Consider the following 57,671-nt stretch of genomic DNA (forward strand, 5'->3'; position numbering starts at 1 on the left):
CACGCTTTACTTCTTCTTTCGTCATTTTAAGCTTCTCAGCATATTGATATAGCTGAAAAGGCACATCGATGGCTGCGATAAAAACAAGAACGCTTACAATCGCTAAAAAGCTGAACAGTAATAAATCGTTTACCTCAGCAATACTTTGGCTTAAAGGCATTAGTGAAAGTGAAAGAATTGATTCCATGTCATTTACAATCACGACATAAGACACCACACTCACCAAAATAGCTTTTCCAATAGACTTAATGAGCTCAGCTAGTGAGTTTTTAGAGAACATATTACTTAATCCATTGATTGGATTAAGTTTACTAAACTTAGGCGCAAGTGCTTTTTCGCTGAATACCCAGCCACCAATCAGCGCAGGTGATGCTATTGCAACCACAAATAAAATCAATGCTAGTGGTGAGAATGCGATTAATAAGTTATAGATGTTGTCTGATATTTTCATTAAAAGTATCATTGGGTCGTAGGCATAAGCACGCTCCAGCGTTAACCCTGAACTCATCGATAGTTTTAACGCTTCAGCTAGGTCGGCGCCCATCATTAACATCGAAAAGCCAGCTGCCAGTAGCACTGTCACCGTTGCTAGCTCACGAGAGCGCGGAACGTCACCTTCTTCACGCGCTTTTTCTAAACGCTTGGGGGAGGCCTCTTCCGTTTTCTCTAAATCGCTTTCTTCAGCCATAATGCATCCTGGTGCTTAAATAACGTCTTTAAGGTTAGTTTTAAAACTGATTACTTTTCAAGTAATCACATTATTAATTAAATTGGTGTACTTACATCTTGAGAATAAGCAGGTGAAAACCCTGCTTTCTTATTGAGATTAAATTTTTTTGAACGATTGATTGATGTTTTTAATAATTAAAAATTTTTTATCAAAATAATTAAAATTATTTTATGTTTAAAAACAATGGCTTATTTAATTTTTACAAAATAACTCAAATTATTTTGTAAATTACCCTAAAGTTTTCTAAATTGTAGCCGTTAACGACTTATTGGATGAAAGCGTTATTGTATTTACTAATTTGACTTAGTCTTATTAACTATACAATTTAACGGTTTTTATTGTTAAAACTTTAGGATTGTTGATGGATTTTAAACGTTAAGAATTTTTATATCTGTATTTAATTGCGATTTAATTAAGTGCAGTTGCTAGATACAATTTAATATTCACATAGCCGATGTAAGTGTTTGTAAGACAGACACCTACATCGGCTTTTCTTGTTCGCTCACAAAAAAAACCGACTACCGATTCTTGTTAATTGCCTTAAAAAGGGTCAAAGTATAACTAACCATAGCTCGTATACTTTAATCACTGCAATAAACTTAGAATTGGAAATTAAAATGACTGAAATAGAATTGATGTCGGAAATCAGAGATGCCAACCTCAACTATTTAATGTTAGCGCAGCAGCTGATTAGGGCTGACAAAGCTACCGCAATTTTCCGTTTAGGTATTAGTGCTGAAATCGCAGATCTTTTAGAAGGTCTAAGTAATATGCAGTTGGTCAAGTTGAGTAGTGCAAATGTCATGCTGGCTAGGTTTCGCTTTGATGATGGCGCTATTTTAGGTATGCTTACTAATTATACAAAAGATCGATCACAAGCCCATCTACACACTGCAATATTGATGTCTGGTCAAGTTGCTGAAACAATAGCTTAAGTATATTGATTTTAGCGATGAAATTAAGAAGGAAATTATCATGGAAAATAAAAGCTCAGTGACTTCTGTAAAAAGTGTAGTAAATGAATCAGAGCAAATCCAGCTTGCTATCCAGATGATTAAATTAGGGGCGAGATTGCAACTGCTAGAGTCTCAAACTACCCTGTCTCGTGAGCGTTTAATTAAACTCTATAAAGAGCTTAAAGGTGTTTCTCCACCAAAAGGCATGTTGCCATTTTCAACTGATTGGTTTTTGACTTGGCAGCCTAATATCCACTCATCTATTTTTTATAACATTTATAAATTCATGATTGATTACACAGGTGAAACTGGTATTCATGCAATTATTAAAGCCTACAGTCTTTATCTTCAGCAAGTTGAGACGGAAGAGGGTGCTGAACCTGTGTTATCGATGACGCGTGCATGGACGATGGTACGGTTTGTTGAGAGCAAAATGCTCAAGTTGCAAAGCTGTAGCTGTTGTGGCGGCAATTTTATTGTCAATGCGTACGATTTGAATGGTAGTTATGTGTGCAATCTGTGTCACGTTCCCTCAAGAGCTGGAAAAACTAAAAAAGCAAAAGAGCTTACTTACAAAGTTGTAACAATGAGCGCCTAATGGGTGCTTGTAATGTATTGGTATTATGTTAGAGTTTTGATCGCCTGGAATTACATAAAAATATAATAAAAACATCAGTACATGCTCTGCATCACAGGGGAGGTGAGTGTGTACCGAAAATTAAATTGGCATCAAATGCTGCAGTTATTTTTCAATAAAATCAATCTAAAACCAGCGACGCTTGCTGTTTTAATACAAGCTACTGCATTTTTTTTTGTATTTTCATTTGCTTGGATACTTAAGTCGCAATCACTCTACGTGATAAGTGCTTTCCCATTGTGGTTCTTGTCGTTTCTAGTGTTGATGCATGCCGCTATTGCTGTATGGTTTGCTAATATAACCAATATGGCTAAATGGTGGCGTTGGATACACTTTTTCTTCCCGCTAGCCGTTTGGATAATGTCTCAGTGGCATGTGCCCAATACAATCTACTTGATAGGCTTTTTGCTTAGTCTTAGTTTGTACTGGACAACTTTTCGTACGCAAGTTCCATTTTTTCCCTCTACAGCCACCGTTCGTCAACAAGTCTTAACATTGATTCCTCAATATCAACCTATGCGCATCATTGATATAGGTAGTGGTCTAGGAGATATGTCTATGTATATAGCTAAGCTAAGACCTGAATGTTCAGTCGAGGGAATTGAAATAGCACCATTACCTTGGCTAATCAGTATAGTACGTGCAAAACTTAATCGTTCTAAAGTGGATTTTAGGATTGGTGATTACCGATTGTTAAATTTTGCAAACTATGATCTTATTTTTGCCTATTTATCACCTGCTGCAATGTCTGATTTATGGCAAAAAGCACAAGCTCAAATGCGCCCAGGTTGTTTGTTGGTGAGTTACGAATTTAATATAGAAGGCGTAGAGCCAACTCAGATTATTCAGCAAACTGACCGTGAAAAGATGGTATATGTTTGGAAAGTTAAATAAATAGTGAGTCAGTATTTACTATAAATTGTGTTGTTGGATTTTTAGATAAGCATATGATTATTAGATATATATCAATACTTCTAGGCGACTGGTGGGTGATTGTGCTTAGTAAATTAGATGTGCAGTTAGAAAAAATTGCTTTATTCAAGTAATTAAATTACGTTATATTGGCTATTCTATTAGGAATGTTTGAAAATCGTAGTATCTGAACCTGAGGTGCGTAAGTATGTTTGTAATCATTGGTTATGTAGTAGTTTGCGGTACCATTTTTGGGGGCTACGCGCTTGCAGGTGGGCATTTAGGTGGCTTATGGCAGCCATTGGAAGTGCTTATGATTTTTGGCGGTGCAATTGGTGCATTTATCGTGGGTAATGACACTAAAGCCCAGAAGGCCACGCTGAAGGCTTTACCTACAATTTTCAAAGGATCGAAGTTTAACAAAGCACTTTATATGGATTTATTGGCTTTGTTATATGAGATTCTGACTAAAATTCGTAAAGACGGCATGATGTCTATCGAGAATGATGTTGAGAATCCAGAGGCTAGCCCTTTGTTTAGTAAATATCCAGCTTTACAACATGATCATCATTTAATTGAGTTTATTACAGATTATTTACGCTTAATGGTATCCGGCAATATGGATGCATTTCAAGTTGAAAATTTAATGGATAATGAAATTGAAACGCATCATATGGAAGGGCATGTCCCAGCACATTGTATTGCAAAGTTGGGGGATGGTTTGCCAGCCTTTGGTATTGTAGCTGCTGTGATGGGTGTTGTGCATACGATGGAGAACGTAGCTTTGCCTCCTGCTGAGTTGGGTATTCTGATTGCGCACGCTTTGGTAGGTACGTTCTTAGGTATTTTGCTTGCTTATGGTTTCGTTGGACCACTTTCTGGCTTGTTGGAACAGAAACTCGAAGAGAGTACAAAAATGTACCAAACGGTTAAAGTGACACTGCTAGCGAGTCTTAATGGATATGCACCAGCTATCGCCGTAGAGTTTGGACGTAAGGTACTTTATTCAACAGAACGCCCTGGTTTTGCTGAACTTGAAACACATGTTAAACAAGCTAAAGGCAAATAGAGGAAGTTGTTATGGCTGAGGAACTGCGCAAGCCGATTATTGTTAAAAAAATTAAAAAAAGCGGCGGTGGTCATCATGGCGGCGCATGGAAAATTGCATACGCTGACTTTGTGACTGCGATGATGGCGTTCTTCCTACTTATGTGGCTGTTGGGCTCTACATCTAAAGCACAAAAAGAAGGGATTGCTGAATACTTTAAAACGCCATTAAAGGTTGCATTGATGGGTGGGGATTCTGTAGGTGCTAGTGATACCTTAATCAAAGGTGGTGGGGGTAAAGACTTTACTAAGAAGCAAGGACAAGTAAAGCCAGTTGATGGGCCACCAGGTAAGCAAAAAAATGTGGATATTAAAGACGCTAAGGCAGCGCTAGAGAAGGCTGAAGCAGAAAAGCTGGAGCTTTTAAAAGAGAAGTTAGAAAAAACTATTGAAGAAAGTCCGACTTTAAGTAAGTTTAAAAAACAATTATTAATTGATATCACAACAGAAGGTTTAAGAATACAAATAGTTGATGAGCAAAATCGACCTATGTTTGAGTCTGCAAAGGCTGAAATGCAACCCTATGCTAGGCAGATTTTGAAAGAAATTGGACAGATGCTGAATGGTGTTACCAATAAAATTAGCTTATCTGGGCATACGGATGCCGCACCTTACTCTAGTGGTGAAAAAGGTTACAGCAATTGGGAGTTATCATCTGACCGTGCTAACGCATCACGCAGAGAGTTAATTGCTGGTGGGATGGATGAAGCCAAGTTGTTGCGTGTGGTGGGTTTATCCTCAGTTTCTTTATTTGATAAAGATGATCCACTTAATCCTATCAATCGTCGTATCAGCATTATTGTGATGAACAAACAAGCAGAAATGGATGCGATGAAAGATGATGGTGAAGCGACATTAGCATCTGATGCAGATAGTGAAACGGTAGATAATGTACTGAATAAGAATAACTAATGTTATGTGATATTCATTGGTTTTAATTGTAAAGTTAGTAGTAGTTTTTGAAAATAATACTGTGCTTAATTTAGTAGTATCAACGCGTTAGGATCGTTGTTGTATGGAAATAAAAACATTACCAATTGCTGAGTTGCGCAAGCTACTTGCTGCGGTTTCTGACCACGGCAAACAGCATTTAATAGAGGTTGAGGCAGATTTGCTACAAACAACATATCTATTAAGTGAGGCCATTGAGAAGTTAAGCACCAGTTTCACCGCTGTGCATGAGGCTGTCTGCGAGCAGCAGCAAGTTCTTGATGCATTGGTTGCAAAATATGCAATCGAGAAACCTGTGTTAGAAAAGCTAGAAACATTCAAATCTAAAATTGGTGAGGAAGTCAATGTGGCCGTCACCAGTCTTCAGTTCCAAGATCTTACAAGTCAGCTAATAGCAAGAACTATAAAACGAGTAAATGGCTTAAAAGACTTATTACATGAAGTTGAGTCTCATAGTAACGAGATGGATCCCAGTCATGAACACGAAGAAATAGTGAAGTTTTTAGAAGAAATTAGTAATAGTTTGCAGGTAGGTAGCCATGCTTTGTCTGGCGGCTTGCGTCGATCAGTTGGACAGAAAGACATGGCAACTGGTGAAATTGATCTTTTTTAGAGCGCTAAGGCTAAATATATTAGGTTTGCTGCCGTTAGGCAGTGTAGGTTAAGCATAATAGCGCTCTGGTTCTAGTGGTAAGCGTGATTGTTTGTTAACAGTAAAAAGTGAGTAAATAAATGGCAAAAACAATATTAGCAGTAGACGACTCAGGATCTCTGCGCCAAATGGTAGCATTTAGTCTAAAGGCTGCAGGCTATGATGTGGTTCAGGCGGTAGATGGACAAGACGGTCTGAATAAAGCCAAAGAGAAAACTGTGGATCTGGTGTTAACTGATCAAAATATGCCAATTATGGATGGTCTAACATTAATTAAAAACTTACGTGAATTAGGTTCTTATCAAAAAGTGCCAATTTTGATGTTAACGACTGAGTCTAGTGATGAAATGAAAGCAAAAGGTAAGGCTGCCGGTGCTAATGGCTGGCTAGTGAAACCTTTTGATCCGAAACGTTTGATTGAAGTTGTACAAAAAGTGATTGGCTCATAAGGTTTTGTAGTTTTTCGGGCTATTTAGTATCTAGGTGTTAAGTGGTGTGAATTTAAGTTACTTATTGATGAAAAATAATAAGCAATCAATTCTTAAGTGACATCCAAATGAGAGACTCATGTCTAGAAGTGAAAAACGATTAACGCAAAATGAAGTTAGATTGATTTAGATATGATTAAATTTTTTGCTTCTAAATAGAATCACTAAAGGCTTGAATAAAATGTAGCGGCAGTATTAGCGCAAACCATACGTTTTGTATGCTAGCGCACGTAAATAAGATGGAGTGCGGCAATGACAATTGATATGAGTCAGTTTTACGAGGTCTTCTTTGATGAGGCTGAGGAGCTATTAGCTGAGGCTGAGCGTTTGCTCTTAGGTATTAATATTGCGAATCCTGACAATGAGGAATTAAACGCAATTTTCCGTGCGGCACACTCAATTAAAGGTGGCGCGGCTACTTTTGGTTTTATGGATATGACCGAAATTACGCATGTGCTTGAAAATTTGTTAGATAAAATTCGTAAACATGAAATGGCACTCACAGCTGAGCATGTTGATGCATTCCTTGCTGCTAAAGATGTGCTCAAAATGGAGTTGGATGGGCATCGTTTGGCAACAGAGGTAGATGAAGAGCAAGTGGCTGACGTCAAAATGATGTTGAAGCAACTTTCAGAAGCCGGTGCTGTTTCTGCTCCGGTTGTTGCTCCAGTTGCCACTGCTCCAACGCCTCAGCCTGCAGAACCTATCGTTAAAGAATCCATAGAAACTCCAACGCCAGATGGGATGAGTTGCTTCAATATCGTAATGCCTGATATTACAGAAAAAGATGTTGAAAACTTGCAAGAAGAACTGGGCCTCTTAGGTGATGCTACAGTGAGTAAGCAAGCGGATGGGCGTTTTGTTATTAGCTTAACGACTGACTCATCACAAGACGATATTGTTTCTATTTGCTCGTTTATTGTTGATCCAGATGATTTAGTGATTACATTGAAATCAGATTCACCCGTTGTAGGCACATCCCCAGCTCAAGAGGCTACATCTGAGCTTGCCATAGCAGTTGAAACTCAAGTCGATACTAGTAATAAGGTTTTAGTTCAAGAAGAAGTCGGTTACGGTCTTTTTGAAGAAGAAGGGAAAGAGAAACAAGAGGAGGGATATGGCTTTTTTGCACCATTTCAGCCTCACCCTGATGCTGTTAAATCAAATCTAATTGGTGATGACACTGCACTTACACTAGCCAATAGTGGTACGACTAGTGCACAACTTGCTACTGCAGTAAAGGCAGAGGTGGCTGCTACTACAGCTTCACAGGATGCTGATCGTAGAAATGCAGGACGCCGTGAGGCTGATAAGGCGCCAGCGAGTGCAGAAGCCTCTTCAATTCGTGTAGGTGTTGAAAAAGTTGATCAACTAATTAATTTGGTTGGTGAGTTGGTGATCACGCAAGCGATGATTGAGCAGCGAATTAGTATGCTGGATCCGGTTCATAATGAAGCGTTAATTAACAGTGTTGGCCAATTAACACGTAATACTCGTGACTTACAAGAGTCCGTGATGTCAATTCGTATGATGCCGATGGATTTTGTATTCTCTCGCTTCCCTCGAATGGTGCGTGATCTTGCCGCTAAATTAAATAAAAAAGTAGATTTTGTGACAGTTGGTGCTACAACAGAGTTGGATAAGGGATTGATCGAGCGCATTGTTGATCCCCTTACACATTTGGTCAGGAACAGTGTGGATCATGGTATTGAAATACCAGAAAATCGTAGGAAAGCAGGTAAGAGCGAATCTGGCACTTTAACACTTTCTGCTGCTCACAAAGGCGGTAGCATTGTTATCGAAGTGACTGATGATGGTGCAGGTCTTAATCGAGACAGAATTCTTGCTAAAGCACAATCAAATGGCTTGCCAGTTAGTGAAAATATGACTGATGGTGAAGTGTTCTCACTAATCTTCGCACCTGGGTTTTCTACCGCAGAGGTTGTTACCGATGTTTCGGGACGTGGTGTGGGAATGGACGTGGTTAAAAGAAATATCACGGCAATGGGGGGCTCAGTTGAAATTCGCTCTGCACTTGGATTTGGTACCACAATATCTATTGCACTCCCACTCACACTGGCAATTTTAGATGGCATGTCAGTTTCATTAGGCGATAGTGTCTATGTGATTCCGCTTAATTTAATTGTTGAAACTCTGCAACCACGTGCTGAAGATATCAAAACTGTCACTGGTGAGGGGCGCATGGTGCATGTGCGTGGCGAATACTTGCCTATTATTGCCTTACATAGTTTATTTAACCATAAGACGGATATTACTGACCCTACACAAGGTGTTTTAGTATTACTCGAGTCTGACGGTAAAAAATCAGCTTTGTTTGTTGATCGCCTAGTTGGACAGCAGCAAGTGGTAATTAAGAGTCTAGAAACAAACTTTAAGAAGATTCCAGGCGTATCTGGCGCCACTATCATGGGTGATGGTTCAGTAGCTTTAATCTTAGATGTAGCCGCTTTGATACAAATGGGGCAAACCACCAACTATATTACCGGCGCAGCCTCATTTTCTAACCAAAATAATCAGCATATGCAAAGTAATGCATAAGGAGCTTAAATAATGAGTACAGATAATTTAGTAAGTAGTTCGAAAGCAAAAAGTGCAGAAGGTGAATACCTCACCTTTGTTTTAGGCGCTGAAGAGTATGGTTTAGAGATTTTGAAAGTTCAAGAAATCCGTGGCTATGACGCAGTAACTCAGATAGCTAACACTCCAGAGTTTATTAAAGGTGTTGTTAATCTGCGAGGCAAGATTGTACCAATTGTTGATTTACGTATTAAGTTTAATTTAGGTAAGGTTGAATATAACGAGTTTACAGTCGTCATTATTCTTAATCTGCACGGGCGAGTTGTAGGCATTGTTGTAGATGGTGTATCTGATGTAATTGCTTTAAAAGAAGAACAAATCCGTGATGTGCCTTCCTTAGTGACCAGTATAGATACGAAATATATCGTAGGGCTGGCTACACTAGACCAAAGAATGTTGATTTTGGTTGATATCGAACAGTTAATGACAAGTCAGGAAATGGCTTTAGTTGATGCCGTTGCTGCCTAATCAGTAGTAGTTTCGAGTAAGTAAAGAAGTTCTAACCGATAAAAATTTATAAATCTTACTTACTTTGAAGTGAAAAAATTGGCTTAATTCCTGAGTCGATTGACTGCATTCTAAGCTTTGATTTGTGTAGTTCTAATATGTTGTAAATACGGAGATATGGGATGAAATTACTGAGAGCGCTAACTGTTGCGCAGCGATTAATGCTGATTATTGTACTAGCTGTTTCTGTGGTAGCAGTACAGGCTGCAATTGGTTTATATGAGCTAAGCCAAGTTAGAACTAGTCTTAAGTCTGTCTATCAGGATAGGATGGTCCCAGTCGAGTCATTAAATCAAATTACTTTGAATATGCTCAAGAATCGCGCTCATTTAAATGCTGCTTTAAGTCAATATAATGTGGTAGTAGCTGAAGATGGACAGACCTATATTGAACTTGATGCTCAATCTGCCATAAAAGAAGCTGATTATATTGAAAGTAAAATTAAAGAAATCAGTGGTATTTGGGCTACATATCTACAGAACAGCTTAACAACAGAAGAGAAAGTGCTCGCTGACAAGTTTGCTAAAAGCCGCGGTCAGTTTGTTGAGGTGGTTTTAAAACCTGCTGTTGAACAATTGCGTGCTAATAATTATGAAGCATTAAAACTCACCAATCAAAAAGCATATGATTATTACGTGGCAGCTGAAGCTGACATAAATGCTATGGTTAAGTTGAATCTAGAGATTGCCGCAAATGAATATGTCAAAGCATCAACTAATTATGAAAATGTACGTTTGCTCACATTTTCTGGATTGTTTTTTGCCATGCTAATATTAATTTGGTTAGGTTTTGCAATCACGCGCTCAATTACTAAAGCCTTAGGTGGTGAACCAGATACGATGTATGACACAGCTAAGCGCATTGCATTGGGTGATTTAGATTTTACTATACCATTGGCTACCAATGATCGAAGTAGCACAATGGCCGCAATGAGCACGATGCAAGCTAATATTAAGTTATTGATTTCGGATATTGCAACACTATCTCAAGCGTCGCAACAAGGTCGTTTATCTGCGCGTGCAGATGCAAGCCACCATCAGGGTGATTTCCGTAAGGTTGTCACTGGTGTGAATGATACTTTGAATGCCGTCATTGGGCCTCTTAATGTAGCAGCAAGTTATATGGAAAGAATCTCAAAAGGGGATATCCCAACCAAGATTGTTGATCATTACAATGGCGATTTCAATACCATTAAAAACAATATAAACACGTGTATTGATGCTGTTAATAACTTAGTGAATGAAGCAGTTAGTTTAGAAAATGCTGCGATTGAGGGACGTTTAAATAATCGTGGTGATATCACAAAATATCAAGGTGATTTCCGTAAAGTTGTTGAAGGATTTAATAACTGTTTAGATGCCGTGATTAACCCGCTGAATGTAGCTGCTGGCTACGTTGATAATTTTGCAAAGGGTAATATTCCAGCAAAAATTACAGATCACTACAATGGTGATTTTAATATTATTAAAAACAATTTGAATGCATGTATTGATGCGCTTAGCTTGTTAGTATCAGATGCCAATATGCTGGCACAAGCGGCCCAAAACCATGAGCTAGATACACGTGCAGATATTTCTAAACACTGGGGTGATTACCGAAAAGTGGTCGAGGGTGTTAATGGCACATTAGATGCTGTGATGCAACAGAATGCCGCAGATGCCGCAGAAAAAGCACAAGAAGCACAAGTATTATCTGACGCAGTTGAAGAAACTCAATTGATCATTGAAGGCGCTAAAACAGGCAACCTCAGTAGCCGAGTTTCCCTAGCAGGCAAAACTGGTGCAATTGCTAGCCTATGTGATGGCGTGAATGCACTGATGGATAAAATGACGGAAGTGATCATCCAAGTGAAAGAAGCCGGTGAAACCATCAACACCGCAGCTGGAGAAATCTCCTCAGGCAACACCGATCTATCAAGCCGCACAGAACAGCAAGCATCTAGTCTAGAAGAAACAGCCTCTAGCATGGAACAGCTCGCCTCAACAGTAAAACAAAATGCGGAAAACGCCAAACAAGCCAATCAACTAGCTAGCGCCGCCTCAGGTGTCGCAGTCAAAGGTGGAGAAGTCGTTGGTCAAGTCGTCAACACCATGAACGCCATTAACCAAAGCGCCCACAAGATTGAAGACATCATCAGTGTGATAGACGGAATCGCATTCCAAACCAACATCCTAGCCCTCAATGCTGCAGTAGAAGCGGCCAGAGCCGGAGAACAAGGTCGAGGCTTTGCAGTGGTTGCCGGAGAAGTCCGCAACCTAGCACAACGCTCAGCCTCAGCAGCCAAAGAAATTAAAGAACTCATCACCGACTCCGTCAACAAAACCGCAGAAGGCACCAAACAAGTAGAAAACGCCGGTGCCACCATGCAAGAAATCGTGACTTCGGTTCAACGCGTCACCGACATCATGGGTGAAATCGCAGCAGCATCCATAGAGCAAAGTGCTGGCATTGACCAAGTCAACAACGCCATCACCAGCATGGACGAAGTGACACAACAAAATGCGGCACTTGTTGAAGAAGCCGCAGCGGCTGCTGAATCGCTAGTAGACCAGGCAGTTGGTTTAATGGACACAGTGAGTGCGTTTAAATTGAGTGGTGGGTCTAGCATGCAAAGTAGACCAAACTTAAGGACAATTCCACAGCCATCGCGTATTGCGGCTAAGGTAGCTACACCTAAGTTAACACATGACTTTTCATTTGAAGAGGCAAAGCAAGCTCATATTAAATGGAAAACACGCTTGGTAGACTACATTGCAGGTCGTTCAAAAGAGCATTTAGAAGTAGAGAAAGTTTGTCGTGATGATCAGTGTCCATTAGGTGGCTGGATACATGGTCGAGCACAAAAACATGCTCACACACCAGAGTATAAAGAACTTAAAACTGCACATGCGGAGTTTCATGAGAGTGTAGGGCATATCGTGCGATGTGTGCATAACCAGAAACAAACAGAAGCTAAGCAATTGCTAGGCGGAGAGTTTTCTAAGACATCAAAACGAACTATTAATGCGATTAGCGCGATTGAAGCCAGTGTACAAAATCGAATAACAGGGACTAGTAAAGCGATTGCTGGTAACGCTGGTGATGATTGGGAAGAGTTTTAAAGCTAATGGAGATATGATTAGATTTTAATCTAATCATATCTCCCTATTTTAATGGTCGTGATAAGGGGCATAGTTAGTTAGCTTAAGTTTTAGTGTGTATTAATCTGCTATAAACGTTGTGAGTATTATTAAAGTTACTTAAGTACTAGAAAGAATAAAATCATGAAGATCAATATGCCAGTAACACAGCATGAGCTAGAGCTTAATAGTACCCATCAAATTGTTTCCAAAACTGACTTGAAGGGCAGAATCACGTTTATCAACAGGGATTTTGTTGAGATAAGCGGGTTTACTGAAGAAGAGCTGATTGGCCAGAGTCATAATATTGTTCGCCACCCTGATATGCCTCCAGAAGCATTTCAAGATTTGTGGAGTACCGTTAAATCAGGTAAACCTTGGATTGGTATTGTCAAGAACCGCTGTAAAAATGGTGATCATTACTGGGTTGAGGCAGTTGTTTCACCTGTAAAAGAAAATGGTACGGTATCTGGCTATATCTCAGTACGTAAAAAAGCGTCACGTGCACAAATTGAAGGTGCGCTAAATTATCACCGCTACCTGAAAGAGCATCATAGCTGGCTAGAAGGCGTCATGACAAAGGCTAACAACCTTAGACGAAACTTCTCACTCAAAGCTAGAATTGTCTCTATATTTGTTGCAGTAGCATTGACCTGTTTAGGCCTAGGAGTAAATGGCTTATACGGCATTCAATATAGTAATGATCGCTTATCAACAGTCTACAATGATCGTGTAGTACCACTACAGCAGCTTAAAATTGTTGCTGATATGTATGCTGTCAATATTGTTGATACTTCCCATAAGTTACGAAATGGCAACATTAGTTGGTCCCAAGCACAAAAAAATGTAGATGATGCGATTAAAGCTGTCGATAAAAACTGGCAAGCATATACGCAAACATACTTAGTTCCTGAAGAGAAAGTATTAATCTCAGAAGCTAAACCTCTCATTGAACAAGCAAATGTGGCAACGGCAAAGTTAAAAGAGATTATTCGCACCCAAGATGAGTCGTTGATAGCAGAGTTTACAATTAATAATTTATATCCGTCGATTGAGCCATTATCTGAAAAAATAAGTGAATTAACAGTATTGCAACTGGATATTGCAGCTAAAGAGTTTAGCCTTGCGCAAGAGAATTATGCTTTTAAACGTAATTTAAATATCTTGTTCATCTTTCTTGGATTACTAATTACAGGTTTTCTAGGCTGGCAACTTTACCGAGCAATCATGCCACGTATTGCAATGGCGATTAGTTACTTAATGGCAACTGCGCAAGGTGAGGATCATGACTCTGTATTGCGGACAGGTCATCGAGATGAAATGACCGATGTGATGGATGCATACAGGGCTTTAAAAACTAGGATAGATTTTGACTATACAGATACCTTAGCAGGGGTAGATCGTATTAAGTCAGCATTAGATAATGCGTCTATTCCTGTCACTGTCGGCAATGAAGTTAATAAGCTTATTTACATGAATAAAGCCAGTTTCAAACTATGGGAGAAAATGAGTGCCAATATAGCGAAATTGCATCCTGGATTTTCTGTAGACAATCTAGTTGGAGGCACTTTAGGCAAATATATAGAGAACGAAGAAGATCGTGCATCATATGTTGCAGAGCTTAAAGGCACTAAAGTACTAGACACGACAATGGCTGGCCGTCATTTGAGGTTAACTTTCAACCCTGTGCACAATGCAGAGGGCCACTATCTAGGTCGCATGATTCAGTGGGAGGATAGAACAGAGGAATTAGCTGCTGAACAAAGTATAGCTCGTTTAATAGAGCAGACTGTTTCAGGTGATTTAATGAATAGAATCGATGCAACACAGTATCCGGATGGTTTTCTAAAGGATATTAGTGAAGGCATGAACAAATTGTTGGAGGCTGTCATTGGTCCACTAAATATGGCCGCAAATTATGTTGATAATCTTTCAAAAGGTGTGATTCCTGCAGAAATAACAACCGAGTATGAGGGTGATTTTAATATCATTAAGAACAATCTGAACGCATGCGGTATAGCGATAAAATCCCTAGTTGCAGATGGCAATTTACTTGCAAAAGCTGCTGAAGCCGGTGATTTAAGTGCACGTGCAGATGCAACAAAACATCTTGGAGAGTATCGTAAAGTAATTGAGGGGCTTAATGCTACGCTTGATGCAATTATTGAGCCTTTAAACATGGCCGCGAATAGCGTAGAGGATATTGCTCGCGGTGACATCCCGCAGCAGATTACTCACCGCTATAACGGTGACTTTAACAAAATTAAAGATAACTTAAATACTTGTTTTTCTGCAATCAACGCACTAGTTGCAGATACAAAAATGCTTTCTGATGCTGCTGGTGAAGGTAATGTCTCTGTTAGAGCTGATCCGGATCAACATTTTGGAGATTTCCGTAAAATTGTTGAGGGCGTTAACAATACCCTTGAGATGATTGTTGGCCCAATTGCTACTGTTAAAATGTCGATTGAGACAATTAACACGGCTGCTAAAGAGATTGCACAAGGCAATTCTGATTTATCACGCCGCACAGAAGATCAAGCAGCCTCACTAGAAAAAACAGCGGCCAGCATGGAAGAGCTATCTTCAACCGTGAAGCAAAATGCCGACAATGCTAAACAAGCAAATCAGCTCGCTACAGCCGCCTCTGATGTCGCGGTTAAGGGAGGTGTCGTTGTGTCAGAAGTAGTGACTACAATGGCAAACATTAATCAAAGTGCCAAGAAAATTGAAGACATCATTAGCGTGATTGACGGCATTGCATTCCAAACGAACATCTTAGCGTTAAATGCAGCAGTTGAAGCGGCAAGAGCAGGTGAACAAGGTCGCGGATTCGCAGTCGTTGCAGGAGAAGTACGTAACCTAGCACAACGCTCAGCTTCAGCAGCCAAAGAGATTAAAGTGTTGATTACAGAGTCTGTAAACAACACAAACGTAGGTACAGTGCAAGTAGAAAAGGCTGGTAATACAATGCATGAAATTGTGACCTCTGTTAAACGGGTCACAGACATCATCGCGGAAATCTCGGCTGCTTCGCAAGAGCAAAGCGTTGGTATTGAGCAAGTCAATGAAGCTATTATGAAAATGGACGACGTCACCCAGCAAAATACGGCCTTAGTAGAAGAGGCTGCTGCTGCTGCAGAGTCGTTGATGGATCAGGCAGACGAGCTGATGAAAGCTGTGAGTGTGTTTAAATTAGATCATTAGATATGATTGATATTTCATTTAAGCTAAGTTTAAATTAATGTTATTAAGAGTTAAATGCAAAATCTAAATGAAGATTTAATTAATTTTAGTTGTATGAAACAAAATATAATGCGATTTAGGCATTTATTTTCATGGATTCTGCTTGTTCTTTGGCTGAGTTACACTTCAGTGATGTTGAATAGCTTTAAGCAGCAAAATAGTTGGGTAGCATCATTGTGTAGAGCAAGTGATTAAATATTAATTGATCGTTTTAAAAGAATTGGAATTAAAATGGAAGTAGTAAAAAACAGTCAGATTGATCCATGGGCAACTAGCGCAGATAAATTAATGTCAATGACATTGCTTGTATTGGTCGCGATTAGTATCTTTATTGGTTATTCAAATGGAACACAATTTGAGGCTTTAGCTATTGGTGTACCTGCACTTGTTATTCCATTGCTTTTCGTCAAAACGATGCCAGGTTCAGTGCTTGCTAGAATCTCGCTTGCTGCTGCTTTCATGGTGTTTTCCGCACTTTTTATTCAGCAAACACGGGGTATGAATGAAGCGCATTTTTCTATTTTCATTTTATTGGCTTTTCTACTTTATTATCGTGACTGGAAGCCAATTTTCGCTGCTGCACTAGTTATCGCAGTTCATCACATTAGCTTCAACTCCTTTCAAACTTATGACTCTGGATTCTATGTTTTCCAATCAGGTGCAAATTATAAGTTGCTATTAATACATGCATTAGCTGTTGTTTTTGAAGCAGCACTTCTCATCATTATTGCGAATAACCTGCGCAAAGAAGCCAACATGATTGGTGGGGCACCGGAGGATGTTGTTAACATTGCGAGGCAACTTGCTAATGGCAATTTAAATCAACTCATTGATGTTGATGCTCGAGATAAATCTAGTGTTAAATTTGCGCTAAAAACAATGTCAACCAATATGTCTGCGATCGTATCTCATATCGAAAGTATGACCGTTGAACATGGAAAAGGTAATTTAGAAGCGTTGATTGAGCTGGATCAGCTTCATGGAAGTTATAAATCCATGGCTGAGAAGATCAATGCTATGTTAGCTTCGCAAGCTAAATTAGTACATAAAATTACTCAAAGTGTGATTAACTTTTCTAATGGTGATTTTGATCAACCTTTTGATCAATTGCCTGGCAAGTTGAGTTTTATTAATGAAGCTATCGAACAGTTGCGTGCTAATGTAAAGGCAATCATTGAAGATATCGCAGAGATGTCGAAAGAACACGAGGTCGGTAATATTGATGCATCGATGGATGTCAGCAAATATAGTGGTGCCTTTGCGAAAACTGTGATGGGTGTCAATGTAATGGTAGGCGCGCACGTACGTGAGAAAGAAGAAGTAACGGAAGTGATGCGCGCATTAGGCGATGGTGACTTTGATGTACAAATTCAGCAGTATCCGGGTAAGAAAGCAGAAATTAATAAGAATCTAGACAGACTCAAAGGTAAGCTAAAGGGCGCGGTTGATTCAGTAAAGTGGGTCACAAATGAGCATGCGCTTGGCAATATTGATATGAGTCTACATGCGCATCTATTCAAAGGAGGCTTCTCTGAGCTAGCGACGGCAGTCAATGCGATTGTTGCTGGACAACTAGAGTTGACAGAAAAAGCCCTTGCCTGCGTTAAAGCGTTTGGTGAAGGTGACTTTGACGCTCCGTTAGAAACATTCCCAGGTAAAAAAGTATTTGTGAATGAAGCCATTGAACAAGTACGTACTAACTTAAAAGCGCTGAACGAAGATGCGCAATTACTAGCAGACGCAGCCCATGCTGGTCGTGTCACCGTTCGTGCTGATGCAGATAGACACCAAGGTGACTACCGCAAGATTGTTAACGGCATGAACGAAACACTAGAAATGATCGTTGGTCCGATTGTGACGGTACAGCAATCAGTAGAAACGATTAACACCGCAGCAAGAGAAATTGCGCAAGGTAACGCTGACCTATCACGCCGCACAGAAGATCAAGCAGCTTCATTAGAAAAAACAGCCGCCAGCATGGAAGAGCTCTCTTCAACCGTGAAGCAAAATGCCGACAACGCTAAACAAGCCAACCAACTTGCATCAGCCGCCTCAGGCGTTGCTGTAAAAGGCGGTGTAGCAGTATCAGCCGTTGTCAGCACCATGGCTCAAATTAACGAAAGTGCCAAGAAAATTGAAGACATCATTAGCGTGATTGACGGCATTGCATTCCAAACGAACATCTTAGCGTTGAATGCAGCAGTTGAAGCAGCAAGAGCAGGTGAACAAGGTCGCGGATTCGCAGTGGTTGCAGGAGAAGTACGTAACCTAGCACAACGCTCAGCTTCAGCAGCCAAAGAGATTAAAGAACTGATCACAAACTCAGTTAACAAAACCGCAGAAGGCACTAAACAAGTAGAAATGGCTGGGGAAACGATGCAAGAGATCGTCAGCTCAGTCAAACGCGTGTCAGACATCATTGGCGAAATCTCAGCTGCATCACAAGAGCAAAGTGCTGGTATTGAACAAGTCAACGAAGCCATCATGAAAATGGATGACGTCACACAGCAAAATACAGCCTTAGTAGAAGAAGCGGCAGCGGCAGCTGAATCAATGATGGAGCAAGCGGACGAACTGATGAACGCAATCAGCGTATTCCAGCTAGGATCACATAGTGAAAGTAAAGTATCGCGTAATGTACCGAAGGTGATGACTAGTAAAGCAGCAACGATTGCTAGACCAACGCCTGCCAAAGTGAGTATAAAGCCCAGTGCGGATGATGGCGATTGGGAAGAGTTTTAAAAATACATGTGATAAGTTATTTTTTAAATAGATATTGATAGGTTTTTTTAGTTAGAAATGGATTTGAGATGCAAATGACTGTTGCAAGAAAAATGTTATTCATAACATTGATTTCTGTATTAGGTTTAGTAGGTTTGTTAACGCTAAATATTTTCCAGACTGATTCTGTTTACCAAGACACTAACTATGCTAATTCAAATATAGTGCCTAGTATTATTAAGCTTGATGAAATGCGATATAAGTTCAATACGCTTCGTATCAGAGTTGCTAATCATACGTTGATTAAAGATGAAGCAAAAATGGCTGAAGTTGAAAGTGCAATTAGAAAACTTCAATCGGAATTGAAAGAAATTACAGAGTCGTATGTTGGCTTTATTTCAGATGAGCAAGAAAAACGTCTATTAGAGGCTGATGTGGAGGGGTTGAACGCTTACTATTCAGATATGGAGCCCATATTAAATGCTTCTCGGGCGAATGACAAAGAACTAGCTCACGAGTTATATATTGCTATCCGTACCCCTGCTGAAAAAGCTAACGGCGATATAGCTAACCACATGAGTTATAAAGTTGAGCTTGGTCAGAAATTTGCAAATAATGCACTCGCGCTAAAAGAGCAGTCAACCAATATTTCTTTAGTGATAGGCTTACTGATAGTACTTGCTACTATTGTGCTTGGTGTTTTAATTACACTTAATCTACGCAAGCAGTTAGGTGGGGAGCCAGATGATGTTGCTAAAATTGCTAATGACATCGCGAATGGTGATTTAAACAGCGCTATTAAAATTAATGCAGATGATCGTTCAAGTCTAATGGCATCAATGCTTACTATGCAGCAAACACTGAGAACTGTTATTGATGAACAAAGTGCAATGTCAGCACAAAATAAACTTGGCAATATTAGTGCGCAAATTGACGCTACTAAATTCCGTGGCACCTATAAAACTATGGCTGCTAATATTAATGAAATGGCATCTAATCAAGCCGAAGTGATGCGTAAAGTGACTGCTTGTATTGCTGAATTTTCTAAAGGTAACTTTGAAGCGCCATTAGAACGTTTTCCTGGTCAACGTGCTTTTATTAATGACGGAATTGAGCAATTGCGGGTCAATATTAAAACGTTCATTGCTGAGATGCAAAGTATGTCTGAGCAGCATGATTTAGGTGAGATTGACGTAAGAGTTGATGTGGCTAAATTTACTGGTACTTATGCTGAAATGGCTCAATCATTAAATAAAATGGTAGGCGCGCACGTACGTGAGAAAGAAGAAGTAACGGAAGTGATGCGCGCATTAGGCGATGGTGACTTTGATGTACAAATTCAGCAGTATCCGGGTAAGAAAGCAGAAATTAATAAGAATCTAGACAGACTCAAAGGTAAGCTAAAGGGCGCGGTTGATTCAGTAAAGTGGGTCACAAATGAGCATGCGCTTGGCAATATTGATATGAGTCTACATGCGCATCTATTCAAAGGAGGCTTCTCTGAGCTAGCGACGGCAGTCAATGCGATTGTTGCTGGACAACTAGAGTTGACAGAAAAAGCCCTTGCCTGCGTTAAAGCGTTTGGTGAAGGTGACTTTGACGCTCCGTTAGAAACATTCCCAGGTAAAAAAGTATTTGTGAATGAAGCCATTGAACAAGTACGTACTAACTTAAAAGCGCTGAACGAAGATGCGCAATTACTAGCAGACGCAGCCCATGCTGGTCGTGTCACCGTTCGTGCTGATGCAGATAGACACCAAGGTGACTACCGCAAGATTGTTAACGGCATGAACGAAACACTAGAAATGATCGTTGGTCCGATTGTGACGGTACAGCAATCAGTAGAAACGATTAACACCGCAGCAAGAGAAATTGCGCAAGGTAACGCTGACCTATCACGCCGCACAGAAGATCAAGCAGCTTCATTAGAAAAAACAGCCGCCAGCATGGAAGAGCTCTCTTCAACCGTGAAGCAAAATGCCGACAACGCTAAACAAGCCAACCAACTTGCATCAGCCGCCTCAGGCGTTGCTGTAAAAGGCGGTGTAGCAGTATCAGCCGTTGTCAGCACCATGGCTCAAATTAACGAAAGTGCCAAGAAAATTGAAGACATCATTAGCGTGATTGACGGCATTGCATTCCAAACGAACATCTTAGCGTTGAATGCAGCAGTTGAAGCAGCAAGAGCAGGTGAACAAGGTCGCGGATTCGCAGTGGTTGCAGGAGAAGTACGTAACCTAGCACAACGCTCAGCTTCAGCAGCCAAAGAGATTAAAGAACTGATCACAAACTCAGTTAACAAAACCGCAGAAGGCACTAAACAAGTAGAAATGGCTGGGGAAACGATGCAAGAGATCGTCAGCTCAGTCAAACGCGTGTCAGACATCATTGGCGAAATCTCAGCTGCATCACAAGAGCAAAGTGCTGGTATTGAACAAGTCAACGAAGCCATCATGAAAATGGATGACGTCACACAGCAAAATACAGCCTTAGTAGAAGAAGCGGCAGCGGCAGCTGAATCAATGATGGAGCAAGCGGACGAACTGATGAACGCAATCAGCGTATTCCAGCTAGGATCACATAGTGAAAGTAAAGTATCGCGTAATGTACCGAAGGTGATGACTAGTAAAGCAGCAACGATTGCTAGACCAACGCCTGCCAAAGTGAGTATAAAGCCCAGTGCGGATGATGGCGATTGGGAAGAGTTTTAAAAAGTGATTTTATTGATTAGTGCCTAATGGTTTACAATAGAGGGTAATCGCTAGTAAATAGCTAGCTTTCAAAGACAAAGTAAGGTGGTGAGTGTAACGTTATCCACCATATGTAAGTAAAAATTGGCAGTAACGTTACACTCGACTGCCAAACGTAATAAAGAAGTTAATTTTGAAATTTATTTAGAAGTTCTAGGAGACTGAAATGGCTGTTATTGATCGTGTATTAATTGGTGAGGCATTGGTAATTGAAGATCGCCCAGATGGTAGTGGTTTAGATCTTAAAAATGTAGCTCACATTGACCTAATCATGGGCCCACGTGGTAGCGCTGCAGAAGATGCGTTTTGCCGTACTCTTACTGATCAAAAAGAGGGTGTAAATGGCTTGTTAGCTATTGTTGCACCTAACATGATGGTAAAACCAAACACAGTAATGTTTAACAAAGTGACTTTGAAAAACACTAAACAATCACTACAAATGTTTGGCCCAGCACAACGTGGTGTTGCGATGGCTGTGATGGACTGTGTTGCTGATGGCACAATTCCTGTTGAAGAAGCGGATGACGTATTTATTTCTGTAGGTGTGTTTATTGACCAAACTGCAGATATGGATGACCGTATTCAAGATTGGAACTACCGTGCTACTAAACAAGCGATTAAAAGCGCGATTGCACGTGAGCCAAAAGCTGCTGATTTGTTGAAAGTTTATAAAGAATCTGCACATCCTTTTGCTGCAAAAGAAGGCAGAAGAGCAACAGATAAGGCGTAGTAGTAATAGATGTGATGTGGAGCAATGTTTAAAGATGAAAATGTCCAATAAAGCCAGCTTTAATTAAGTGGTTTTTAGATATTTGCATCTTGCATTGCTACCTTGTCATTACGTTGATATTGTTCATCAATAATCACAAGTTTATAGGCAGTTAACTGCAATATATTAATAAATAATAAATTAAGAGTGCCCAAAGCATATTGCTAAAGTGCTTTGTACCAAATTGGTACAGTAAGTGATTTACAATAAATTACGTGGTGAATAATTAATGTTTAAAAAAGAGCAGCATGAAGAGGGGCGAGAGTTTAACTTTACTGCTCAAGACTTTGCTAGAGTACGTCACTTAATTTATCGTCATGCAGGCATTTCACTGTCTGAAGCCAAGTCTGATATGGTTTATAGCCGTATAGGAAGAAGACTTCGTGTTTTAGGCGCAACATCTTTTAAGCACTATCTAGATAATCTAGAGAGTCAGAACGATCCTGCCGAATGGGAGGCGTTTACCAATGCACTTACAACGAATTTAACCTCTTTTTTTCGTGAAGAGCATCACTTTCCTATACTTGCAGATCATCTGCTTACCTTAAAAAAACCTATCCGCATCTGGTGTTCAGCAGCATCTACTGGTGAAGAACCCTACACAATAGCAATGACAGCGTGTGAAGCATTTGGAAGTTTAAACCCTCCGGTTGAAATTATTGCCACAGATATTGATACTAATGTGCTATCAACAGCATCTCGTGGAATCTATCCATATGAGCGAGTGAGTAAGCTCTCTGATGCAAGGCGTAAGCGTTTCTTTTTAAGAGGTTCCGGTCCAAATGAGGGCTCAGTTGCAGTTAGAAAAGAATTAAAGTCGATGATTACTTTTAGTCAGCTTAATTTACTGGATGAAAACTGGGCTTTACACGAGCCATTTGATGCAATTTTTTGTAGAAATGTAATGATTTATTTTGACAAACCTACACAGTCAAAGATTTTAAGTCGTTTTGTACCGTTAATGAAATCAAACGCATTATTATTTGCTGGTCATTCAGAGAACTTTCTTTATGTTTCAGATGCATTCCATTTAAGAGGTAAAACTGTTTACACTTTGGCAGATGCAAGCAATGTAAAGCGTTCTAACAGCACAGTTAAAGAGAGAGCTTTATGAGTATGTTGGAAGAAGAAATTTCAACTACCCTATATTTTGACCGAACTTTTGATTGTGAAGCGGCAAAAATTGCACCGGGAGAGTACTACTTTACAGATAAAGACATGTTGATAGTAACTGTCTTAGGGTCATGTGTATCTGCATGTATTCGAGATAATAAAACAGGTATAGGCGGTATGAACCACTTCATGTTACCTGATAGTGCAGCTGCAGATAAAGACAGTCCTATTTCTGAATCTATGCGCTATGGCACTTATGCAATGGAGGTTTTGATAAACCAATTGCTTCGTAACGGCGCAAGACGCGAAAATCTAGAAGCCAAAATATTTGGTGGCGGCAATGTACTCAAAAGCTTTACCACCACTAATGTTGGTGACCGTAATGCAATTTTCGTGAGGAAATACCTGAGCGCAGAGGGTATAAGGATTACGGGTGAGGATTTATTAGATATCTACCCTAGAAAAGTTTATTATTTCCCTAAAACTGGTCGTGTTTTAGTGAAGAAATTGAAACAAATGCATAATGACACCTTGTTTAAACGTGAAGAAGTTTACGCAAGTAAACTTAAAACATCCGATGTTGGTGGTGCAATTGATTTATTTTAATTGTTATATTGAATAAGCAATAAGGCGTGAGAATAAGCAAATGAAAATAAAAGTACTAGTTATTGATGATTCGGCACTAATTCGTAGTTTATTGACTGAGATTATTAACGACCAAAAAGATATGATGGTTGTTGGTGCTGCGCCAGATCCGCTGATTGCTCGTGAGATGATTAAGCAATTAAATCCTGATGTACTAACGCTTGATGTCGAAATGCCAAAAATGGATGGCTTGGATTTCTTGGAAAAGCTGATGCGTCTCCGACCAATGCCAGTTGTCATGGTATCTACGTTGACAGAAAAGGGTTCAGAAATCACGATGCGCGCCTTAGAGTTAGGTGCAACAGACTTTGTCACTAAACCTAAAATGTCTATTACTGAAGGTATGCGTGAGTACACTGAGGAAATTACAGATAAAATTAGAGCGGCCTCTCAAGCGAAAGTATCATCTCCAAGTCGACATGCTGTTACTGGTAATGTCGAAAACAAGCCATCACAATTACGTAACCCACTGATTAGTAGTGAGAAGCTCCTGATTATTGGTGCTTCTACCGGTGGAACGGAAGCTATCAAGTCATTTTTGCTACAAATGCCTTCAGATTGCCCTGGTATTTTAATTACACAGCATATGCCTGCAGGTTTTACAAAATCTTTTGCGAATAGACTAAACTCTTTATGTCAAATATCCGTTAAAGAAGCTGAAGGTGGTGAACGTGTGTTACCTGGTCATGCTTATATTGCACCCGGCGATAAACACTTGTTATTAGCAAGAAGTGGTGCAAACTATGTGACTGAACTAAGTGATGCGCCACCAGTGAATCGTCATAAGCCTTCTGTGGATGTATTGTTTGAATCAGCTGCATTAAATGCTGGTAAAAATGCTATTGGGGTCATCTTGACTGGTATGGGTAAAGATGGCGCTGTGGGTATGGCTCAAATGAAAAATGCTGGCTCATATAACTTTGCTCAAAATGAGGAGAGTTGTGTTGTGTATGGTATGCCGAAAGAGGCCGTCGCGCATGGTGGCGTAGACGAAGTTGCACATCTAAATGAATTGCCTAAATTAGTGCTTAATCATTTAGTGACCAATAGTACCCGTGCTTTACGCGTGTAAATCATAGGGAAGTATCAATGATATTGATGAAGTCTTGGTCATTTTAACGAATGGTAAAGTCTCCATCATCAATGTTTAGAGTATAAAATAATTATAGAGTTTACTTGTTGTATTGACGTTTAAGTTTAAGCTTTAATACTAAGAGTATTTAATGGAGTGGAGCATGGCAAATACAAATACTAAATTTCTTGTTGTGGATGATTTTTCTACAATGCGTAGAATCGTTCGTAACTTGCTGAAAGAGCTTGGGTATACCAATGTAGATGAGGCTGAAGATGGCGTTGCTGCATTGAGTAAACTGAAAGGTGGTGGATTTGAATTTGTTGTATCAGATTGGAACATGCCTAATATGGACGGTTTGACATTGTTGCAAAATATTCGTGCCGATGCTGAACTCTCTAAACTACCTGTCTTAATGGTAACCGCTGAAGCAAAAAAAGAAAATATTATTGCTGCAGCACAAGCAGGTGCTAATGGCTACGTTGTAAAACCATTCACTGCTGCTACACTTGATGAAAAATTATCAAAAATATTTGAGAAGCTTGAGAAAGCAGGGGCTTAACTATGACTAGTGAAGTCACACAGCAGCAAGCTGCAAATGTTGAATCTTCAGTTGGATTGTCATCGAGTGATGAAATTCTTAACCGTGTAGGGCATGTCACTAGAACATTGCATGATAGCCTAAGTGGATTAGGCCTAGATAAAATATTAGAACAAGTTGCACAAGATATTCCAGATGCGCGTGATCGATTAGCTTATGTGGCTCGGATGACTGAGCAGGCAGCAGAGCGTGTTCTGAATGCAACTGATGTGGCGATTCCATTACAAGAGGAGCTTGCGTCTGGCGCAACAGCATTGGAACAACGTTGGAAAAGTGTAATGGCTGAGCCATCATTAAAGAGCGAATATAATTTGGCCGCAAATGAGACGCTTACTTATTTAGCAATGGCAGGAAAAAACACAGCAGAAACCAAAGCCTTACTGATGGATATCATGATGGCGCAGGATTTTCAGGATTTGACGGGACAAGTCATCAAAAAAATCACTGGCCTAGCTCAGGATTTAGAAAAGCAGTTAGTGCAATTACTCATTGATTTTTCACCAGCTATCCCTAAGAAAGACGCAGAAGCAAATAAAGCTGATACCGGTGATAACTCAGCGCTTTTGAATGGGCCACAAATCGATCCAAATGCTGTGGATGTTGTTGCTAGCCAAGAGCAGGTCGATGATTTGCTTGATAGTTTAGGGTTCTAGTCAGAGTTACATAGGGCTTGTATTTTTGATTACCAGCAATTGTTATCAATAAACTAGTCAATATTGATAACAATTGCTTTGGTGGTTAGTTGCCAACACTATTATTCCTAGATTAAGTTTGGTTATTCCAAAGTAAATTTTTTCATTTTATTTGGTTATTTTTCTTAGTGGTTGGCATTTCTTATTCTAAGCGAGCTTAGTTTGTTTTGCATGGGTAGACTTTATGAATACTGAGTTTCATTTGGTTATTCTGATAAAGAACTCACTTTCTTAACCTTTTCTTTTAATTCCCAGTCCCCTGAATGTTTTTTAAGTCGTCAATTATTTGCTGAGAGTGGTTAGAAACATCCACACTATTATAGATTTTGATTACTTTTGAACTCGGGTCAATGAGAAATGTATAGCGTTTTGCAATTTTAGTGAAGATTAGATTGCTAAGCGCGTGATAAGCCTTTGCGACGCTACCATCAGTGTCAGCTAGCAAGGTGAACGGTAGGTGGTATTTCTCTGCAAACTTCTGGTGAGAGGTTTCTGAATCAACACTTATTCCAATTACCTTGGCATTCAATTGTTCTAGTTTAGATAAGTCATCTCTAAAGTTGCATGCCTCTTTAGTGCATCCTGGGGTGTCATTTTTAGGATAAAAATAAAGTACTACATATTTTCCTTTGTAGTCAGATAACAAGTGATTGCTACCTTTTGTATCTTTTAAACTAAACTCTGGAGCATCTTCTCCTATAGTTAAACTCGGTTGCATAGATGAATAGTGGCGATAGCCTAGGAATGCAACGAGTATGATTGCTGCATAAAAAAGAACCTTAATTAACATACAATAACCTTTTTAGATGTAGTTCACTGACAAATAACGCTCTGAGAATGTTAGCACTATTTGTTTTTTTCTGTAAAACATAACGTATAAGACATTACATTTATTCACGTAATGTTTTATTTAAGGCCTCTACCCTTTATAATGCTCTACTAGTTTTGCCCCCGTAGCTCAGTGGATAGAGCATCCCCCTCCTAAGGGGAGGGTCACACGTTCGATTCGTGTCGGGGGCACCATCAATTCAATAGATCATTAATATTAGTATCACCTGCTGCTTGATGTTTTAAAGTAGCGTAACGTATTGTATTGGTTTGACTATATTTTATTAATTTACTTACAAATAAATGAACTTAGCAAGAGATCATTCATCACCAATAACAATGACACCAATATTATTTCAAAGATTATCTTTAGTCCTATTTTCATTATTGGCTGTTTTTATTCTCGTCACGTTTAAGCAGTACGGGATTAGCAACGACGAGCAAGTGCAACATGTCTATGGTCAATTACTGCTAAATTTTTATAGTACAGGTTTTGCAGATCAGGCCGCTTTTACTTACAAAAATCTCTATTTGTATGGCGGGCTGTTTGATTTAATCGCTGCCATCTTAGAAAAAATCTTACCGCTTTGGGTGTGGGATATACGTCATTTACTATCAGCCTTATTTGGTTTTGCTGGGATCGTGGCTGTTTATAAGATTACCAATGAGCTTGCTGGTCTACGCGCTGCTTTTTTAGCAGTATTTCTACTGACCATTACAGGGGCATGGGCTGGTGCGATGTTTACACACACCAAAGATGTATCTTTTGCTGCCTGCATGGTATGGGCACTATATTACACGCTACTTATTTCTAAACACTTACCTCGTATTCCTTTAGCCTTGAGTTTCAAGCTAGGTATTGCTGTGGGGATGGCATTAGGCTTAAGAATCGGTGGTGCGTTTGCTGTTATTTATTTGCTTTTAATGGTTTTTTTCGCTGGTTTGTTAAAGGTAAAAAACTTTAAGCTTATATTGAGTTTTTACTGGCAGAGTTTTTTAGGCTTGCTACCAGCTGGTGTTGTTGCTTTTTGCTTAATGGCTATTTTCTGGCCATGGTCGGTGATGGGTACAGATCACATTTTAATCGCTGTAAAGTCCTTCTCGCACTTTGCATTCGATATGAATACTATTGTGAATGGCCAGTTCATTAATATTGGCGACGTACCTCGCACTTATTTGTTTCAGTACTTGGGAATTCGATTACCTGAAATTTTTCTTCTTGGTTTATTGAGTCTTTTACTTGTATTGGCGATAAGAGTTAAACAGTTGGTGTTAGTGCAATGCTTACCTGAAATCACGATTGCAATTGCTTTACTCACCCCTTTGATTTTTGTGATTTTAGATCGTCCAGCACTTTATAATGGGGTAAGGCATTTTACCTTTGTGATTCCTACATTAGCGATTGTTGCAGGGATTGGATTGTCCAAAATGTTTGATATGTTAGTCTCATACCAAAAGTGGCGAATATGTTTTGCTGCGGTATGTGCGTTATTGAGTATGAATACGATTTTTACACTATCTGCACTGCATCCTTATCAGTACTTGTACTACAATCATTTTGCCGGCGAGAATTTTAAGCAAGCCCAACATCATTGGGAGGCCGATTATTGGTCTAGTAGTTTAATTGACGCTACTAAAATTCTAGAACACTATGTTGATAAAGAAGCTATATCGAAAAATACAGGCTCGGTATATTCTGTTGCCGTTTGCGCAGAGGCTTTTCAAGGACAAGCCTATTTAGATGACAGATTTAAAATTACTGAAGACTGGGTGACGGCTGATTTCTTTATGTCTAGTACTAATATGAATTGCGATAAAGTACTGCAAGGTGAAGTGATTGGTGTTGTTGAGCGCTTAGGTGCACCGTTAGCTGTCGTTAAAGACCGCAGAACATTAATAGGCGAAGCGCGTAGACCTCGTGCAGCACCTCGAGATTAAATAGATGAGCAAAAATATTTTTCCAAGACTAAATACTGATGCATGTATCAGTGTAATTGTACCTGCCTTTAATGAGGAGGCTGCGATTGTTAGTACTATTCATACAATCGTTGACCGGCTTAAGCAGTTGAGTCAGACGTGGGAAATTATTGTGATTGATGATGGTAGTCGCGATCAAACAGCAAATATTGTGCGTAACTTACCAGCTGATTTGCAAACGACATTGGTGCGATTTTCACGTAATTTTGGTAAAGAGTATGCGATTACCGCTGGTTTAGAGTATGCAACTGGTAACGTGGTAATTTGTATGGATGCAGATGGTCAGCACTCGTCGGAGTTGTTGGTTAAGATGTTGGAAAAATGGCGTGAAGGATACGATATGGTCTATGCGTATCGACAAGACCGCGCTGTAGAGTCACGATTTAAACGCTGGGGCTCACGTATTTTTTATCGCGCGATTAGCTTGGGTGGGCAGATTCATATTCCACGAGATGCTGGGGATTTCCGTTTGATGGACAGACAGGTAGTGAATGCGTTGCTTTCATTACCTGAACGTAACCGCTTCATGAAAGGTATTTATGCATGGGTTGGCTATCATTCTATTGGTATTCCATTTACGCCATTACCACGCTCTCATGGTGAGAGTGCATTCTCAAAACTAAAGCTAATCCAGTTGGCTTGGACGGGCGTGACTAGCTTCTCTGTGATGCCATTGCGCTTAGCGAGTGCGGTAGGTGCTTTACTTGCGATGGTTTCTTTTATTTATGGCATGTATGTAGTGATTGATCATATGTTCTTCAATGAGTCAGTACCAGGCTGGCCAACCATCATTGCGAGTATGATGTTTTTTGCCGGCGTGCAATTGTTGTTTATTGGTATTTTAGGTGAGTATTTGTCCCGTATTTATGATGAGGTGAAAGGGCGCCCACCTTATATTGTGGCTGAGGTATTAAAGCCACAAGTGATAACACCACATCAATGACACCGACGCATCGACATTCAATTTCATGGTTTGCTGTGATTGGTGTGTTAGCCGCAGGTGTGCATTATGTGGTTGCTGTGAGTTTGGAGTTGACGCATGTGCTAAATGCAATTTATGCCAATACTGCAGGCTTTCTTTGTGCGTTTCCAATGAGCTATTTTGGGCATCGTAAGTTAAGTTTTTCTGGGCAAATTTCGTCTCATCTGCATGCATTTCCACGCTTCTTTATTGTGGCTCTATTTGGTTTTTTAGCTAATCAGCTTTTAGTGATTAATGCTATTTACTTTACGAGTGTTCCATTTTGGTTAGTGCTTGGTGTTGTAATGGTCATTGTTGCGGTTTCTACTTATTTTTTGAGCCGTTACTGGGCATTTAAAGGGGGGCTGTAATGCAGCTTATCATTTGCGCTGATGATTTTGCACAAAGCCCTGAAATTGATATGGCGATTGTTCGCCTAATAGAAAACAATAGGCTTACTGCGACATCTTGCATGGTGAATAGTCCGCATTGGACGGCTTCTGCGAAATTATTAACTGCTGAAATTAGGCAAAAAGCGCATATAGGACTGCATCTTGACTTTACCCAGTTTGGGTATCGTTATCCGCATTATCTATTGACCTTGCTGAGCTTAGTGCGTTGTTTGCCAAGATTAGCTATTCAAGAAAGCATTGAGCATCAACTGAATCAATTTGAAGCTGAGCTTGGAGCTAAGCCAGATTATGTAGATGGACATCAACATGTGCATCAACTCCCACAGATTCGTGAGATATTATTATCTGTGTTAAAACGGCGTTACGATAAGCATTTGCCATGGATAAGAATTGCTAGGCCGCACATGGCTAGTGGCATTAAAGGCTGGATCATTAAAATGCTTGGCGCAAACGCGTTAGAGTTAGAAGCCAAGAGGTTGGGGTTTCGAAGTAGTAATGCACTGTTGGGTGTTTATAACTTTAGCGGAAGCACGCAAGACTATAAAAAACGTCTTGTAGACTGGGCTTTACAGGCCCAGCAGGGCGTTGGTACATCGGTACTGATGTGTCACCCTGCTGTTAAGCTGCAAGTCGATGGCAGCGAAATAAGTGACCCTATTTATCCTGCTAGGCTAAATGAGTTTAGTGTACTAAATAGTGAGTCTTTTAACGCTATATTTAATGAAGTTAAAATTGTACGTGAGCCTTAAATTCTGTACATTTTGTTAGTCTGCATGCGCACAATATTAACTTTTAGATTGGTGCTTGTTTAGGGTTGAAGTCAATGAGGTGTTAGGTAGTAGCTGGCTTAACAGATTTTTTTGTTTTAGTGTTCGCCTGAGCTACGCAATACTCTTTGCCATAAGTGCCAATATTAGAATCTATTTCATAGTAATGATTAGTGTAAGCGTATTTACCAGCTTTATTCTTTTGAATAGTTGCAATGCCGGTGCTGAATTCTGATGAACTTAACTCTGTCATGCTTAATGTGAAAGCGACTTTGTTTAAATTGGCTACTGCTTTGCCTTTATAGACAAAAGAGTTTTCAGTTTCTACATGAAAGTCATAAATGCCGATGTTTCCTCTGCTAGCAGCGCGATTAAGCATTAGTTTTGCTTGTACTTGGTAGCTACCTACTTTGTTATTGTTGCCTTTGCATGTGTATGTACCGCTGTAATTTGCACCAACAAAGTTTGGTTTTGCCTCTGCAATATGAATTGAGCTAACCGTAAGTAGTAAAGAGGCGATAATCGTACGTTTCATGATGGATATATTAAGGTGTTTCGAAAGGGAGTATTGTAGCGTGAGGCTCTTAATGTATGAAGCTAAGTTTTTATATTTTTATAGCTTAATATTTTGTTTTGTTTCGATGCTTGCATTATGATGAGCGCCTGAGTCAACTTATCGTCGATAATTAACCTAACTACATCTGAATTTACGTCTGAATTTATGCAAACTTCCCAAGTTAAGGCTTTATCAACAAAACTAATCTGGCGTTTCAGTCTATTTAATATTGTTTTGTTAGTAGCTTTAATCATTTGGCTTTGGCAGGAAACTAAGCCAGTAATTATCGTTCAGCCTCAACTGCCTGTTAATGGAAAGCTGCAGTGTGTTTCTTATTCCCCTTATTACAATCCTGGGCAAACTCCTCTTGACCAGAATAGTTTTATTCAGCCGGCGCAGATTGATCATGACCTTTCTGTACTTTCCAAGCAATTTAATTGTGTGCGAATTTATTCGGTTTCTCAGGGACTTGAATATGTACCAGAAGCTGCTTCTAAATTAGGGATGCAAGTTTACCTAGGCGCTTGGATTGGTTGGGTAAGCGCAAATAATGATAAAGAGCTTGATCTCGCGATAAGTATTGCAAACAAATATCCAGAGACTGTCAAAGCGTTAATCGTAGGTAATGAGGTTTTACTGCGTGGAGAGCAGTCGGAGGCAGCGATGCATGAGTACTTGCTAAAAGCACAGCAGCTAACAGAAGTACCTGTCACTTACGCTGATGTATGGGAGTTTTGGCGTAAGCATCCTCAGCTTGAGTCTAATGTAGATTTTGTCACTGTGCATATTCTTCCCTATTGGGAAGATGACCCTCAAGCAATTGATCATGCAACTCAGCATGTAGTGAATGTGATGGGTTTACTTAAAGAGACGTTTAAAAAACCAATTCTGATTGGTGAGACTGGTTGGCCATCTGTTGGCAGGCAGCGACAGGTTTCTCAGCCAAGTTTAATTAATCAGGCAAGTTATTTGCGTGGTTTTTTACAGCTTGCGCATGATAACGGTTGGCAGTATAACTTGATTGAAGCGATTGACCAACCATGGAAGCGTGACCTTGAAGGGACAGTAGGTGGATATTGGGGCATCTATGACACAGAGTTGACACCTAAATTTGCATTTAGTGGAGATGTTCAGCCACGACATGATGTTGAGATGATTGTGCTGGCAGGCTTGCTAGGTTTTGCTCTATTTATTGGGTTGGCATTTTACTTTCAAGTAGGTGACAAATATCTCAAACTAGGTTTATCTGCTGCTGGCACAGTATTTGGGATATCGGTTTGGTTGCAAACTCAATATTTAATCAGTGCTTGTCGAAATGTCTTAGAGTGGGCGACTTTAGGTGGTTTAGCATTGGTTGGTTGGTTGACCGTGATCGCTCTGGTGGTGTGTCTATGTCAATCGAATAAGCGTTATTTAGTAATATTGAAAATCTGCGCTTTGATATTGGTGTACGCAGCAATCAGCGCTACTGCTCTATTGATTGTTGATGGTAGATACCGAGACTTTCCTATTAGCTTATTTGCATTACCAGTTCTGCAATTATCATTTGCTTCTATTATTTTAGGGGTGGAAGTGAGGATGAAACGCTTATTCGCTTATCTATTGAGTGTAGCGCTAGTGATGGCAGCTTTGTATAGCGTTTACCTAGAGGCTTACAATATATCTGCATATTATTGGTTGATGCTTAGTGGCTTACTTGCTTTGGCGCTGTTGCCTAAGCATCAACTTTCAACTCATTGATTACTTTAAGATAGAAATTTCCCGCGTAACTTTATGATTAAAAAACTTCAAAGCTATTTAAGCCCATTTATTTTTGCTGTATTAGTGGCTGCTATTCACTTTGGCATTTGGCATATTTCTAATCGTGCTTTACCGTTAATCAATGCACCAGATATTGTGAATGGTTTTGCATTCAGTGGATTTCAAGTAGATCAAAGTCCGCTCAAAAAAGAATACCCGAGTGCAGCTGAGTTGGAAAAAGACCTGCAACTGCTCAAGCCATTGACCAAACGTATTCGTATTTATGGTGCGCTAGAAAATAGTGAAGTGACTGCACTTGCTTCTAACCTAGGTTTTTATGTGACTGCTGGTGCATGGCTTGGCAGTGATTCTGTCGCGAATCATCGTGAAGTGGATGCGCTAAAGGTGAAAATAAAGCATTACCCAAGAATTGAACGTGCAATTGTGGGTAACGAGGTGTTACTAAGAAATGACCTGACTCCAGACCAGTTGATTAGTTACATAGAGGAAGTTCGTAAAACAACAAAATTGCCTATCTCAACGGCTGAACCTTGGCATGTATGGTTAAAGAACCCTGAGCTTGTGAAGCATGTGGATTATATTGCAGTGCATTTGTTGCCATATCATGAAGGCGTGCCTGTAGAGGCTGCAGTAGATTACTCGCTCAAACGATATCAAGAGCTAATGGATGTTTATCCGAGAAAAAAAATCGTGATTACTGAAATTGGTTGGCCAAGTCATGGGCCAACTTTAGGTGCTGCGGTTGCGTCTGATGTGAATCAGGCGCTTTTTGTGAGGGAGTTTTTAGCCAAAACCGCACATAAAAATTATGACTATTACCTGATGGAAGCATTTGATCAACCTTGGAAGAAAGAGCTGGAAGGTTGGGCTGGTGCGTATTGGGGGATGTTTGATGCTGAACGACATGAGAAATATTCATTGCAAGGTGCGGTGCCTAAAGATGACCGTTGGAAAGCAAAGGCTTTATGGGCGAGCTTGTTAGGGCTTTTGCCAATATTCTTTATTGCTTATCGATTTAGGCATTGGGGTTTAGGGGCGCGTAGCTCAATGGCGGTATTGCTCCAAGCTTGTATTACTACGTTGGTCGTTGCATGGAATTTGCCAGGTGATTATTACTATACGATGAAAGATTTTGTTGTATTAGTAGCGTTGCTAATAGGCATGGGTTTAACGTCAGCAGTATTGATGATCTACGCGGTTGAGTTTAGTGAAGTAATGTTTAAAAAAGGCTGGAACCGTGCATTTAAACGTGCGAAGCCTCTGCCTGCTGAGCAAGAGCTGTTTGTTTCTGTCCATTTGGCATGTTATAACGAGCCGCCAGAGATGGTAATTACGACCATTGAAAGTTTAGCTAAACTCAATTACACCAATTTTGAGGTGATTGTTGTTGATAACAACACAAAAGATGAAGCTAAATGGAAGCCATTAGAAGCTTACATGGCAAAAATGCCAGAGAATTTTAAATTCTTTCATTTGCCACAATGGCCTGGCTTTAAAGCGGGCGCTTTAAATTTTGCCCTAGATCAAACCAACCCTAAGGCGCAAGTAGTGGGTGTGGTCGATGCTGACTATGAGGTAACACCGGATTGGCTTTCTGATTTAGTGCCGCATTTCTTAGAGCAAAAAGTGGCTGTAGTACAAGCGCCGCAAGCGCATAGGGATTGGGAACATAGTTTCTTCCGCAGTATGGGTAACTGGGAATTTGAAGGTTTCTTCCGTATCGGGATGCATCATCGTCATGAGCGTAATGCATTGATTCAACATGGCACAATGACATTGGTGAGGTATCAGGCGCTGATTGATAGTGGCAAATGGTCTGAGTGGTGTATTTGTGAAGATACTGAGCTAGGGTTACGTTTACTTGAAGACGGCTATGAGCTACGTTATATCGATGATACTTTTGGACGAGGTCTAACTCCCGCGGACTTTAAAGCACTTAAATCTCAACGTTTCCGTTGGGCATTTGGTGCGATGCAAATTCTTAAGCATCACATACCTAAGCTATTGGGCGACTCAACATTAACATTTGGACAACGCTACCACTTCTTAACTGGCTGGTTTGGTTGGTTGGGTGAGGCATTGCAGCTAGGTTTTACGATAGGCTCAATTGGCTGGTCAATCGCGATGCTTTTATTCCCAGAAGATGCAAGCCTGCCAGTGTCCATCATGATTACTACCATTATTTGTTTCTTGGTAATCAAAGCAATCATGGGGCCGATGCTGTATTTGAAAACGATGACATGCAAATGGATTGATATTTTTGGCGCATCAGTTGCAAGTCTTGGTCTATCACACGCGATTGCCCGAGGTATCATCAGTGGGTTAATTAAAAAGGATGGCGTGTTTAAAGTAACTGCAAAAGGGAAAGGGCTCAATAAGACTAACTGGTTTGATTGGATTGCGCCAATTCAAGAAGAGCTATTTTTGTTATGTGCTTTAACGATATGTAGTATTGCTATGCTAATAACGCGTGGTATCAGCAATATTGATGCGCAAATATGGGTAGCGATGCTAAGTTTGCAATCATTGCCTTATCTAAGTGCGGTTGCTTGTCAAATTATCAGTAAAAAAGAAAATGGTTGATTACTCATTTGACTAACGCTAGTAGACATAATCCTTTTTGGTCAAATTCTCATCATCGTCATTTCATCCGTGGCGTGATTCGGTTTTTGACCTATCTTTGCGCATTTTTTCTGATAGCGATCGCTTATTGGGTGGCTGATAATTTTGGCGAGCCTTCATTAGAGCAGCTACTTTACCATGCGCAGTTTGGTATGGGTGGGCTGGTTGATACCGATGCTGCTGTGATTAAAAGCTTTTTAATTTGGTGCGCACTGCTACCAATATTAAGCTCGCTATTGCTGGTATTGATTGAGTACTCAATCGCATTGTTTCTAACACATGGCTCAACCCATTGGTTAACTAAGCCGGCGCGTATGGCCAATATCCATTTTATCAAGGTGTTTTATTGGTTTATTGGTCATCGGGCACCCTTATATGCGTTGACGGCAGCAGCGATATATTTTGGAATTCAGTTTTCTGTCACCATTTTTTTGCATAATCAATTTGGTAAAGATTACTTTGCGGCGCATTACCTTAATCCAATAGCCGTAAAAGTAGAGGCGGTTAGACCTAAAAACTTGGTGCTGATTTACGTCGAAAGCCTTGAGAACTCCTATAAAGAACCTAAGTTGTTTGGTAAAAATCTTTTAAGTAGTTTAGATCATTTAAAGGGCTTAAGCTTTACGGACTACAGAAAAGCACCTGGCACATGGTGGACAATTGCTGGCATTACAGCAACACAATGTGGTGTACCGCTTAAAAGTGTTAGTTTATATGACGGCAATGATCAGGGCGAGAAAATGAAGACCTTTCTGCCTAATGCGGTTTGTCTAGGTGATGTTTTGCATGAGGCTGGCTATCACAATGTCTATATGGGGGGCGATGCACTTGGTTTTGCGGGTAAAGGCATGTTCTTTAAAGACCATCATTATGATGAAGTTTATGGCCGCGATGAATTAAGAGGTAAGTTGACAGATGCTGAGTTAAATTTTTGGGGGCTGTACGATGACCACTTATTCGCAGCAGTCAAAACTAAGTTGGTAGAATTGCATAAGAAGCAGCAACCGTTTAACCTGACAGTGACCACAATTGATACGCACGGCCCTGACGGTCATTTTTCTGATTATTGTAAATCGTTAGGTGTTAAAACTTTTGAAGGTATTGTGGAATGTACATCACGTCAGGTTGCTGGCTTTGTCAAGTTTATCAAGAAAAGTGGTTATCTAAAAGACACTCAAGTGGTGATTCTTGGTGACCACTTAGCAATGGAGAACCCTGTCAGCGACAAGTTAGACCGAGTGAAAGAGCGCCTTATTTTTAATCAATTTATTTCAAATAGCCATTTTGAGAAGAATCGTAATCATATTTTACCTTTTGATATGTTTCCTACCATTCTCGATTTTATTGGCTTTAAAGTACAAGGTGGCAAATTAGGTCTAGGCTATACGGCATTTTCTAAAGAAATAGACATGTCACTGATACCTGATTATGAAGAAATGAATCAAGACTTACTTAATCAATCAGATATGTATTTAGATCTTTGGAAACATAAAACAACGCTTTAATACATCTCTTTGCAATCACTAAATGTTAGTGGCGAAAGTGTCTGTGAATAATGAGCGTGTTGAGCTCAATCAAATCTAATGACATAAGATGAAGGGATTTTGCCAATTTAGCTTCATGATTTTACTTACTCGTTGTTCATGAACAACAATAGGGCTCAAAGTCTGCGTTGGCGCATAATTCAATTACACGAACAAGACAGCCGTCAGTTCTAAAAAACTTAAACTTTGGAGAATTATTATGTGGACAACACCAGCAGCGACAGAAATGCGTTTTGGCTTTGAAGTAACTATGTACGTAATGAACAAATAACTTTGTTTTGCGTATTAAAAAACCAGCTAAGTTATAGCTGGTTTTTTTATTTAAATTTAATGGCCTTTCTAGTATAATTAACCATCAATTCATTAGCTATTAAGCTAAGCGTTTATCTAGGTCTTCCCAACGTAGCATTTTAGCCTCAATCTCTGCATCAATTTGGGCTAAACGTGTTTGTAGCGTTTTGACCTGATCAGGATCTTGCACGTAGATGTTAGCATCAGCCAATGTTAAATTGATGTTGGTTTGTTCTGCTTCTAGTTTTTCAATCAAAGCAGGCATTTCATCTAGTTCTTTTTGTTCTTTAAAGCTTAGTTTGTTCGCTGTGTTTTTAGGCGCAACTTCTTTTGCCGCTGGTTTGCTAGATTGCGCTTTTGCTAGTGCAGCTTTATCGGCTTCACGTTTAGCGGTAAAACGCTGCCAATCATCATAACCCCCCCCAAACTCTGTTAATACGCCATTACCTTCAAAGGCGATTACCTGTGTTACGGTGTTTTCTAAGAACGCACGGTCATGGCTGACTAGGAATAGTGTGCCATTAAAATCTTGTAATAAATTTTCCAGTAGCTCTAGTGTGTCGATATCTAGGTCATTTGTAGGCTCATCTAATACCAGTATGTTGGCAGGGCGTGCAAATAAGCGTGCTAATAGCAATCGGTTACGCTCGCCACCTGAAAGTGATTTGACTGGTGAGCGTGAGCGCTGCGGCGGAAATAAGAAGTCTTCCAAATAGCTAATAACGTGTTTACGTTCTTCACCAATTTGCACAAAATCAGAGCCAGGGCTAATGGTGTCAGCTAATGTGGCTTCTTCATTGAGTTGTTCACGCATTTGGTCAAAATAGGCGACACTTTGTTTACTGCCACGCTCAATACTGCCACTATCTGGCTCAATGTCAGCCAGTATGAGTTTAAGTAGGGTAGTTTTGCCGATACCGTTAGGGCCTAGCAAGCCAATTTTGTCGCCACGCAAAATACGTGTGCTGAAATCTTTAATCAGCACTTTGTCGCCATAGGCTTTGCTAACGTTCTCAAGCTCTGCAATCAGTTTGCCACTGCGTTCGCCTACATCTACATTCAGTTTTACATTACCTTGACGTTCGCGGCGTGCTGCACGCTCTAATCTAAGCGCTTCAAGTCTGCGCACTCGGCCTTCATTGCGTGTGCGGCGTGCTTTAATGCCTTGGCGAATCCAAACTTCTTCTTGTGCGAGTATCTTGTCAAACTTGGCTGCGTGGGTTTCTTCAACCGCTAGTAGTTCTTCTTTTTTAAGTTGGTAAGCGGTAAAGTTACCGATAAAGTCTGTGAGTTTGCCGCGGTCTAGCTCAGTGATTCGAGTCGCTAGTTTGTCCAAAAAGCGTCTGTCATGGGTAATAAACAATACGCTACCATTAAAGCCGAGCAATAAATCCTCTAACCATTCAATCGCACTTAAATCCAAGTGGTTGGTTGGCTCGTCAAGTAATAGCACTTCAGGTTCTGCTACCAGTGCGCGGCCTAGAGCCACACGTTTACGCCAGCCACCTGAGAGTGTGCTGATGAGTGCGTCTGCGTCTAAATTTAAGCGGCTAAGCACAGCCTCAACCCGCGATTGTGCTGCCCAGCCATTTTGTGCGTCTAAATCATGCTGTAGTGCCTGCATGTGCGTCATCAGTGCTTCGATATCTGCGTCTGGCATGCCCATGTCATGCGTCACTTGGTGATAATCAACAAGGATTTGTTGCAGATTACCTAATCCTTCTGCCACAGCCTCAAACACAGTATGTGTTGCTACTAATTCAGGTTCTTGGGGAACATAAACCACACGTGCGTTAGGCGCACGCCAAACAGTACCATCGTCTAGTTTAATAGTGCCAGCAATCGCTTTTAGTAAGCTGGATTTCCCAGCGCCATTGCGACCAATTAAACCTACGCGTTCTCCTGCGTCTAGCTGAAATGCTGCGTGGTCGAGTAGGGCGTGGTGACCAAAGGCGAGGCAGGCGTTATCGAGGATGATGTATGGCATGTGTGACTTTCAAATTATTACTGATATATTTTAACTGCTTGTATATGAGATACAAAATGCTATTGTTTATTGAGCATGGCTCTAATGTTTGCCATTTTAGATTTACCAAAATCTTTGCTTGCTTCAGGGTCTTTATTAAATGGGTTACCAAAGTGGCGTACATCATCTTTTGGAATTTCTGCAATAAAACGGCTAGGTTCGCACATTTCCATTTCACCCGCGCGTTTGCGTTTTTTACACCATGAAATATTCAGTGATTTTTGTGCACGGGTAATGCCAACATACATTAAGCGGCGTTCTTCTTCAATTTTGTCGTTATCAATGGACTCTCTGTGTGGAAGGATACCTTCTTCTACACCAATCAGAAATACGTGGCCAAATTCCAAGCCCTTAGAAGCGTGTAAGGTTGATAGCTTTACTGCGTCAGGCTCGCCATTTTCACGGCCTTCTAACATACTCATGAGTGATACCATTTGCGTGAGTTCTAGCAGGTTTTTGCCTTCTTTCTCATTGCCATACTCGGTGCTTGGCTCACCTTTTTTAGAAAGCCAGCCAGTGAAATCAAGTACGTTTGACCATTTAACTTCTGCGGCGCGGGGCTCTTCAGAGTCGTATAGAAATGCTTCGTACTGTATGGTCGCCAATAGGTCATTCAGCACTTCATTGGCAGGATCGCGCACAGCACGGTCTTGCAGTTTGTTAATGTACTGGCAAAAGTTGAGTAAGTCTTCTAGTTGTTTATTACCAATCTCATTTTGGAAGCCGCCTTCAAAAGCGGCTGCAAATAGTGAGATTTTGTGTGCGCTGGCATATTCACCTAAGCGTTCAAGTGTCGTATTGCCAATCCCTTTTTTAGGGGTGGTCGCGGCACGGATAAATGCAGGGTCATCATCTTCATTGGCAATGAGTCTTAAATAGCTGATTAAGTCTTTAATTTCTGCTTTATCAAAGAAAGATTGACCGCCAGATACGGTGTAGGGGATTTTTTGGTTGCGTAAATGCTGCTCAAAGATACGCGCCTGATGGTTGCCACGGTAAAGAATGGCATAATCTTTAAAGTAAGTGCGGTTTTCAAACTTGTGTGCTTGTAGCTTCATGACCACGCTCTCGGCCTCATGCTCTTCGCTCATGGCTGCCGTGACTTGAATGAGATCGCCAGTGCCAAGCTCGCTCCATAGTTTCTTTTCAAACAACTTAGGATTATTTGAAATCACTTGGTTAGCTGCACGTAAAATACGTACGGTAGAGCGGTAATTTTGCTCAAGCTTAATCACCTTAAGCTTACTAAAGTCTGTGGTGAGTTGGCGTAGATTTTCAACATCAGCGCCGCGCCAGCCGTAAATCGCTTGGTCATCATCGCCCACAGCGGTAAATTGTCCACGTATACCTGTGAGCATTTTTACCAATTTGTACTGGCAAGCGTTGGTATCTTGGTACTCATCAATCAATAGATATTGCAACTTACGTTGCCATTTATTCAGCGCTTCTTCATGCTGTTCAAATAACTCAACGGGTAGCTTGATTAAATCATCAAAGTCTACGGCTTGATAAGCCTTTAAGGTTTGCTGGTAAATCTGGTACACCTTAGCAGCGGCATGGGTGAGCTCTTCATCTGCCTGTGCTTTCGCTTGGTCTGGATTAATAAAAGCATTTTTCCAGCCAGAAATCTGCCATTGCGTTTTACGTAATAGCTGTTTGTCTGTGGTGGCAAGTACGTCCGCTAAAATTTTAAAGCTATCTGATGAATCTAGAATTGAGAACTGTGGCTTATAGCCAAGTAATGCCGCCTCTGCGCGCAACATTTGCAACCCTAGTGAGTGAAATGTGGCAATGGTGAGGCCTTTGATATTAGTGCCTTGCATAAGCTTGCCAACACGCTCTTGCATTTCTAATGCGGCTTTGTTGGTAAACGTAATCGCCGCAATTTCTTTTGGCGCATAGCCCGCTTCATTAATCAGATAGCTGATCTTTTGGGTAATGACGCGGGTCTTTCCACTGCCAGCACCAGCTAACACCAGTAGCGGGCCGTCCAAATATTTTACCGCCTCACGCTGAGGCGCATTCATTGAATTTAACATGACAAATTACTATTAATTTGAGTCAGATGCTTCGTCTGTTTCCGAAGCTTGATCTGAGGCTTGTTCTGAGGTGTTAGTTGGGTTAGTTTGTGTACTTAACACCATTGCGGCTCTTGATGATGGCGTTTCTAAACTCACGCGACCAATTGCACCACTGCGGTAATCCGTTAAAAAGGCAACTGCGGTTTTTTCCATATCCCACAGGCCATCATGGCGTTTGTAAGACCTGCGTTTTGCAATGGCCTCAAGTAAATCTACACCATCCATTTGCATCACATCTAGTTTCATTGCGTCTAGTTTATAACGCGCATTCACTAGGGCAGGGTAGCTTTTTAATAAGTTATTGGCTAAAAATGTAGCGACATCTTCATCAATAACCGCATTTCTACCAATCGCATGGCTAGCGGCCAGCATATAGCCATCAGACTCGTAAGCGATTCTAGGCCACATCATGCCTGGGGTATCGGTAATGCTCATAGTGTCGTCTAAGTCAAAACGTTGTTGGCTTTTGGTCACGGCAGGTTCATCACCTACTTTTGCCACGCGGCGATTAAGCAGGGCGTTCATTAGCGTAGATTTTCCCACGTTAGGAATACCCATAATCAACATACGCAATGGTTTTAAATGGGTGCCACGGTGAGGTGTGATTTTTCTGCAGATAGCAGGGATTTTTTTGGCATCGCCTGCTTTTTTACAAGAAAGTGCAACCGCTTTAGTATTGGGCTGCGCGTTAAAATAGTTTAACCAAGCTTGGGTAGCGGCAGGGTCTGCTAAATCTGCCTTGTTTAAAATCTTAAGTTGAGGGCGTTGGCGAAACAAACGCATTTCATCAATCATTGGGTTGTGGCTAGCTGCGGGTACCCTTGCATCTAATACCTCAATTACCATGTCGGTAAACTCCATGGTCTCTTCGGCTTTTTTACGCGCTTGGGTCATGTGACCCGGGTACCATTGAATTGCCATCTATTTCATTTCCTCAATAATTCTGATTTTGTTGCCATCGACTTTGCTAATATTAGCTAAGATAAAGTCTTGGTTTGCAAAAGTTTTGGCTTGCAGCAAAAGTTTTGGTTAGTACATAAAGTGCAGTGTGTTCAGCTTTTCTTTAAATCATCAACGATGATGGTGTAACAAAATTTGCTTTTAACTAATTTCAGTATTTTAGCATTGACGGCTTCAATTCAAGTTTTTATCTGTGACTCTCCCTGGATTATTTATGCAAGCATGATGTTATTGAGCACGTTCCATTTTGCGTTCTTTAATTTTTTCACGTAACTCTTGGCGTTGTTCTGGGCTCATATTTCTGATTCGGCTTTTGAACTTTTCTTTTTGCTCTGGAGACATATTATTCCAGCGCTCACGTAACGCTTTACGTTTTTCGGCTGGCAATTGTCTGAACTTTTGCATATGTTCTTTCACTAAAGCTTTATCTTCAGGAGAAAGGTTTTTAAAGCGAGTGATGTTTTCTTTAGCACGCTCCCGTTGTTCAGGCGGCATGTTTGCCCATTTTTCAGCACCTTTGCTCAGCTTTTCTTGTCGATGAGGAGGCAATTCATTCCAACGATCTTTAATGCCGCTTAGGGTTTGCTGTTGCTGTTCGTTTAAGTCATCCCATGCAATGCCTTCTGCCATGGCTTGTTTTGGAGATAAAGCGAAGCATAATAATACTAGCCTCATTACAAGATAGTGATGCTTGATAGATAGGTTCATTTTTTGCTACCTCCTGCAGGTGCGGCCATGTCAGCGTGTTGTTTGTTACTTTGTTTTACGGTGTTAGTTTTTTGAGGGTTAGTCTGTTTTTGCGCTAGTTCTGCTAAGGCAGCTTCTAGCATGCCATCGTCATCCATCTCGCCAAGCATTTCGATAAAATCTAAAGGAGGGCTTGATTCCGCCAATGCAGGCGCGGTGTAAATTAGCGCAGTGATTAGCAGTAGGCTGTAGCCTGATAATTTAAACGGCATTATCTATATCCTCGGTTGCCAATATTTCGTCCATCCATACATAAAAGTCTGGGTCAGATGTAGTTTCTAAATCTTCTGGATGCGTGAGTAACTCTAACATTGCGATTTGTTCATATTGATCATGGTTACCGCTTTGTTGCGCCGCCATGCGCTGTGTTGAATCATCAATATTGTCAGGGCTGTAAACGATCAAAACAGTCAGTAAAGCACATAATGCAAATGTGCCAACTGGAATCCAAGCATTAAAATTCCAGGCATTGAAATTCAATCGCGATTGTGGGCGTTGTTTTTCGAGTACCTTTTGACGAATAGACGTCAAGGCTAGTTGCGTTTCTTTATCTAACGTAATAACGCTTTCATCCAAGCTGGTTTTCACCTTGGTTTCAAAGGGTTCAAATTGTGATTGCTCGGTTGTCATTGGTAATCCTCTAGCTTTCCACGTAGCTTTTCTAATGCTCTCGCATAATGTGTTTTTACACTGCTCGCAGAGCACTGCATGATGAGTGCAGTTTCGTTGATATCTAAACCTTCCCACACACGTAGTAAAAATACTTGTTGTTGTCGCAAGGGTAGAGCACTTAATGCCGTGTTTAGCCCTGTCATGAACTGCGAGTCTTGAAGCTTGATGTCAGGCTCATGGCTAGTGTCAGTAGGGTGTTGTGCTAGTGCGTCTTCAACTGTTTCATCTTCGTCATCACTCCAGTTTAGCCAGCTTCTAAAGCGGTTACGTACAGACTGCCTACGATGCCAATCCAGAATACGGCTATTCAGTATGCTGTAAAACAGTGCTTTCCATTCTGAAGTTTGATGATGACTGTATTTCTGCACTAACTTCATCATGGTGTCTTGTACTATTTCAAGTGCGTCATCACGATTACCCGTGGCTATTTGTGCCATGCGAAAAGCGCGACCTTCAATATCTGCTAGAAAATGATTCATACTGAGATACTGTTTATCGAAATCGCGCTCCATCGGCATATTATAGTCGTAGACGTTACTTGCGTTTAGCGCGATGGTCTAGGCGGTTGTTGATACGTTCACCTTTTCTATCATAATGGTTGTCGATACGGTCACCACGATTATCCAAATGCTGATCGATACGGTCACCTTTACGCTCTAAATGGTTAGCGCGCTTTTCATGTCCATTATCGCGTGCTTTGTCGGCCTTAGCATCAAGATTGTGCTCAATTCTGTCGCCGCGATTATCTAGGCGTTCTTCAATACGATCACCTTTGTTGTCTAGGCGATGCTCTATGCGGTCACCACGTTTATCTAAGTCTACTTTAGTGCTTGTGGTATCGTCAGCCATCACAGCGGCTGATGCAATTAAGCTGAACAAAGTAACAGTAATCGACAGTGCGTTTTTCATGATTGTTTCCTTATCTTGTTTTGTTTGGATATTGATTGGGGAACACAAGTGAAGTGTTCTTAGTATACAAAACGCAGTCGTTATTTGTTTGACGACAAGCCAGATAAAAAATATTTTTTCAATTAAAATAGCAATATGCAAAATATTCCAGAAATAAAACCTAATCAATCTATTGAGCTACTTAAAGCGCTACATATCCTCACGCGTGACGGTAAGCTTAATCAAGATAGTCGCCGTAAACTTAAGCAAGTTTATCACTTGGTAAATTTTATTGATCCTTTGTTCAACGATGTTTTAGGGCATAACCCAAATCCCGTTCTGGTGGATCATGGTGCGGGCAAATCTTACCTTGGTTTTATTCTGTATGACTTACTACTTAAGCAGTTAGAAGCTGGCGAAGTGATTGGTATTGAAACGCGTGCAGAATTAGTGGCTAAATCCAAAGACCTCGCGCAACAGCTTAACTTTGCGCGGATGCGTTTTGAGCATTTAACCGTGGAAGAATCCATCAGCTCAAATGTGATTCCTAACCAAGTTGATATCGTAACGGCTTTACATGCGTGCAACACTGCAACCGACGATGCGATTCAATTTGCACTAAAAAAACAGGCAAAATATATGGTGTTAGTGCCATGCTGCCAGGCGGAAGTAGCAGAAGTCTTACGCCAACATAAAAATGAAAGTTTTGGCAAAACGGCGTTAAGTGAAATATGGCGCCACCCGATTCATACGCGCGAGTTTGGTAGCCAAATCACCAATGTGTTACGTTGTTTGCAGTTAGAGGCCGCAGGTTACAGCGTCACAGTGACAGAGTTGGTAGGGTGGGAACACTCCATGAAAAATGAATTAATCATTGCAAAATACACTGGCCAGCCTCGTAAAAATGCAGCAGAACGCATTACGAATATATTGCAAGAGTTGAACTTAGAAACTATGCAATCCAGATTTCTAGCATTGTAAAGACTTAAGCACTGTAATACTTAGCAACATCATGATTAAGCTTGTCGGTTTAATTATATATAATGAAACATAAGGTTTAAATATGAAGCTTTTTACCAGCATATTATTGTGTTTGATGAGCGTGAGTAGCCATGCCGAAACAACCAACACGCCAGACTTTAGTGGCGTGTACAACTGCGTAGGAGATGATGCGCATGAGGGGAAATATACAGGCACGGTGACGATGCAATTAAAGCCAGAACACAGCACAGCAAACTATGCCAGCTATGACTTTAAGCTTGAAGTACCAGAGTACGGCACTTACCTTGGCCATGCTGCGGCCAATGGCTACAATGTTGCTATGTACTTTGCGCTAGAAGATCAAACTACTAAAGACTATGGCACGGGCATTGCCGAAATGAAGAAAAATGCAAAAGGGCAGTGGGGCTTTCATAAGTTTTATTTTGAGCCTGATTTCAAAGGTGGCAACACAGGGGTTGAAGACTGCGTTATCCAATAAATCTGACATTCACTAGTTTACTTGCCTATTTAAGAGTGATGTTGTTTCACAGCCACACTTCATTTTAATGCTTGTAGTTGTTGCTTATGTGGTTAGCTAATCGGTTGTTAAGCTCTCGTTGGCTATCTCCAACATAGAGAGTCGTTCCTTTTGTACCGCACATGCAACATGTATTATCAAGTGCGATTTTTCATCGCATACACATTTAATCCTACAAGTAGAGTATTAAAAATTCGTATTGTCAGTTGTGTTTATACGGAATATAATGAGAATCATTATCATTTGTAACCCGTCGGGTTTTATTAGGCCTATACATGTCAGCTGTGGATGTATCCCTTCTGCAAGAAGTTCATACACTATATTGCTCACACCACGGCTGGTTGGTTAACTGGCTAAAGCGGCGTTTGGGTTGTATACACAATGCTAATGATTTAGCTCAGGATACGTTCCTGCGTGTCATTGACAAGTCTACAATGCTTACCCATGTGAATGAGCCTAGGGCATTTTTAAGCACCATTGCTCATGGATTAATGGTTGATCATATCCGCAGAAAAGAACTGGAGCAGGCTTATCTGCAAGCGATTGCGCACTTACCACAGAGGTTAATATCATCAGCTGAAGGACGCTTGGTTTTTATAGAAGCGTTAATGCATATAGACAGATTATTTGTTGGATTGAAGCCCAATGTTCGTAGTGTTTTTTTACTGTCGAGATTAGAGGGGATGACCTATCCGGAAATTTCCATTAAGTTGGGAGTGTCGCTCAGAACGGTAGAAAGTCATATGGCAGAAGCGCTGCGTCATATACTTACAAAAAGTCGTTAACTTGCGACATACCGCTCAACCGATTAGACTCCATGTTTAAGTTGAGCACTTACAGCAATAAACTGTGAGTTTTTCATTCTCTTAATTAGACTGCTTTTGCATTGAACTCTTCCAGCCCATTTCCCGATAATCACTCTACAAGTTCTGACAGCGTAGATATTCCACCAGAGGTGTACGAGGCATTAATTAGTTGGTCAGTCAAACTTAACTCAGGAATAGCGAGCAATGATGTTATGCAGCAGTTGCTAAGTTGGCGGGCGCAAAACCCTTTGCATGAGGCTGCTTGGCAAAAGTTAAATAAAATAGAGCAGCACTTTGATCAATTCCCCATCACTTCTAAACCAATCGTCACAGAGACCTTTTCTATTGCAGATCAGCAAAAAAGTGCCCTTACTACACGACGTCGCCGTTTAAAGAGGCTTAGCTTAGCGGCTATGATAATCACGGCTACTGCCTTACTTGCAAATCAATATACGCCATGGCATCAAGAGGCTCATTATGCAACAGGTATAGGTGAAAGAGAGACAGTCATACTTGCGGATGGAACCCAGGTCATGTTGAATACTAACTCTGAGATTGATGTGAATTTTTCATTATTTAAGCGTGAAATAATATTGCAGCGTGGTGAAATATATATAGAAACCAGTAAAGATAAAGAGTCTTTAGTCGGGAGACGGTCGTTTTTGGTGAAATTCGAGCAGACAGCGTTAGAGGCAATTGGCACTAAGTTCTCGGTGAATAACCAAACGTCTAACACCAAATTGTATGTGACAGAGGGGATAGTTGAGATACAGCCTAACAACTATGCACCAGTGCGTGCTTATGCCTATGAGTCTTATACGATGCTTGAGGGCACTTCTGCGCCTATAAAAATAAACACTACAGATCAAGTGATGAATATGGATCCGATGGCGTGGATAGGTGGAGTGCTGGTTGTTAAACAAATGCGTTTAGATGAATTTGTTACAGAGCTGTCGCGTTACCAGGATATAACAATAATCTGCGATGCAGATGTTGCTCATCTTAAGGTCTCTGGTGTGTTCCAGTTAAACCAAGAGGAGCCTGTGGGGCACGCGCTTAAAGCGATTAGCCGAACGTTACAGGTCAGCATAGATAAAAAAAATAGAGCAGTTATTATTAGTAAGAAGTGACATTAATCAAACTGCCATTAAAAATATTTAAAAAATAAATCACAAAAAACTGCGGGTTTTTTCAACGTTGTTCGGCATATGGTTATTTATCTAATTCTTTAAAAGGTATTTTAACTATGTGCAATCAGCGCAACGATTATGTTGGCAATGGCGTATATTGCGAAAATGTGATGTCACACGTCCAAATCAGCAACCGCAAGCAAGCAAGTACTCGCCAGTTTCTACCTCGTACTATCTCAGTAGCAATCAAAGCATTATTTATCACTGGTGCTATCGCTACGCTAAATTTATCTTACTCATCCTCTGTATACGCTGCTGATAGTCAGGTCGTTGTTTACAAACTGCCTGCAGGGACGCTTGAAGACTCTTTAAATACATTTGCAAAGCAATCGGGCATTACCCTAACGTTTGATCCAGCATTGGTAAAAGGAAAAACTGTCCCAGCCGTCAATAGCCAACTTCCAGCGCAGCAAGTTTTGCTGCAGATTTTGAAAGGTAGCGGCCTGCAACCAATCACCATAGATGGTGCCGTAATCATTAAGCCGCAACCTTTAGCAGGCAATATGGACGCTTTGCAGGAAGTCGTCGTAAACGCTGAAAAAGTGGCTTCACCAAGTAGCTTATCTCAGCCTTTTGCTGGAGGGCAAGTAGCAAAGGCTAGCCGCATGGGTATATTAGGTAATGTGGATCTGTTTGATACACCATTTAGCACGCAAAGCTTTACTGATGAGTTTGCACTTGATCAACAGGCGAGACGAGTGGCAGATATTATCGCGGTGGATCCATCTGTACGTAGTGCAATGGCAGAATATGGAGATAGCGAGACTTATATGATTCGTGGTTTTCCTTTGTTTGTGAATCAGGTGGGGATGAATGGACTGTATGGCATGACGGAACTTAGGCGAATTGCGCCAGAGTTCTATGAGCGTATTGATGTGCTCAAAGGCCCGGCATCTATGCTTAATGGCAGTAGCCCATTTGGAGTGACTGGCGGCAATGTTAACTTGGTGACTAAGCGAGCAGGTGATAAGCCATTGACGCGGTTAACTGGTAGTTATATTTCCGATAGCCAATTTGGAGGACATTTAGATTTTGGTCGTCGCTTTGGAGAGGATAATGCTTGGGGTGTGCGCCTGAATGTATTAGCGCGTGATGGTGATACACCTATTAGCCGTCAGGAGGATCGTATGTATGACGGTTCTTTGGCATTGGATTATCGTGGCGAGAAATTCAGTGCTAGTTTAGATATGATAAGTCAAGACAGATTAACGAAAGCCTATTCTGCAAACATTGTCTATAACCAAGGCTTTGCGCTACCACGAGCACCAGAAAATGATAAAAACTTTACCAACGATTGGGAGTTTTACAAAAGTAACTCAAATAACTGGATGGCTAAAGCCGAGTATGAGTTTAGTCCGCAAGTCAGCACTTATGCAACTTATGGGCAAGCAAAAGGGCAAGAAGAGTATTTTTACGCTGGCTCACAAGGTCGTCGCTTTATTAACAGTTCAGGTGACTTTACAGCGCGTGCAGGTGGATACAAAGGTTATTATGAAGTTGAAACCTATGAGCTAGGTATGCGTGGCCGCTTTATGCTCGGAGATATGAGTAATAGTTACGCACTTTCTTATAGTGATTTTGGTCGTACAGCAGGCGGTGCAGTAGTCAATGCAACTGCGCAATACACTGGCAATGTATATAACAGCCCCAACCTTCCAAAACCTACTGTCAATTATGGCTTAATTCCTCAAAATGGTGATTTACAGTTAAGTAGTTTGGCCTTGATTAATACTTTTGGCTTCTTAGAAGATAGTTTGTTAGTCACTTTAGGTGCGCGTGACCAAAAACTGTATAGCGGTATCTTTAGTGCTGGCGTTAAAAATGCTGCTTATGATGAAAGCAAAGTAACACCGACCGGGGCAGTGTTAGTAAAGTTGGGTAATTACTCACTATACGGTAATTACAGTGAAGGTTTGTCACAGGGTTCAACCGCACCTAATACTACTGTGAATGCAGGTGAAAACTTATCGCCGTTTATTACTAAGCAGTACGAAGTAGGGGCAAAATACAATGCAGGCACATTTGGAGTGACAGCTGCACTATTTCAAATTACACAGCCTAGCGCCTTTACAAATGCCGCAAACCGGTTTGTAGAAGATGGCGAGCAACGTAACCGTGGGTTAGAACTGTCTACATTTGGTCAACCATTAAACGGCGTTCGACTATTAGCTGGCTTAACTTTAATCGACCCTGAACAAACCAAAACACTGAATGGTGTTAATGATGGTAAAGATGCGATTGGTGTACCTAGGATTAATCTCGTATTAAATGGTGAATATGATATTTTCGCACTTCCTGGACTAACTCTGACTGGACGAGTAACAGCATTTAGCGATGCACAAGCTGATGTTGGCAACACGCAAAGCATTCCTGGCTGGTCTAGTTTAGATGCTGGCGCACGTTATGTGACTCAGGTTTCTGGTAAGACCGTCACACTACGTGCCAATGTGATGAATTTAGCTGATAAAAACTATTGGAACTCGGTATCACGTGGTTTTATTACGTCAGGTGCACCACGCACGGCATTGATATCGGCAACGATAGACTTTTAGTGGTTGTAGCTAATATGCGTTCTATTTTTATATTACTACATCGCTATGTGGGCCTGTTAATTGCATTATTCTTAGTGTTAAGTGGACTCACTGGTGCGGTAATCTCATGGGATCATGAGTTAGATGATTTGCTGAATCCGCATTTAATGGATGCTAAAAGCACTGGTGTCGCTATTTCACCCATCGAGCTTGCTAAGCAGATTGAAGCACGTTATCCAGAAGTGCGCGTTACTTACCTGCCAATTGAGATTGAGCCCGGTGAGTCGTTTCGGTTTGGCGTTAGCCCAAAACGTAACCCGGTCACCAATCAGTTGTTCGAGCCTGGATTCAATCAGATATTTATCGATCCTGTTACTGGGGATGAGCTGGGCAAGCGCCAATGGGGGCTTGCGTGGCCACTTACTAAAGAAACCTTTGTTTCATTTTTGTACAAGCTTCATTACACACTACATTTGCCTGAAATGTCGGGAACAGATCGTTGGGGAATATGGTTGCTAGGCATTATTGCAATTCTTTGGACGCTGGATAGTTTTGTCGGTTTTTACTTAACTTTACCAGTGAAGCGACGTGTCACCGCAAATCAGGCTGTAGAAACTCAGGTAGGTGAATTTAACGATGAGCTATCTACGGAACATTTACCTAAGTCGGTCAGTAAGTCATGGTGGCAACGCTGGCAATCCGCATGGAAAGTGCGCTGGTCTAGTGGTGCAAATAAGCTAAATTTCGACTTACACCGCGCATTTGGCCTTTGGACATGGGGGTTATTGATTATTATCGCCTTCACGGCATTTTCATTAAATCTATACCGTGAAGTGTTTTATCCAGCCATGTCTAATATCTCAAAGGTGACACCATCACCATTTGATTTGCGTACTCGCGCACCTAAACATGAGCCTATTGCACCACTAAGCCAATTCGGGGAAATTGCCACTAAAGCGCAAGCTGAAGCTAAAAGCCGTGGTTGGGTTGAGCCTATAGGTAGTGTTCTTTATAACCAAGCCTTTGGAATATACGGTGTGCAGTTTTACAAACCAGAAGATGGCCATGGTGCAGGAGGTGTAGGTCATAAACGCTTATATTACGATGCAAAAGATAGTCGTTACCTAGGTGACCGTCAACCATGGAAAGGTACGATAGCAGACATTTTTTTACAAGCACAGTTTCCATTACACTCCGGGCGTATTCTAGGGCTTCCTGGGCGAATATTGATTTCGGTCATGGGCTTGGTAGTGGCAATGCTCAGTGTGACTGGTATCGTTATTTGGTGGCGTAAATGTGCATCACGCCAACGTTACTCAGGCAAAAAGCTAAGGGTAATTAAGGCAATCTGATCATAAGAGGATTAGTTTTACGTGCTTAACAATGAGTACGTATGCGCTAAATTAAGAGTTGTCACATTTCTATTGCTAGTACACGACATCTCGAACAACCGTTATAATAGAGAGATTGGGAGATTAGCTCAGCTGGTAGAGCAGCGGACTCTTAATCCGTTTGTCGCGAGTTCGATCCTCGCATCTCCTACCAATTAAATCAAAGGCTTGTGCTTATGCGCAGGCCTTTTGACTTTACTACCCTCTAGCGCGAGAATTAATCGCAAATTTTGCGCACTTTACACTGCAAAATACGTATAACTCATTAACAAAAATTAGCGATTATCTATTATTAGAATGGTTTATTTTTGTAGTGTATTGATTTTATTGGTAAATTAATACTTAACTATTGACGTAAATATCGCTAATAGTTGGCACGTTATTTGATTCATTAACTTGGTAAATTACTAAAGGGTTAATGATGAATATTGTGACTAAAAAACTATTTGGCTTGATGTTGGTCGGCTTGTTATTTTCTAACGTTACATTTGCAGGCATGAACGAAGATGTTGTTCAATTGCAAAAATCTTGGGAAAAGCTTAAATACCAAACACCAACCGCTCAACAGGAAAAAGGGTTTGAGGCGTTGTTAGTAGAATCTAAAGCGGTGACTGCACAATATCCTGATAAAGCAGAGCCTTTGATTTGGCAAGGCATTATTGAGGCAACATTTGCTGGTGTAAGAAACGGGATTAGTGGCCAATTAGCTGCTTTGTCTTTAGTTAAAAGCGCAAAAAAGAGTTTTGATGCGGCTATTGGTATTAATCCCAATGCTTTACATGGCTCAGCTTATACAAGCTTAGGTTCTTTGTATTACCAAGTGCCGTCTTGGCCAATTTCGTTTGGTGATAATCAAAAAGCAAAAGAGTACTTGACTAAAGGGCTTGAGCTAAACCCTGAGGGCATTGATTCTAATTACTTTTATGGTGATTATCTTTATAAAACTGGTGATGTTTCAAAAGCTGAATCTGTATTGAAAAAAGCGTTGCAAGCTAGCCCTAGAGAAGGGCGAGAAGTTTCAGACGAAGGTCGTAAAAAAGAAATCAACGATTTGCTCAAAAAAATGGCAGAAAAGAAGTAATTTCACATGAAGTTGATACTGTTAAGTTTTATGGTGTGGGCCACTTCCAGTGGCTTAGCTTTTGCAGAAGAGCACAGTTTAATAGTAAATTTTACTGGGGTAAAAAATAGCTCAGGAGATGTTTATGTTGAGCTATATTCTGACCCTAAAACGTTTAGAAAAAGTGCTTTAGCAACAAATGTTATTAAAGCTAAAGCGCAAGAGGGTACTGTCACCATTAAATTTACTGGTGTTAGCCCTGGGGTTTATGCAATTTTGGCTTTTCATGATGAAGATGGAAATGGCGTACTTAATAAGCGTTTCGGTATGATTCCAACTGAAGGCTATGCTTTATCCAATAACCCTGACGTCTTTGGACCGCCTGCATTTAAAGATAGCGGATTTGAAGTACTTTCAGATAAAGAGCTAACCATCCCCATGCATTATTAATTCCTAATAGCCCGTCTTAAGTTGATGATTATTTAATTAAATCAATATTGCACAACCTATCTTTGTATCACCTTTGCACACGTTAAAAGACTTAGCCATTATTGGCTGAGTCTTTTTATATTATTAGGGTGTTCGAGTATAAAAAACCATAATAATCGGATTATATGAAAATCATTTTAACCCCGCTAAATCGCACCATCGTATTAGTTTCCCTTTTCATTATGCTGACAGGTAACCTATCCCTATTTAAAAGGCTTTTAGAGATTTATCCATTTGGTTTTGGAAACTTGCCTTTTTTATTATCGCTGACGATATTTTTTACCTTAGCTACCACCTTGTTTATGCTGATGATTAGTTATGGTAGGGCAACCAGATGGATACTCGCCTTTTTTCTCATTGCGTCATCACAAGCTGCTTACTACATGGATCAATATGGCATCGTGATAGACACTGTTATGATCGATAATATCGTACAGACTAATCTTCACGAAGCTGCTGGGTTGCTCAATATGAACCTTGTGATTCGAACACTTTTTCTAGGCTTGCTTCCTGCATGGTTTGTATTAAGAAAAACGCCTGTGCCTCAAGTTGTTAAGGCGGAGTTGATGTCGAAGATTGCTTTGTTGATTCTGTTTGTATTGGGTATTGGTGCCGTAGTAGCACCTTTCACAGCGGGGTACGCATCATTCATCAGAGAGCATAAAATGACTCGAATGTTCGCAAATCCAATCTATTTTACGTACTCTGGTGTTCAGTATTTAACGCAGAAGTTTAAATCGACAGAGGTAGTTAGATTGAAACAAACCGCCACTGATGCTGTTGAGATAGGCCCTGAACATAAAAATGAACTCATCATATTAGTGGTGGGAGAGACCGCAAGGGCTGATCGATTTTCATTAAATGGCTACGCAAAAGAAACTAATCCACAACTTAGTAAACAAGATGTAGTTAGCATGACAGATGTGTCATCGTGCGGAACATCTACAGGCGAGTCAGTACCATGCATGTTTTCAATCATGAAGCGAAAACACTTTAACAGGGAAGAGGCCTTGCATATTGAAAATGCATTGGATGTACTGTATGAAAACGGTGTGCAGATTTTATGGCGAGACAATAACTCAGATTCCAAGGGTGTTGCAGTTAGGATGCAGTACGAAGATTTCAAGAGTCCAAAGCTAAATCCTGAATGTGATGAAGAGTGCAGAGACATCGGAATGTTGAGCGGTCTTGATGAATACATCGCATCTAAAACTAAGAAGGATATATTAATTGTTTTGCACCAAATGGGAAACCACGGTCCTGAATATTACAGGAGGTACCCAAAAGAGTTTGAACGCTTTACACCTGCTTGTAAAAGTAGTGATCTCAAAAACTGCACTAAGGAGGAGATTGATAATGCCTATGATAATGCAATCCTTTATACCGATTTCTTTTTATCTAAGGTCATAGATTTTCTGAAAAAGTACGATGGGCGATATGAAACAGCGATGTTATATGTGAGTGACCATGGAGAGTCGCTTGGTGAGCATGGTATTTATTTGCACGCAGCTCCTTATATGATTGCACCTAAAGAGCAAACACATATTCCTGCCATTTTATGGATGGGAAAGAACTTTGATTATCAAATCGATCAGCTTAAACCCTACCGAGATTATCCATTGAGCCATGATGATTTGTTTTGTATGTTACTGGTAGGCTTTGAAATGGATTCAAAAACCTGTGAAACACGTAGAAACGTACTGTTTGAGAATCGAGATCTTAAAAGTACTGGCGGAAAGTAACAATTAATTTGATGCCATGCTTATTTTATCTTTGGTATCAGAATTAATGCCGATTAATGAGATTCATGAAAATTCATTTTTAATTTAATAGCTAAGGCATAGCTTATAGATAATTAATATTGGTACCGCTACGTTTTCTATCTTAATTCACTTATAATTTGTCGCGCTTTAGTTTGTTAAGCCAATATATTTTTATGTTTATAAGGAATGTATGAAACGCTTTTTGATGTTATTGATGGTTGCACTTACTTGTTTGAGCTTATTAGCCCCTATGGCAGAAGCTAAACGCTTTGGTGGGGGAGGTAGCTTTGGTAAAAATAGGCCAGTACCAACCAAACAGACACAGAAAGCGCCTGAAACTGCACCCAAACAAACCTCATCTGGCGCAAGTAAATGGCTTGGCCCATTAGCTGGGTTGGCGATTGGTGCTGGTCTTGCAAGCATGTTTGCAGGCGGCGGTTTAGGTGCGTTTGGTAATGCTATCGGTACTATTTTAATGGCGCTTGCGGCGGCAGCAGTCATTATGTTCTTGATAGGTAAATTCAGAAGATCACAACAACCTAACATGCAATACGCAGGTGCTGGCGCACCATATAACGCGCCACAACCATTGCGTGAAGAAGCGTTTGCTAGTGCCTCTTCTGTAAAAAATAGTGGCAATATTCCTCATGACTTTCCTGTAGAAAGCTTTTTGAGAAATGCAAAAATGTCTTTTATTCGCTTGCAAGCCGCTAATGATAGAAAAGACATTAACGATGTTCGTGAATACACAACGCCAGAGATATTTGCCGAGATCTCCATGCAAATGCAAGAGCGTGGAAATACACAGCAAGCGACTGAGGTGGTTTCTATCAATGCTGAGCTATTAGAAGTGGTAAATGAAGGTGAATACTTGATAGCCAGCGTACTTTTTACTGGGCAGTTACGTGAAAATAACGAAATGTTAGAAAATATAGATGAAGTTTGGCATATTCAACGAAATGCGAACGACGTTAATTCAACATGGTTATTGGCTGGTGTTCAACAGGTTAGTATTCAATAAGTTTGTTACTGTTTTAACCAAGTAGCAACGGTTAAAATAAAATCAGTTAGTTGAAGTGTTGATTAAAGTGAGGGCTTAGATACATCTAAGCCCTTTTTTATTTTAAGTCCACATAATCTATAGTCGGTATTATTGTCATGTGCGGTTTTTGCTCACTAATCGCCAATTTTTTAATTGCCACTACAAAACACTATAAACATGACATTTTTGTGGATTTAGTATTTAATCCAAACGTTGTTCTGGCTATGTGTCATGAAATGTTAGGAATTGGATTTTGAAAACACAAATCATTCAAGCCACTTTTGTGGTAATTATGCTAGTGCTAACCACTGCGCTAAGTCAAAAATTCTCGAGCATATTAGGCTTAACTGGCGTAGCAATGACTTATTTGTTACTAGTGGTTGCTGTGGCCTATTTCCAATCATTCCTTAGTGCTTGTTTTACTGGCTTGACAGCATTTTTCTTGATTAATTATTTCTTCATCACACCGCGATTTACTTTTCAAGTTGCTAATGTTGAATCCATTGCTAGTTTGGTTAGC

49 protein-coding genes and 2 tRNA genes (2 of these 51 running past the window's edge) are annotated in these 57,671 nt (G+C 40.5%); 40 read left to right on the top strand and 11 right to left on the bottom strand.

The window, feature by feature from the left end; genetic code table 11:
- Positions 1 to 688: the 5' portion of a flagellar biosynthesis protein FlhB gene (flhB, locus tag A391_RS0106625; RefSeq protein WP_019898265.1), read on the bottom strand. The gene continues 500 nt to the left of window position 1, outside the view; 688 of the gene's 1,188 nt are visible here — the first part of the coding sequence; it begins with the start codon at positions 686 to 688; its stop codon lies off the left edge, out of view.
- A gap of 659 nt (positions 689 to 1,347) precedes the next feature.
- Here flhB and flhD point away from each other — a divergent pair.
- The 19 genes from flhD (at position 1,348) to cheZ (ending at position 26,227) form a co-directional block, all read left to right on the top strand.
- Positions 1,348 to 1,665: a flagellar transcriptional regulator FlhD gene (gene flhD / locus A391_RS0106630; RefSeq protein ID WP_019898266.1), complete on the top strand. Its 318-nt coding sequence runs from the start codon at positions 1,348 to 1,350 to the stop codon at positions 1,663 to 1,665.
- A gap of 40 nt (positions 1,666 to 1,705) precedes the next feature.
- The gene (gene flhC / locus A391_RS0106635; RefSeq protein WP_019898267.1) at positions 1,706 to 2,284 is read left to right on the top strand and encodes a flagellar transcriptional regulator FlhC; all 579 of its coding nucleotides are present in this window, start codon (positions 1,706 to 1,708) and stop codon (positions 2,282 to 2,284) included.
- A gap of 135 nt (positions 2,285 to 2,419) precedes the next feature.
- On the top strand, positions 2,420 to 3,217 hold the full coding sequence (locus tag A391_RS0106640) for a class I SAM-dependent methyltransferase (protein WP_019898268.1): 798 nt from the start codon (positions 2,420 to 2,422) through the stop codon (positions 3,215 to 3,217).
- A 226-nt stretch (positions 3,218 to 3,443) separates the two neighbouring features.
- Positions 3,444 to 4,304, top strand: a complete 861-nt coding sequence (motA, locus tag A391_RS0106650; RefSeq protein ID WP_019898270.1) for a flagellar motor stator protein MotA — start codon at positions 3,444 to 3,446, stop codon at positions 4,302 to 4,304.
- Between the two features lie 11 nt (positions 4,305 to 4,315).
- Positions 4,316 to 5,254, top strand: a complete 939-nt coding sequence (gene motB, locus A391_RS0106655) for a flagellar motor protein MotB (RefSeq protein ID WP_019898271.1) — start codon at positions 4,316 to 4,318, stop codon at positions 5,252 to 5,254.
- Between the two features lie 103 nt (positions 5,255 to 5,357).
- Positions 5,358 to 5,906 (top strand): hypothetical protein, encoded by a 549-nt coding sequence (locus tag A391_RS14590; RefSeq protein WP_019898272.1) that lies wholly within the window; start codon positions 5,358 to 5,360, stop codon positions 5,904 to 5,906.
- Between the two features lie 119 nt (positions 5,907 to 6,025).
- Complete coding sequence (locus A391_RS0106665) at positions 6,026 to 6,394, top strand: response regulator (protein ID WP_019898274.1); 369 nt, start codon at positions 6,026 to 6,028, stop codon at positions 6,392 to 6,394.
- Positions 6,395 to 6,685: 291 nt separating this feature from the next.
- Positions 6,686 to 8,992 carry a chemotaxis protein CheA gene (gene cheA / locus A391_RS0106670; protein WP_019898275.1) on the top strand — a complete coding sequence of 769 codons (2,307 nt, stop codon included), beginning with the start codon at positions 6,686 to 6,688 and terminating at the stop codon, positions 8,990 to 8,992.
- Between the two features lie 12 nt (positions 8,993 to 9,004).
- A complete protein-coding gene (locus tag A391_RS0106675; protein ID WP_019898276.1) occupies positions 9,005 to 9,499 on the top strand; it encodes a chemotaxis protein CheW in 495 nt (164 codons plus the stop codon).
- A 161-nt stretch (positions 9,500 to 9,660) separates the two neighbouring features.
- Positions 9,661 to 12,639, top strand: a complete 2,979-nt coding sequence (locus A391_RS14695) for a methyl-accepting chemotaxis protein (protein WP_019898277.1) — start codon at positions 9,661 to 9,663, stop codon at positions 12,637 to 12,639.
- Positions 12,640 to 12,801: 162 nt separating this feature from the next.
- Positions 12,802 to 15,864, top strand: a complete 3,063-nt coding sequence (locus A391_RS0106685) for a methyl-accepting chemotaxis protein (protein WP_019898278.1) — start codon at positions 12,802 to 12,804, stop codon at positions 15,862 to 15,864.
- Positions 15,865 to 16,134: 270 nt separating this feature from the next.
- Positions 16,135 to 18,645, top strand: coding sequence for a methyl-accepting chemotaxis protein (locus A391_RS0106690; protein WP_019898279.1), 2,511 nt, complete (start codon positions 16,135 to 16,137; stop codon positions 18,643 to 18,645).
- Positions 18,646 to 18,713: 68 nt separating this feature from the next.
- Positions 18,714 to 21,335, top strand: coding sequence for a methyl-accepting chemotaxis protein (locus A391_RS13775; protein ID WP_019898280.1), 2,622 nt, complete (start codon positions 18,714 to 18,716; stop codon positions 21,333 to 21,335).
- Between the two features lie 205 nt (positions 21,336 to 21,540).
- Positions 21,541 to 22,104 carry a formaldehyde-activating enzyme gene (gene fae / locus A391_RS0106700; RefSeq protein ID WP_019898281.1) on the top strand — a complete coding sequence of 188 codons (564 nt, stop codon included), beginning with the start codon at positions 21,541 to 21,543 and terminating at the stop codon, positions 22,102 to 22,104.
- Positions 22,105 to 22,372: 268 nt separating this feature from the next.
- Positions 22,373 to 23,257 carry a CheR family methyltransferase gene (locus A391_RS0106710; RefSeq protein WP_019898283.1) on the top strand — a complete coding sequence of 295 codons (885 nt, stop codon included), beginning with the start codon at positions 22,373 to 22,375 and terminating at the stop codon, positions 23,255 to 23,257.
- Positions 23,254 to 23,862, top strand: a complete 609-nt coding sequence (gene cheD / locus A391_RS0106715; protein WP_019898284.1) for a chemoreceptor glutamine deamidase CheD — start codon at positions 23,254 to 23,256, stop codon at positions 23,860 to 23,862. The genes A391_RS0106710 and cheD overlap by 4 nt, the downstream gene beginning before the upstream one ends.
- A 40-nt stretch (positions 23,863 to 23,902) precedes the next feature.
- Positions 23,903 to 24,973, top strand: a complete 1,071-nt coding sequence (locus A391_RS0106720; RefSeq protein WP_019898285.1) for a protein-glutamate methylesterase/protein-glutamine glutaminase — start codon at positions 23,903 to 23,905, stop codon at positions 24,971 to 24,973.
- A gap of 163 nt (positions 24,974 to 25,136) precedes the next feature.
- A complete protein-coding gene (gene cheY / locus A391_RS0106725; protein ID WP_015832190.1) occupies positions 25,137 to 25,535 on the top strand; it encodes a chemotaxis response regulator CheY in 399 nt (132 codons plus the stop codon).
- 2 nt (positions 25,536 to 25,537) lie between these two features.
- The gene (gene cheZ / locus A391_RS0106730) at positions 25,538 to 26,227 is read left to right on the top strand and encodes a protein phosphatase CheZ (RefSeq protein ID WP_019898286.1); all 690 of its coding nucleotides are present in this window, start codon (positions 25,538 to 25,540) and stop codon (positions 26,225 to 26,227) included.
- Between the two features lie 283 nt (positions 26,228 to 26,510).
- Here cheZ and A391_RS0106735 read toward each other — a convergent pair whose 3' ends face one another.
- Positions 26,511 to 27,056 carry a peroxiredoxin gene (locus tag A391_RS0106735; RefSeq protein ID WP_019898287.1) on the bottom strand — a complete coding sequence of 182 codons (546 nt, stop codon included), beginning with the start codon at positions 27,054 to 27,056 and terminating at the stop codon, positions 26,511 to 26,513.
- A gap of 157 nt (positions 27,057 to 27,213) precedes the next feature.
- Here A391_RS0106735 and A391_RS0106740 point away from each other — a divergent pair.
- From A391_RS0106740 to A391_RS13780, 5 genes are all read left to right on the top strand, one after another.
- Positions 27,214 to 27,289: transfer RNA gene (locus A391_RS0106740), tRNA-Arg, on the top strand.
- Positions 27,290 to 27,433: 144 nt separating this feature from the next.
- Positions 27,434 to 29,032, top strand: a complete 1,599-nt coding sequence (locus tag A391_RS0106745; protein WP_019898288.1) for an ArnT family glycosyltransferase — start codon at positions 27,434 to 27,436, stop codon at positions 29,030 to 29,032.
- A gap of 4 nt (positions 29,033 to 29,036) precedes the next feature.
- Positions 29,037 to 30,014, top strand: coding sequence for a glycosyltransferase family 2 protein (locus A391_RS0106750; protein WP_019898289.1), 978 nt, complete (start codon positions 29,037 to 29,039; stop codon positions 30,012 to 30,014).
- A complete protein-coding gene (locus tag A391_RS0106755) occupies positions 30,011 to 30,403 on the top strand; it encodes a GtrA family protein (protein ID WP_019898290.1) in 393 nt (130 codons plus the stop codon). Before A391_RS0106750 ends, A391_RS0106755 begins: the two co-directional genes overlap by 4 nt.
- Positions 30,403 to 31,194 carry a ChbG/HpnK family deacetylase gene (locus A391_RS13780; RefSeq protein WP_019898291.1) on the top strand — a complete coding sequence of 264 codons (792 nt, stop codon included), beginning with the start codon at positions 30,403 to 30,405 and terminating at the stop codon, positions 31,192 to 31,194. The genes A391_RS0106755 and A391_RS13780 overlap by 1 nt, the downstream gene beginning before the upstream one ends.
- A gap of 82 nt (positions 31,195 to 31,276) precedes the next feature.
- Here A391_RS13780 and A391_RS0106765 read toward each other — a convergent pair whose 3' ends face one another.
- Positions 31,277 to 31,747 carry a hypothetical protein gene (locus tag A391_RS0106765; protein ID WP_019898292.1) on the bottom strand — a complete coding sequence of 157 codons (471 nt, stop codon included), beginning with the start codon at positions 31,745 to 31,747 and terminating at the stop codon, positions 31,277 to 31,279.
- Between the two features lie 186 nt (positions 31,748 to 31,933).
- On the opposite strand from A391_RS0106765, the gene A391_RS0106770 reads away from it, so the two are divergent.
- The 4 genes from A391_RS0106770 (at position 31,934) to pqqA (ending at position 37,966) form a co-directional block, all read left to right on the top strand.
- Positions 31,934 to 33,508: a beta (1-6) glucan synthase gene (locus A391_RS0106770; RefSeq protein ID WP_081621922.1), complete on the top strand. Its 1,575-nt coding sequence runs from the start codon at positions 31,934 to 31,936 to the stop codon at positions 33,506 to 33,508.
- 33 nt (positions 33,509 to 33,541) lie between these two features.
- Positions 33,542 to 36,112, top strand: coding sequence for a glycosyltransferase (locus A391_RS0106775; protein WP_019898295.1), 2,571 nt, complete (start codon positions 33,542 to 33,544; stop codon positions 36,110 to 36,112).
- A 131-nt stretch (positions 36,113 to 36,243) separates the two neighbouring features.
- A complete protein-coding gene (locus tag A391_RS0106780) occupies positions 36,244 to 37,656 on the top strand; it encodes a sulfatase-like hydrolase/transferase (protein WP_232416148.1) in 1,413 nt (470 codons plus the stop codon).
- Positions 37,657 to 37,894: 238 nt separating this feature from the next.
- A complete protein-coding gene (gene pqqA, locus A391_RS14305) occupies positions 37,895 to 37,966 on the top strand; it encodes a pyrroloquinoline quinone precursor peptide PqqA (protein ID WP_012777389.1) in 72 nt (23 codons plus the stop codon).
- A 99-nt stretch (positions 37,967 to 38,065) separates the two neighbouring features.
- Here pqqA and A391_RS0106785 read toward each other — a convergent pair whose 3' ends face one another.
- The 8 genes from A391_RS0106785 to A391_RS0106825 all read right to left on the bottom strand — a co-directional run bounded on the left by A391_RS0106785 (position 38,066) and on the right by A391_RS0106825 (position 45,381).
- A complete protein-coding gene (locus tag A391_RS0106785) occupies positions 38,066 to 39,973 on the bottom strand; it encodes an ATP-binding cassette domain-containing protein (RefSeq protein WP_019898297.1) in 1,908 nt (635 codons plus the stop codon).
- A 59-nt stretch (positions 39,974 to 40,032) separates the two neighbouring features.
- Positions 40,033 to 42,051 carry a UvrD-helicase domain-containing protein gene (locus tag A391_RS0106790; RefSeq protein WP_019898298.1) on the bottom strand — a complete coding sequence of 673 codons (2,019 nt, stop codon included), beginning with the start codon at positions 42,049 to 42,051 and terminating at the stop codon, positions 40,033 to 40,035.
- A 12-nt stretch (positions 42,052 to 42,063) separates the two neighbouring features.
- Positions 42,064 to 43,014 carry a ribosome biogenesis GTPase YlqF gene (ylqF, locus tag A391_RS0106795; RefSeq protein ID WP_019898299.1) on the bottom strand — a complete coding sequence of 317 codons (951 nt, stop codon included), beginning with the start codon at positions 43,012 to 43,014 and terminating at the stop codon, positions 42,064 to 42,066.
- Positions 43,015 to 43,281: 267 nt separating this feature from the next.
- On the bottom strand, positions 43,282 to 43,728 hold the full coding sequence (locus A391_RS0106805; RefSeq protein ID WP_232416149.1) for a DUF3106 domain-containing protein: 447 nt from the start codon (positions 43,726 to 43,728) through the stop codon (positions 43,282 to 43,284).
- 29 nt (positions 43,729 to 43,757) lie between these two features.
- The gene (locus tag A391_RS0106810) at positions 43,758 to 44,012 is read right to left on the bottom strand and encodes a hypothetical protein (protein WP_019898302.1); all 255 of its coding nucleotides are present in this window, start codon (positions 44,010 to 44,012) and stop codon (positions 43,758 to 43,760) included.
- Positions 44,002 to 44,430, bottom strand: coding sequence for a hypothetical protein (locus A391_RS0106815; protein WP_019898303.1), 429 nt, complete (start codon positions 44,428 to 44,430; stop codon positions 44,002 to 44,004). The genes A391_RS0106810 and A391_RS0106815 overlap by 11 nt, the downstream gene beginning before the upstream one ends.
- Positions 44,427 to 44,990: an RNA polymerase sigma factor gene (locus A391_RS0106820; RefSeq protein ID WP_157261333.1), complete on the bottom strand. Its 564-nt coding sequence runs from the start codon at positions 44,988 to 44,990 to the stop codon at positions 44,427 to 44,429. Before A391_RS0106820 ends, A391_RS0106815 begins: the two co-directional genes overlap by 4 nt.
- A gap of 16 nt (positions 44,991 to 45,006) precedes the next feature.
- Positions 45,007 to 45,381 (bottom strand): hypothetical protein, encoded by a 375-nt coding sequence (locus A391_RS0106825; protein WP_019898305.1) that lies wholly within the window; start codon positions 45,379 to 45,381, stop codon positions 45,007 to 45,009.
- A 135-nt stretch (positions 45,382 to 45,516) separates the two neighbouring features.
- Between A391_RS0106825 and A391_RS0106830 the strand changes: the two genes are divergently transcribed.
- The 12 genes from A391_RS0106830 to A391_RS0106885 all read left to right on the top strand — a co-directional run.
- Positions 45,517 to 46,341, top strand: coding sequence for a class I SAM-dependent methyltransferase (locus A391_RS0106830; RefSeq protein WP_019898306.1), 825 nt, complete (start codon positions 45,517 to 45,519; stop codon positions 46,339 to 46,341).
- Positions 46,342 to 46,423: 82 nt separating this feature from the next.
- A complete protein-coding gene (locus tag A391_RS0106835) occupies positions 46,424 to 46,840 on the top strand; it encodes a hypothetical protein (RefSeq protein WP_019898307.1) in 417 nt (138 codons plus the stop codon).
- A gap of 314 nt (positions 46,841 to 47,154) precedes the next feature.
- Positions 47,155 to 47,664 (top strand): sigma-70 family RNA polymerase sigma factor, encoded by a 510-nt coding sequence (locus A391_RS0106840; protein WP_019898308.1) that lies wholly within the window; start codon positions 47,155 to 47,157, stop codon positions 47,662 to 47,664.
- Between the two features lie 101 nt (positions 47,665 to 47,765).
- Positions 47,766 to 48,815: a FecR family protein gene (locus A391_RS0106845; protein ID WP_081621923.1), complete on the top strand. Its 1,050-nt coding sequence runs from the start codon at positions 47,766 to 47,768 to the stop codon at positions 48,813 to 48,815.
- Positions 48,816 to 48,931: 116 nt separating this feature from the next.
- A complete protein-coding gene (locus tag A391_RS0106850) occupies positions 48,932 to 51,427 on the top strand; it encodes a TonB-dependent receptor (protein ID WP_019898310.1) in 2,496 nt (831 codons plus the stop codon).
- A 14-nt stretch (positions 51,428 to 51,441) separates the two neighbouring features.
- Entirely contained in the window at positions 51,442 to 52,758 is a 1,317-nt protein-coding gene (locus tag A391_RS0106855; RefSeq protein ID WP_036317105.1) for a PepSY-associated TM helix domain-containing protein, read from the top strand.
- Between the two features lie 117 nt (positions 52,759 to 52,875).
- Positions 52,876 to 52,951, top strand: a tRNA-Lys gene (locus tag A391_RS0106860).
- A gap of 267 nt (positions 52,952 to 53,218) precedes the next feature.
- A complete protein-coding gene (locus A391_RS0106865) occupies positions 53,219 to 53,878 on the top strand; it encodes a tetratricopeptide repeat protein (RefSeq protein ID WP_019898312.1) in 660 nt (219 codons plus the stop codon).
- 6 nt (positions 53,879 to 53,884) lie between these two features.
- Entirely contained in the window at positions 53,885 to 54,307 is a 423-nt protein-coding gene (locus tag A391_RS0106870) for a DUF2141 domain-containing protein (protein ID WP_019898313.1), read from the top strand.
- 164 nt (positions 54,308 to 54,471) lie between these two features.
- Entirely contained in the window at positions 54,472 to 56,088 is a 1,617-nt protein-coding gene (locus tag A391_RS0106875; protein ID WP_019898314.1) for a phosphoethanolamine transferase, read from the top strand.
- A gap of 211 nt (positions 56,089 to 56,299) precedes the next feature.
- Positions 56,300 to 57,130: a Tim44 domain-containing protein gene (locus tag A391_RS0106880; RefSeq protein WP_019898315.1), complete on the top strand. Its 831-nt coding sequence runs from the start codon at positions 56,300 to 56,302 to the stop codon at positions 57,128 to 57,130.
- Between the two features lie 274 nt (positions 57,131 to 57,404).
- Positions 57,405 to 57,671 carry the beginning of a DUF4118 domain-containing protein gene (locus A391_RS0106885; RefSeq protein WP_019898316.1) on the top strand. Its footprint extends 1,221 nt past the window's final position, so the window shows 267 of its 1,488 coding nt (coding positions 1-267); the start codon lies at positions 57,405 to 57,407; its stop codon lies beyond the right edge, outside the window.

It is taken from the genome of Methylotenera mobilis 13 (assembly GCF_000384255.1).
Lineage (GTDB): Bacteria > Pseudomonadota > Gammaproteobacteria > Burkholderiales > Methylophilaceae > Methylotenera > Methylotenera mobilis_B.

Excerpts from the sequence above, each read along its gene's own strand:
- ylqF (WP_019898299.1), bottom strand. The coding sequence starts at position 43,014 with ATGGCAATTCAATGGTACCCGGGTCACATGACCCAAGCGCGTAAAAAA.
- A391_RS0106665 (WP_019898274.1), top strand. The coding sequence starts at position 6,026 with ATGGCAAAAACAATATTAGCAGTAGACGACTCAGGATCTCTGCGCCAA.
- A391_RS0106785 (WP_019898297.1), bottom strand. The coding sequence starts at position 39,973 with ATGCCATACATCATCCTCGATAACGCCTGCCTCGCCTTTGGTCACCAC.
- cheY (WP_015832190.1), top strand. The coding sequence starts at position 25,137 with ATGGCAAATACAAATACTAAATTTCTTGTTGTGGATGATTTTTCTACA.
- A391_RS0106685 (WP_019898278.1), top strand. The coding sequence starts at position 12,802 with ATGAAGATCAATATGCCAGTAACACAGCATGAGCTAGAGCTTAATAGT.
- A391_RS0106765 (WP_019898292.1), bottom strand. The coding sequence starts at position 31,747 with ATGAAACGTACGATTATCGCCTCTTTACTACTTACGGTTAGCTCAATT.
- A391_RS0106870 (WP_019898313.1), top strand. The coding sequence starts at position 53,885 with ATGAAGTTGATACTGTTAAGTTTTATGGTGTGGGCCACTTCCAGTGGC.
- A391_RS0106855 (WP_036317105.1), top strand. The coding sequence starts at position 51,442 with ATGCGTTCTATTTTTATATTACTACATCGCTATGTGGGCCTGTTAATT.
- A391_RS0106690 (WP_019898279.1), top strand. The coding sequence starts at position 16,135 with ATGGAAGTAGTAAAAAACAGTCAGATTGATCCATGGGCAACTAGCGCA.
- A391_RS0106640 (WP_019898268.1), top strand. The coding sequence starts at position 2,420 with ATGCTGCAGTTATTTTTCAATAAAATCAATCTAAAACCAGCGACGCTT.
- A391_RS0106750 (WP_019898289.1), top strand. The coding sequence starts at position 29,037 with ATGAGCAAAAATATTTTTCCAAGACTAAATACTGATGCATGTATCAGT.
- A391_RS0106805 (WP_232416149.1), bottom strand. The coding sequence starts at position 43,728 with ATGAGGCTAGTATTATTATGCTTCGCTTTATCTCCAAAACAAGCCATG.
- A391_RS0106790 (WP_019898298.1), bottom strand. The coding sequence starts at position 42,051 with ATGTTAAATTCAATGAATGCGCCTCAGCGTGAGGCGGTAAAATATTTG.
- A391_RS0106770 (WP_081621922.1), top strand. The coding sequence starts at position 31,934 with ATGCAAACTTCCCAAGTTAAGGCTTTATCAACAAAACTAATCTGGCGT.
- A391_RS0106850 (WP_019898310.1), top strand. The coding sequence starts at position 48,932 with ATGTGCAATCAGCGCAACGATTATGTTGGCAATGGCGTATATTGCGAA.
- A391_RS0106865 (WP_019898312.1), top strand. The coding sequence starts at position 53,219 with ATGAATATTGTGACTAAAAAACTATTTGGCTTGATGTTGGTCGGCTTG.
- flhC (WP_019898267.1), top strand. The coding sequence starts at position 1,706 with ATGGAAAATAAAAGCTCAGTGACTTCTGTAAAAAGTGTAGTAAATGAA.
- A391_RS0106745 (WP_019898288.1), top strand. The coding sequence starts at position 27,434 with ATGACACCAATATTATTTCAAAGATTATCTTTAGTCCTATTTTCATTA.
- cheA (WP_019898275.1), top strand. The coding sequence starts at position 6,686 with ATGACAATTGATATGAGTCAGTTTTACGAGGTCTTCTTTGATGAGGCT.
- A391_RS0106720 (WP_019898285.1), top strand. The coding sequence starts at position 23,903 with ATGAAAATAAAAGTACTAGTTATTGATGATTCGGCACTAATTCGTAGT.
- A391_RS0106810 (WP_019898302.1), bottom strand. The coding sequence starts at position 44,012 with ATGCCGTTTAAATTATCAGGCTACAGCCTACTGCTAATCACTGCGCTA.
- A391_RS13780 (WP_019898291.1), top strand. The coding sequence starts at position 30,403 with ATGCAGCTTATCATTTGCGCTGATGATTTTGCACAAAGCCCTGAAATT.
- A391_RS0106875 (WP_019898314.1), top strand. The coding sequence starts at position 54,472 with ATGAAAATCATTTTAACCCCGCTAAATCGCACCATCGTATTAGTTTCC.
- flhD (WP_019898266.1), top strand. The coding sequence starts at position 1,348 with ATGACTGAAATAGAATTGATGTCGGAAATCAGAGATGCCAACCTCAAC.
- A391_RS14695 (WP_019898277.1), top strand. The coding sequence starts at position 9,661 with ATGAAATTACTGAGAGCGCTAACTGTTGCGCAGCGATTAATGCTGATT.
- A391_RS0106775 (WP_019898295.1), top strand. The coding sequence starts at position 33,542 with ATGATTAAAAAACTTCAAAGCTATTTAAGCCCATTTATTTTTGCTGTA.
- A391_RS0106840 (WP_019898308.1), top strand. The coding sequence starts at position 47,155 with ATGTCAGCTGTGGATGTATCCCTTCTGCAAGAAGTTCATACACTATAT.
- A391_RS13775 (WP_019898280.1), top strand. The coding sequence starts at position 18,714 with ATGCAAATGACTGTTGCAAGAAAAATGTTATTCATAACATTGATTTCT.
- A391_RS0106755 (WP_019898290.1), top strand. The coding sequence starts at position 30,011 with ATGACACCGACGCATCGACATTCAATTTCATGGTTTGCTGTGATTGGT.
- fae (WP_019898281.1), top strand. The coding sequence starts at position 21,541 with ATGGCTGTTATTGATCGTGTATTAATTGGTGAGGCATTGGTAATTGAA.
- A391_RS0106835 (WP_019898307.1), top strand. The coding sequence starts at position 46,424 with ATGAAGCTTTTTACCAGCATATTATTGTGTTTGATGAGCGTGAGTAGC.
- A391_RS0106675 (WP_019898276.1), top strand. The coding sequence starts at position 9,005 with ATGAGTACAGATAATTTAGTAAGTAGTTCGAAAGCAAAAAGTGCAGAA.
- motB (WP_019898271.1), top strand. The coding sequence starts at position 4,316 with ATGGCTGAGGAACTGCGCAAGCCGATTATTGTTAAAAAAATTAAAAAA.
- A391_RS14590 (WP_019898272.1), top strand. The coding sequence starts at position 5,358 with ATGGAAATAAAAACATTACCAATTGCTGAGTTGCGCAAGCTACTTGCT.
- A391_RS0106710 (WP_019898283.1), top strand. The coding sequence starts at position 22,373 with ATGTTTAAAAAAGAGCAGCATGAAGAGGGGCGAGAGTTTAACTTTACT.
- A391_RS0106880 (WP_019898315.1), top strand. The coding sequence starts at position 56,300 with ATGAAACGCTTTTTGATGTTATTGATGGTTGCACTTACTTGTTTGAGC.
- A391_RS0106815 (WP_019898303.1), bottom strand. The coding sequence starts at position 44,430 with ATGACAACCGAGCAATCACAATTTGAACCCTTTGAAACCAAGGTGAAA.
- A391_RS0106820 (WP_157261333.1), bottom strand. The coding sequence starts at position 44,990 with ATGCCGATGGAGCGCGATTTCGATAAACAGTATCTCAGTATGAATCAT.
- cheD (WP_019898284.1), top strand. The coding sequence starts at position 23,254 with ATGAGTATGTTGGAAGAAGAAATTTCAACTACCCTATATTTTGACCGA.
- A391_RS0106735 (WP_019898287.1), bottom strand. The coding sequence starts at position 27,056 with ATGTTAATTAAGGTTCTTTTTTATGCAGCAATCATACTCGTTGCATTC.
- motA (WP_019898270.1), top strand. The coding sequence starts at position 3,444 with ATGTTTGTAATCATTGGTTATGTAGTAGTTTGCGGTACCATTTTTGGG.
- A391_RS0106825 (WP_019898305.1), bottom strand. The coding sequence starts at position 45,381 with ATGAAAAACGCACTGTCGATTACTGTTACTTTGTTCAGCTTAATTGCA.
- A391_RS0106830 (WP_019898306.1), top strand. The coding sequence starts at position 45,517 with ATGCAAAATATTCCAGAAATAAAACCTAATCAATCTATTGAGCTACTT.
- cheZ (WP_019898286.1), top strand. The coding sequence starts at position 25,538 with ATGACTAGTGAAGTCACACAGCAGCAAGCTGCAAATGTTGAATCTTCA.